Raw genomic sequence first — 57,671 nt, 5'->3', positions numbered from 1 at the left:
TTAGGCCGTTATTTTGCCGTGTTTGTATACCGGTCGTTCTGTGGTTTCTCTAAAGGAGGTAAAGTAAAGTGTTTTATTATCCCGTGAGAGCCCGGGTGCACTGTCGTTGCCCCTGGTATTTGCCTTGGGGCCCATGTTGATGGGTTCTGTCCAGGTGGTATCTTTTTTAAATGACACCCACAGATCCCCGAAACCTATGCCTTTGCGGTTACTGCTGCAGAAAATGATGAGGCTCTCATCGCCGGCAACAACAGGGTCAAAATCAAAATACTTTTTATCGTTAAACGGCAGCTTCCCCGGCGGCAGATATTTGCCATCTTTAAATTTGCATACATAGATGTCCGCATCGCTTACCCCGTCAGACGAAAAGAAATAAGCATTGCCGTTATCGGCAAACGAAAGATAGGTGGGGTTAATGTCAGCAGGTACAGGCAGGTTAAACAGAACGGGTTTTGAACCTATTTTATCACCATCCAGCTCAACATAAAAATAATGATACTCATAATCTTTAAAGGGCTTTCCATCTATCGGCCTGTCTGATGCGAAATATAAACGCTTGCCATCGGCAGCTACAAAAGGGTCGGTATCCCGGTAAATGCCGGTAAAATTTACAGGCCTCGGGCTTGCCCACCCGGAAGCGCTTTTGGCAGCGCTAAAAATGGCGATGTAACCAAAGTTTATGGCAGACTTACTAAAATATACAGTTGTACCAGCAGGTGTAAATGAAGCATTAAATACAAAATCACCTGCGGATATGATATCCTTTCCAAAGATCCGCGCAGAATCCCAGAGGTTAACCGTTTTGGAATCCTGTGCATAGGTTGTGACATAGGTTAATAATAGGCAGCTGATAAATAATATTCTTTTCATAAGCTTTTTGGCAAATGAAGGAAGTGCTGTATTATTAGGGAAATTTATTCAATGGTTGGCAGGGGATTTTTAATGGATTGCTCATACCCCAACATTTTTTGCTACCTTGCATACCTCATCACCTATTAAGTATAGTGACATTCAAGGATTTCAAATTTAACAACGATTTATTCGAAGGCATCGAGAGCATGGGGTTCACCACTCCAACCCCAATACAAGAGATGGCCATACCGATCATATTAAACGGACAAGATATTATTGCTTGTGCGCAAACAGGTACAGGCAAAACAGGTGCATACCTGCTGCCGGTGCTTGATCATATCGGCAAAACCAATAAGCACCATACCAGCACGCTTATTTTAGCACCAACGCGTGAGCTTGCCCAGCAGATAGATCAGCAGGTGGAAGGCCTGGCCTATTTTACCGGCATCAGCTCCATTGCCGTGTTTGGTGGGGGCGATGGCAGTGCTTACGAGCAGCAGCGCCGGGGCATTCAAAATAATGTGAACATTATTATAGCCACACCGGGCAGGCTGATTGCCCACCTTACATCTGGCGTGTTAAAGCTTAACCACTTAACCCACCTGGTATTGGATGAGGCAGACCGCATGCTGGATATGGGTTTCTCAGATGATATTATGAAGATCATCAGCTACCTGCCTAAAACCAGGCAAACGCTGTTATTTTCAGCTACTATGCCGGGGCGGATCCGTTCATTGGCTAAGTCGGTTTTAATTAACCCGGAGCAGATAAATATTGCGTTATCACAGCCCGCAGTAGGGATTGATCAGCAGATCTACCGCGTACACGATCAGCAAAAAACACCTTTGCTGCAATTGATCCTAAAAAACGGGGCCTATGCAAGTACCATCATTTTTGCATCAAGGAAAGAGATCGTAAAATCGCTTACAAAAGAATTAAAGGCGGCCCGCGTTAATGTTAGCGCTTTCCACTCCGACCTGGAACAGAGAGAACGCGAAGAAATTTTGCTGAGCTTTAAAAACAAGCAGCTTCCTGTAATTATTGGTACCGATGCCCTTTCGCGCGGAATTGATGTAGAGGGGATTGACCTGGTGATCAACTATGATGTACCCGGCGATCCGGAAGATTATATCCATCGCATTGGCCGCACAGCACGTGCAGAAACTACTGGCACAGCCATCACTTTTGTAAATCATCGTGATGAGCGCAAGCTGAAAAGCATTGAACAGCTGATAGACAAGCCTATCCGCCTGATCGATGTGCCTGACGAGCTGAAATCTATCGAGATGGTTAAACATGAACACTCGCCAAATAAACGGCCGCAGCAAAGGCGGTGGGGCAATAAAAGCAAACCAAGGAAATAATTGTATTTGCCTTGCTACCATTTGGCCCTTTGTTGGTGACAAGTCAGGCGTGAATAACAGAGATTTATTAAAATGATGCTTAAAAGGATTTTAATTACGATGCTGGTAGCTCAATGCGGCATCGCGTTAGCACAAAAAAAAGAATATTCCGGCAACCCCATATTTAAAGGTTGGTATGCCGATCCGGAAGCAAAGATCTTTGATAAAACTTATTGGGTGTACCCTACCTACTCGGCAAAGTATAACGAGCAGGTTTTTATGGATGCCTTTTCATCAACCGATTTGGTACACTGGACTAAGCACGAACACGTAATTGACAGCAGCACGGTTAAATGGGTTAAAAGGGCCTTATGGGCACCGGCAGTTACCAAAAAGGATGGTAAATACTATTTGTTTTTCGGTGCGAATGATATTCATGATGATCAGAAAGAAATTGGCGGCATAGGCGTTGCAGTGGCTGATAATCCGGGCGGACCGTTTAAAGATTATCTTGGCAAGCCGCTCATTGGTAAAATTTACAATAAGGCCCAGCCAATCGACCAATTTGTTTATAAAGACGATGACGGTCAGTATTATATGATCTACGGCGGATGGGGACAATGCAATATAGTTAAGCTGAATAAAGATTTTACAGGCTTTATCCCTTTTAAGGATGGCGAAACCTTTAAACGCATTACACCGAAAGATTATGTTGAAGGCCCCGTTATGTTTAAGCGCAAGGGCAAATATTATTTAATGTGGAGCGAAGGCGGCTGGACAGGTCCGGATTACCGGGTGGCATATGCCATAGGCAATACGCCCATTGGTCCGTTTAAACGGATAGCCACCATATTAAAGCAGGATGTAAATATTGCAACCGGTGCAGGCCATCACTCGGTTATAAATGTGCCTGGCACTAATGAATGGTATATTATATATCACCGTCGTCCGCTTGGCGAAACTGATGGCAATCACCGGGTTACCTGCATTGATAAAATGTATTTTGATGCCAATGGATTAATAAAGCCCGTTAAGATCACGAATGAAGGGGTGGATGCAAGGGTGATAAAATAAATTGTTATTGGTGGGTTATTCCTCCTCCAGGTCTTCTGCTGCAAAAGTATTGCCCTGGCTGATATCGCCGGTATCAAAACCTTTTTTAAACCAATAGGCCCGTTGTTTTGATGTGCCGTGGGTAAAGCTGTCGGGCTCTACCCGGCCCTGGTATTTTTGCTGCATGCGGTCATCACCAATGGCATTTGCCGCTACAAGAGCCGAATCGATATCTGAACGGTTAATCACAATATTATTCTCGTGATTTTTTTCTGTATAATGCGCCCAAATTCCGGCATAAAAATCGGCCTGCAATTCAAGCTTAACAGATAATTTGTTATATGCCTTTTTACTCATCCTTTGGCGGGCCTCGTCCATTTTTTGGGAGATGCCCAGCAGGTTTTGCACATGGTGGCCGACCTCATGCGCAATTACATAAGCCGCCGCAAATTCGCCCGGCGCCTGGAAACGCTGCTGCATTTCAGCAAAGAACGAGGTATCCAAATATACTTTCTGATCAGCCGGACAATAGAACGGGCCAGTAGCGGAGCTTGCAAAACCGCAGCCTTCGGCATCAACTCCTTCGCTGTAAAGGTGCAATGTAGGTTTGGTATAAGTGCGGTTCATACTGCTGAATATATTATCCCAAACATCCTCTGTTCCGGCTAATATCACCCTTGCAAATTTTTTCTGATTCCCTTCCGGGCCATTGGATATGCGGGTGTTTTGTTGTTGTGTACTATCGTTGCCGCCCTGTCCATTTAATAGCTGCACCGGGTTAACCCCGGTAAATAAGTAGATGAGCAAGCCGATAAAACCAATTATACCGCCGCCAAAAAAAAGTCCCCGGCCGCCGCCACCACTGCTGCTGCCTTCTTCAACATTATCACTTTCGCGTCCGCCAAACCATTGCATAATTTTAGTATTTGCTGTTAAGGGGTAACAGGGATTTGGGGGGATTGTTTATTTGTGAATAATCCTGCTTAAGCTTTACACATTTACCCAAACAATGCACTGCTCAAATACCGGTCTCCTCTGTCGCAGCAAACAAAAACTATAGTGCCTTCGGTTAACTCCTGTGCAACTTTTATGGCTGCTGACATTGCGCCTCCGCTGCTCATGCCAGCGAAAATACCTTCTTCTTTCGCCAGTCTGCGGGCCATTATTACGGATTCTTCTTCGGAGATGTCCAAAACCCTATCCACGCGTTCAGGCTCAAATATTTTAGGCAGGTATTCAACCGGCCAGCGGCGGATACCGGGGATTGATGAGCCGTCAGTTGGCTGGCAGCCTATAATTTGAATATCGGGGTTTATCTCTTTAAAATACCTTGAATTACCCATAATAGTGCCGGTTGTACCCATCGCACTTACAAAATGGGTTATCTGCCCTTCGGTATCACGCCAGATCTCGGGGCCGGTAGTTTTGTAGTGGGCAAGGTAATTATCGGGATTGGCAAACTGGTTCAGCAAAAAGTAATCGCCTGTTGCGCCTTTTTCCTCGGCATAATCGCGGCAAAGCTCAATACCCTCCAATAAGGTCACCTTAGCGCCGAAAGCTTCCATGGTTAAGGTACGCTCGCGGGTTGAGCTTGATGGCATTACCAGCTCAATTTCTAATCCAAATAAACAGGCGATCATAGCCAGTGCAATTCCGGTATTTCCGCTGGTAGCTTCAACCAGTTTGGTTCCCTTCTTTATATCGCCGCGTTCTAAAGCGCTCCTGATCATATTCAATGCAGCCCTGTCTTTCACACTTCCGCCAGGGTTATTCCCTTCCAATTTGGCAAAAATACGGACATTGGGATTTGGGTTCAGTCTTTTTATTTCGGCCATAGGCGTATTGCCTATCAGATCAATTATTCCAGCCATAGTTTTTAATCTTTATTTTTATCTAATACAATAAGTGCAGGCTTATGATAAACCGTTGAGTTTGGCTTGACGCTTTTGGTGAGCCAAACATTACCACCAATGGTACTGTGCTGCCCTATAACAGTTTCACCGCCAAGGATGGTGGCACCTGAATAAATCACCACATAATCTTCAACGGTTGGGTGCCTTTTGGTAAAGGCCATGCTTTTGGCAACGCTTAATGCCCCCAGCGTAACGCCCTGGTAAAGCTTTACATGACGGCCAATTACGCAGCTTTCGCCTATAACTATGCCTGTACCGTGGTCAATATGAAAATACTCGCCGATTTCTGCAGCCGGGTGAATGTCAATCCCGGTTTTGGAATGAGCATATTCTGTCAAAATTCTTGGCAGCAAGGGCACGTTGTGTTTGTATAAAATATGGGCCAAACGGTAAAACGATATGGCGAAAAAGCCGGGATAAGTTCTTATCACTTCAAACTCGGTGCGGGCAGCAGGGTCGCCCTCAAAAATTTCCTGGATATCGGTGTTCAACAAGCGATACAATGCCGGCAACTGTTCAAAAATAGCCCTCGATAGCTGTTCATTATTGCAGCCTTCACAGGCTTGGGTAGCACCCATTACAAGGCACAGCTCATTTTCAAGCATTTTAAACTCCCATTTTAACTGGTCGACAGCATTAAAATCCTGCTTTGATTGTTCAGGAAATAATAGCCGGATAACCTGCAATGCCCAGGCCGTAATTTCCCTGTTTGACGGCACCGCCTCAACATGCTTGTGTTTATCAAATAATTGCAGGTAAAACTGATCGTCCATTTTTTATTTAAGTCTTTAATCGAAAGTTTATAATCTTAAGTAATAACCCGCACAGTAAATAATGGTTTTGACTCCGTACCTACCGCTTTGTGCTTAGACTTAATAACTACAAGTTTATGTAAAATAATGTTGTTGATTTGTAAAAAGACGCAGATACAGAGATTAGTGGCTGGAGATTAATTATTTTAAACCAAATCTAATCTCTTAAATCTAATTTCTGATCACCAAAAAATATTTGTTTAGTGTAAACAATACACTATATTTACAATCACCAATTTAAAAACCATGAGTACCAGGAGATCATTTATTAAAACTTCGGCTGTGCTTTCAGCCGGGTTATTAGTTGCCCCTAAATTATTTGCGTACGACAAAAAATATATTGGGCTTCAATTGTACACAGTTAGAGATGCTATGGGAGCTGACCCGGTAGCAGCTTTGGCTAAGGTTGCACAAATAGGCTATACCTCGGTTGAGGGCGCCACCTATACGGGCAGCGAGCTGTTTTACGGAATGGATTCAGCTAAGTTTTCAAAGCTTTTAAAGGATAGTGGACTGATAATGCCAAGCAGCCACTACCGTTTGGGCGAAGACGGCAAAGATGTGAAGGGCACCCTGTTAAACGACTGGAGTAAAGCCGTTGATGATGCAGCAGCGGTTGGCGTTAAATATATGGTATGTGCATGGCTGTCACCAGCAGAACGCGGAACGCTTGACCATTACAAAAAAATAGGTGCGGACATGAATACAGCCGGAGAGATCTGCAAAAAGGCGGGCATCCAGCTTTGCTACCATAACCACGACTTTGAATTTATACAGGAAGACGGTAAATATCCATACGAGACATTGCTTGCCAATACCGACAAAAACCTGGTAAAAATGGAAATGGACCTTTATTGGGTAACCAAAGCCAACCAGGACCCTATCGCGTTGATCAATGAGCATCCCGGCCGTTTCCCGCTGTGGCATGTTAAGGATATGGATAAAACAGAAAAACGCATGTTTACCGAAGTTGGTAATGGCGTAATTGATTTCAAAAATATATTTAAACATGCCAATAAAGCAGGCATGAAATACTTCTTTGTTGAGCAGGATGTTTGCCCCGGCAATCCTTTTGACAGCATTACCAAAAGTATTACCTACATAAAAAGTAATTTAGTTTAAAAATCTTTCAATCAATCAACTCAGGCCGGGTCTTCAATTGAAGTGCCCGGTTTTTTTATGGGGTTAATACTTCAATGGTACTTTGATCGGGGCCGCCGCCACGGTTAGCAGCGCCTGCTGCTATATAGATCTTGTTTTTGTAAGATAGCGCCCCGGTATCATGCCGGCCGGTTACCAGGTTGGCAAGCTTGGTCCAGCTCCCTGTTTTGGGATCAAAAGCCTCCGCTTCATGGTGCGATTCTTTTTGGGTGATGCTCTCGCCGCCAATTACCACCAGCTTTTGTTTCCAGGCAACAGCGGTACAGCCCGCCCGTAGCGCAGGTAAGTTCTGACTCGCCGGCAAGGTTTTCCATGTTTGGGTTTTAAAATCGAACACGTCAACTTCAGGGATAGTAAGCTGGATCACTTCATTTGTTTTTGCAGATGTGCGCCTGCCGCCAGCCAAATAAAGCTGCTTGTCAATAACCACGGCATGAAAATGATCGCGGCCCCGCGGGGCATCAGGCAAAGTTCTCCAGCTGCCGGTTTCGGGGTTAAACTCATCCATCCAGTTTACAGTTCCATCAAAATGACCGTCACGGATGCCGCCAATCAGATAGATCTTGTTATTATAAACTACGGTGCCGCCCGAGCCCCGCAACCTGCCGGGCGGCATTGTGGGTCCCTTTTGCCATTCGTCTTTTTGGATGTTATAGATATAAATATTTTCCAGTGGCTTTTCATGCGGGTAGCCGCCTGCCATCCCCCCAATTACATAGACCTGGTTTTTATAAGTCACCGCCTGGAAGTGATGCATTTCAAACGGCGTATTGTTTTTGTGGATCCATGAATTTGTTTTGGGGTCGAACACATCAACAGATTTAATACCCCTGCCGCCAATCAAATAAAATTGCTTGTTTGCTTCAACAAAACCACAATCCTCCCTTTTTACCGGCTCGCCTTGTGTGGTAATTATTTGCCAGCTGTGCGCTTTGTTTGTTTGGACGGTATCCTGGGCTTTTAAAATATAGGCAAAGCCCATTAGGGCAATAAGGCTGGCGATAAACTTATTCATCATAATTGGTTTGTTTAAAAATAGGACAAATATTTGAGGATCTGCTCAAACATTACTACAGCTTATAGGAAACAAAGGTACTTTTCCGCTCCATCTGCCCGTCCTTATGCTGATGTATGAATGATTTGAATTATTTTAGGCGTTTGTGCGCATAAGGTTAAAGAGAGCATAATTAGTTATAAATGATAAATCGCTGTTCAACAAATTCATCGTAAATTATAACATGAATAAGCGACCAGTTATTTATTTCATAAAACAGTATATAACCCGTAAACGGGGCGCATCAGGTATCTGCATAACAAAAAATATTAAATGATCCGTTTTTTCCCCATTCTCATTTTATTTCTAATCTCGCTCCTTTGTATTTTTAAAGCGCCTGAATATCATTTATGGCTGCTGGCAATTGTGGTAACTGAATTCCCTTTATTATTTATTGGCGTTACTGCATTATTAACCGCATCGGGTTTTTGGGTGCAGCGCTATCAGCTGGCCGGTACTATTTTGGGGCTGGCCACGCTGGGTATTTTTCTTTCACCAATTTTTAGAGCTTATTGGGTGTCAAAAAATATTAAACAGGATATGATTTATTCTTTAGGTGGTATTTATACCGATAGCTCGCCTGTTATATCATATGGACTCAGCATTGAGGATTTATTTAAAAGAACAAAAGATATTCCTTACCAAACTTTAACTTATGTAAAGTACGCTGATACTTCGATGAGCCTTGATCTTTACCCTTCGCAAATAGCAGGTAATAAACCTTGTATAATAGTAGTTCATGGCGGCTCATGGGCCGGAGGTGATAGCCGGCAATTACCCGAATTAAATGGTTACCTCGCTGCAAAAGGCTATAATGTTGCTTCTATAAACTATCGCCTGGCACCTAAATACCAAACCCCGGCCCCGGTTAAAGATGTAGAGGCTGCTATGGCTTATCTCAAAAAACATGCTGATGAATTACATATAGATACCAATAATTTTGTTTTACTGGGCCGCTCCGCTGGTGCACAGATAGCTTTATTGGGTGCATATACCATGCATGATCCTGCATTAAAAGGTGTAATTGATTTTTACGGACCTGCGGATATGGTTTGGGGCTACTCTGTACCATCAAGTCCGTGGATAATGGATTCGCGAAAAGTTATGGAGAATTACATTGGGGGGGCCTATAGCCAGGTGCCAAAGAAGTATGCAGCCTGCTCCCCATTGGAGTTTGTTGATAAACGGTCTGTTCCAACACTTATCATTCATGGAGATAATGACGTGCTGGTATCGCCGGAGCACAGCCGTCGCCTTAACTTAAAATTACAGCAAAACGGCATCAAACATTATTTGTTAAAGCTGCCCTGGGCAACCCACGGATTTGATTATAATTTGAATGGCCCGGGCGGACAGCTATCAACCTATGCAGTTGAATTTTTTTTAAATACAGTAACCAAGGCTCGTTAATGGAGTGATAAAGTTTAGCTTATAGTTAACAGTTCATAGTCGGATTACCTACCATCAACTACGGCCAACTGCTCACTGCCCCCTGCCAACTTTCTTCAAAGCCTTCTCTTTGAAGCGGGTAAAGAAAATAAACGCGGCCAGGCAAAGCGCAAACCCGCAAATACCGTTAAGGCGCAAGCCAAAGTCGTGGCCGGGATCTATTCCATAAACGGTAAGGAAGGCAAATAGGGCTATACCTAATGTTTGCCCCAGTTTTACAGATAGGTATTTAACAGCAAAGAACATCCCTTCATTATTTTCCCCGGTATCAATGGCATCTTTTTCAGCAATTTCGGCAAGTATGGCATTGGGTAAGATCCCCAGGGAAGCCAGCGGAAATGCGGTGCAAAGCACGAGGGTATAAACCTGCACTTCAGGCGAAACCGGGAATTTTCCTAAGAAATAAATCATGGCAAATATCAGGCTGAGCAACGCGAATGAAAACAGTACGATTGGCTTTTTGCCGATCTTTTTTGATAGGTAATTTATCAGAGGGTAAAACACCAGCGAAACCACTACCATTACGCCCATTAACGGGCCGCCCATTGATTTGGGCAGGTTAAGAAGCACTGTAATAAAAAACAGCAAGCCGCTTGACATGATACTGAGCGCCATATAAAACGAAAAATCAGCGAGCAAATAGTATTTAAAATTCCGTTGACTAAACGTTTTACGGATAGCCTGTAATATAGGTAAATGTGATGGCTTGCTTTCAGAATACTTTTTTTCATCAATGGCAAATACCGGTACCAGCATAATTAAACCTGCAAAAACACAAAGGCCCCAAACAGTGTACTGAACTGCGGTGTCCCGGTTGGTTATATGAAAGGAGTTTTGTACCAGGTCTGCAAAGTTATTTACCATTGCCCCGATAATAATACCTATTACAAAACCGACCTGCTGTAAAGAAGAAAGCTTAACTTTTTCGGCAGATGTGCTGGTAAGTTCAGGTAATAAGGCATTATAAGGAATTACATAAGCGGTTACACTCATAAAAAAGAAGATGAGTGTAAACGTTAACCATACAGCATTGTGAACGCTTTCTGCTTTAACCAGCGGACAAAAAGTTAGTCCGCAAAAAAGAATGGCCGGTAAAATGGCCCATTTCATAAAGGGGATGCGACGGCCTTTGGGGTTGTGGCTTTTATCGCTTAGCGAGGCTATAAACGGGTCAAAAACAGCATCAACCAAACGGCCTGATGTTAAAACAACCGCCATGACATTAAATACCCCAAACAGAAGCAATTGCGGAACAAGGGGAATTAACCCTGAATTTGAGGGCGCCAAATAAAAATAAGGCAGCATCACAATAATAATATTGGTCATAATGCTCCAGCCTATCATGCCGCAGGCATAGGCAAGTTGTTTTGGAAAAGGAAGCTTTGTAACCGGCATGCGCATGCAATATGCAAATATTAAGTGTATATCTAATAGTGTTTAAGTCCTAATAAATGCTTTATGCATGTTAAGTGAATTATACCTTTAACCAAAACAGGTGCAAGTTTGAACTTTAAAATACGTGGGGGTATGAAAATGAAAGATGTTTTTATATTTATGTTTTAGTTTTTTCGGCGTTAAGCTACTGACAGAATAAGCAGATTAATGTAAAAACCAGGCTTAAAAGATTTCGTGACATTCGGCACCTGTCTCAATATAAGGGGCATGCATATATAGGAAAAATCAACCTATGAGACAACCGGGGAAAAACAATAACAGATTTAGCGGCCCGTTATGGCAACGGCAAATCCAAATAGGGGAATAGCTACAGGTAATCTCAGCCAAAAAGGAATCAAGTATTTACGCTTGCAACAGCAATCTTTATTTTGTATTTTTGATTAAAAGGAGTGGTATCATGTACTCGGAAACAAAAAAATTACATTTAATAGAAGAACTATTAAAGGTTGATAGTGATACAGTCTTAGCAGAACTTGAAACAGTTTTGGCTAAATCAAAAGGACGACTGCCTCGCAGCCAAAGTTATCAAGATTTTAAAGGAACGCTGTCTTTAGAAGAAGTGAATGAACTTGAACGTATAATAGAAGACGGGTGCGAACAAATAAATGAAGATGACTGGAAATAACTGTTTGTTGGATACCAGCATCATAATTCACACCTTTAAAAACAACGATTTAACCACCCAACTCCATACTTTTTCAGAAATATTTATTCCGTCAATTGCCGTCGGGGAGTTATATTACGGGGCTTATCGCTCTGCAAACGTAAAAAAGCACCTTGACCAATTACACCAATTCTTGCAAAATTATGCAGTATTAATGCCAGACGTTGCTACAGCAGATTTTTATGGGGGTATTAAAGCTGCACTAAAGAATAAAGGTAAACCTATACCTGAAAATGACATTTGGATAGCAGCTATAGCTGTTCAATTTAACTTGCCACTTTTTACACTTGATAAGCATTTTCTAGAAATAGATAACATTATATTGGTTTAACTACAATCCAGAATAATAATCATATCCTTCCTCGGCCCAATAATCCCTGGGGCGGGTGTTGCTGAAGGTTATTGTGCCAATGCGTTTAAGGTTTTTTATACCGTATTTTACCGGGATGATAAGACGCAAAGGCGCACCATGTTCTAACGGGAGCAGCTTATCATTCATCTCATAGGCCAGCAGGGTTTGGGGGTGCATGGCGCTTGGCATGTCTAAGCCTACATAATAGCCGTTGTCAGGGGTCTCCATCCCCACGTATTCCATTTTTGCATAGTCATCCAGCTGGTATTGTTTTATAAAATCGCTGAACTTTACACCGGCCCAATGCGAGATCTGGTCCCAGCCTTCCACGCATTTAAAATCATAGATGATCTCGGTTTTTGGTAAGGCCATCAGCTCTTGTAAACTAACCTGCAATACCTCACCGCCCTTTTTCTTTACCTGTAATTTCCAGGTTGCAGGGTCAAACTTTTTGGCTGCCTCAATGCCAATGTCGCTGTTAACCCGCACATGTTTGGCCGCCATTGACTTGGGGTAGGTTTTAACCAGGTGGTTATCACTGAATACCCTCCTGAAAAGCAACTCGGTTTTGTTAAGCGCCTTGCGGAGCGGTTTGCGGGCGCCTGCTGTTATGCCGCCTGCGGCTTCCTTCGGAGATTTATAGAGCCATCGCCATCCTTCATAAGCACCACCGGCTAAGATTGCGAAGCTGGCAAATGATATAAAGTTGCGCCTGTTTATCTTCTGCTCAATGGTAAGCGGCTTTTTTGTTTTTTTATTTGGAGTGCTCATCGTTGTTTGTTTGAATAGCTGGTTGAGGGGTTTCATTAACTACTTCAAAGCCCGAAATAACTGATCTGAAATTATTCCATCCCGCCAGGAAAACCTGCACAACATGGATCACGAAGAAGAACACATAGCCAAGCGTTAAGGCAAAATGAAGGATCCTGGCAAAATGATAACCGCCGCACATCCACACCAAATAATTAAACTGCACCGGTTTATAAATCGCCAAACCTGTAACCACCGAGCCGATGCCCATAAGAACAATAGCCGTATAAGCTATGCGCTGAGCAGCGTTATATTTTTTTTGCGGCGGTGCCATTTTGCGGATGTGCAGATCATGCAGCAGCACCAGCCAGGCTTCTTTAAACGAGTTCTTTTTTGGTACCAGCTCGCGCCAGTCGCCGGATATGGTGGTGTATAAAATATACAGGATGCCGTTGAGTGCAAAAAACCACATAAACAGGAAATGAAATGCCATACCTTCGGATAAACGATGCGGGATCTTTAAGGCATGATAAAACCAATCGGGAAAAAAGCGGAAAAAAGTATGGCCAAACAGGGTAAACTTATATTCGTCATTTGCCCAGTAGATCAGCATGCCGCTCCAGATCATAATGGTGAGAATGGGGAAGTTTACCCAATGGCACCACCGCATGGCTAAGGAGTGTTTTTCTTTTATGGCTTTCATCATATTTATGTGTAACCGGATGTAAAGTTAGCTAAAAATAATACTAATTAGCTCCCTTTACAGTTGTCGACCAGGGAAATCGCTTTTAAAAAACTACGAATATTTTTTGGCTAAAGCCTGACTAATTTCTGCCAATTAAACCGTTGGCTGAAGCCCAACGGCAATGATTTAAGGACTGATCCACTTTTAAAGTAGCTAAACGTTCATTGCCGTCCCATTTATGGGGCGGTAGCGAAGGAACGAAAAGCGGCTTCAGCCAAAATTTGCCATCCAGATATTTTAAAAGCGATTTCCCTGAGCTGCTGACGCCATTGCTTCGTTGGAAAACGCCGCCCTGCCTGCCCCTGTAACTGCACCGGTTATCTTGTTTTGTAAAAAGCCAACTATCTCCCATTTTTTTGCGTCAAAACCATGTGGCAAGATAATACCTGCTGTGCCGTTATTTGTACTTAAAACTACCTGCTGCAGTTTGCGTACAATTTGAACATGCGATAACGTCCTGCCGCTATTTTCACCAGCCGCTACTTTTGAAGTTGCCGCTTTTTCCAAAATAGCTACCTGCAATACCGTGTTTTTATCGATACCCTCAACGGTATATTTAAGGCTGGCCTGTTTTTGATCAATGGCAGAAACATTCAGATCCACCCGGGCAGTTGCTGCTTTTTGAAGACCGGTACGGATTGCGTTGCGAAGCGTGCCTTCCTGCGAGCCAACAAATTCAGTTTTTCCATTTACTACTATCTGCGGCGTGTAAACACCTTGCAGGTTTAAATACCTGGCATAATCATGCTGCCTTTTCGAAAAATCGGCGCTGCTAAACTGGTCCTTCCAGCCTAAACGGTTCCAATAGTCAACATGAAAGGCCAGGATATAAACCGGCTTGTCCTTGCTTTCTTTTTCAATTTTGGCAACCAGCTCATCTGCCGGCGGACAGCTTGAGCAGCCCTCGGAGGTAAACAGCTCAACAACTGCAAAGCCTTTGCTCTCTAAGTTTACTTTGTTTAACAGCTTAACATTAATAAAAGCTGTTGATGCCAGGGCCGCCGCACCAAACAGGGCGGCAAAGCCGAATATTTTTATCGATCTCATTATAGTATCATTTACTGTTTATTTACGTTTTTATTGTTTAGTCGGATTGGGCTTTAATTCCTTACAATAAAATTAGACCTTTTTATTTTTAGAAATAAAAGTGAATCAACTTGTATAAACTTGTACAGGATTGTGGTGAAAGGGCAATTTCATTAAGCTAAAGAAGACTAACGTTAGGGCTCATTTTATGCGAAAGTTAAAGTCACCCGGTTACCGGGAACGCGGGCACAAGCCGGAGACGCTGTGGCAATGAGGAATATATAAGGCCCTAATCAAACAAAATACCCAAACATCGGATGATGCGATGTTGCCCGGCTATTACAGGAATAGCATCAAAAATCAGCACCCGCTAATTCAAAAAACCTATATCCCCGAATATATTAGCATCCCCAAACCGCCGATAAACAATAGGAACATAGCCGTAATCAGGCCGCCTGTAGATTCTCCTTTTTGTTTAAATTCCTTCCAGATAAAAACGCCCCATAATGCTGCAACCATGGTTGCGCCCTGGCCAAGGCCGTATGATATTGCCGGTCCGGCCTTACCGGCGGCAATCAGGTTGAATGAATTACCTATGCCCCATATTACACCGCCAAGTATGCCGGTAAAGTGCAGGGAGAGTTTTCCTTTAAACCAGGCTGCGTAGCTGGTTGGCGCCCCTTCAAATGGTTTGTAAATGAGGATGCTGTTGAAAATAAAATTACTGATAATATGCCCAGCGAAAAAATAAATACGGCGGTATAGGGCGTCATTTTGCCAACAGCAGGCTGTTGAAAATTTGAAAGATCCATAGAGGAGGCGATGAACCTGTAAAATAATGACATCAGTAAACCAGCCAAAACCGAGATCAGCAGGCCTTTGAACGATAGTTTCTTTTCATTCCTTCTCGATTTTTGATGCGCTATAGCATTCACAATGATGGCGGCCATAATTAAAACTATGCCGATAACAATGTATTGCAGGTTACCCTGCGGCGCTGTTACGTAATTGATGATAACGCCAACAATTAAGGCGATGCCAATACCAACCGGGAAGGCTACTGCCATGCCGGCAATAGAAATAGCGGCTGACAATAAAATATTTGCGGCGTTAAATATAACGCCGCCTATAATGGCTTTGATAATGCTGTCGCTGTCGGCCTGTTTTAGGTCCGCTAAAAAGCTCCTGCCACCATGGCCGTAACTGCCCAGGGTTAATGCCGAAAGCAAGGAAAAAAGCACGACGCCAATAACGTAATCCCAATAAAACAGCTCGAACCGCCAATTTTTACCGGCAATTTTTTGGGTGTTGGCCCACGAGCCCCAGCAAATCATGGTGATGATACAGAATATTACTGCTACAGGATAGGTTGAAATGATAAACATATTTTTAAGAATCAGGTTAAAACGCGTTTAATTCATCCAGGTAAGGGGCAGACGACTGCGCGCCCATTCTGCATACCGAAATGGATGCCGCCCGGACGGCAAAAGGAACGGCCTCCAAAATGCCTTTCCCGTTAAAAAGCGCCACAGCCAGGGCGCCATTAAAAACATCTCCGGCAGCGGTAGTATCAATGGCATTGCAAACCGGGGCCTCAAAAAAATGACACACGCCATCATGAAGCAGTAGCGCACCTTCGGCGCCCATGGTAATAATAACGGTTTCAACGCCCTTTGCAGCCAGCAGCCGTGCAGCAGCTTCGGCACTTTGCCTGTTGATAACCTTAATCCCCGAAAGCAATCCGGCTTCGGTTTCATTGGGCGTAATGATAGAGATCTTACGCAGCAATTCATCAGGGAGCAGATATGCCGGGGCCGGGTTCAGCATTACTTTTACACTTTTTTCAGCTGCCAGGTTTACTACATACTCAACCGTTTCAAAAGGAATTTCGAGTTGAATTAATATTAAAGCGGCATTTTCTATAATGTGTTTTGCCTTCTGCAGGTCTGCAGGTTTCAAAGCGGCATTGGCGCCCGACGCAACAACAATACAGTTTTCTCCATTGGCATCTACCGTTATCAGGGCTACACCTGATGGATTTTCTGCATCCGGAATAATATAGCCGGGATCTATCCCCTCCTGTTTAAACAGTTCAATTGCCTGTTTGCCAAAAATATCTTCCCCTGTTTTGGCAATAAAAACAACATTGCCGCCTAAACGTGCAGCAGCAACAGCCTGGTTTGCCCCCTTACCCCCGGCATTCATCATAAAGGTGCCGCCCAAAACGGTTTCGCCGGGAGCAGGCAAACGCCCGGCCTTAATAACCATGTCGGTATTTGAGCTTCCAATTACAACAATAAAGGGTTTCATCAGGTTATTGGTTTTATACTTTTAAAGCAGGCGGGATGGATCTGATAAATATAGATCCATTTAAAATTAACATTGAATTTAGAAGATTTTTCTTTTAAAAAAGAAAATATTTAAGCCGGAACGGAAAGATCCGGTTACATGCCGCCAAAAGGAAAGAACCATTCACCATTAAAATTACTATCAATAACCACTATCTTTGCCCCATGCTGCTCCTAATCTCATATCTCACATCTCCTATCTCAAATCTATGAGAATCATGGCTTTTGATTACGGTACCAAACGCATCGGCATTGCCGTTACCGACCCCATGCAGATCATCGCAACCGGACTGGACACCATCCACCCGCTCCACATCATCGATTACCTTAAAAAATATCTCCAAACCGAGCAGGTAGAACGCTTCGTAGTTGGCGAGCCCAAGCAGATGGATAACACCCCATCCCAGTCAGCTATCCATGTTAAGGGATTTGTAAATCTCCTCAAGAAAACCTTCCCCGAAATCCCCATAGAAATGCTGGATGAGCGGTTTACCTCAAAAATGGCATCAGCAACCATTGCACAAAGCGGCATGAACAAAAAACACCGGCAGAATAAAGAATTGGTGGATACGATCTCGGCGGTGATCCTTTTACAGTCTTTTATGGAGAAGAGCAGGTTTTAAATCGCTTCTTTTTTGCCTGTCCGGGTACTTGCATGAGTGAAGGACAATTTTTAAAATACAGACCTATCAATCTTTACATCACTGATCTTCAAGGCACTTTTTAACCGCATCTTTACTTTTTCCAATTCCGGAGCATTCTTAGTACCCTGACAGGCCAGTTGAAGCCCGGTTAGCGCCCAGCCGTTATTCGGATTGATGAACAGATCTTTATTAAGCACGGCTATTGCCTGGTCATATTTTCCGGCTTTGATTAAAACATCGGCGAGGTAATGTCTCGTAGGTAACGGCCAGTCACGCGGCTCGTTATAGATCAAATTATCTTCGGCTGTAACGGCTTTTTGCAAGTATTCTATAGCCTTCACATCTTGTTTTTCGGCTGATGCCAGTACTCCCTGCAGTATCAAACGCGCAACATATGAAGCTTCATAAGCGCTGCTGAAATTATCCAGCGGAGATTTTAGCACTTTATCCTGGATCTTCCGTTCAAGTTTGTTCAGCTCTGCTTTTGCCTTTACCGTATTGCCTTTAGCGCAATAAGCCATTCCTCTTGAAAAATGCTGTAATAATGATGCATAAGGCAATTCTTCATTTACCCTGGTATTTAAAACCTCATCCCATTTTCCAAACCGTACATTGGTTATCAAAGGCTGCACATACAAGTACTGAAAAAAATTTCCATCAGCTGCTTTTGACTTCAAATAATTTGACGGTACCAGGCCTTGAAGCTCTTTTGCACCATCGATGGCTACTTTATAAGCACCGCCCATTTGTGCACAGTTAACTTTAAGATGGATGTTATGAGCCTCGTATAACACTTCATTATCGGCGACGGGTTTATATTGCTTAACGGATGCCCTATAACCTGCAACCGCTGCATTGTTGTTATTTATACCTTGCTGGTAGTACCCTGTACGGATATAAATATGAGATGGCATATGCGTTACGTGCGATACCGAAGGCATCAGCGTATCCAGCACATGGGCGCTTCTTAAGGCTAACTCCGGCGTCCCGGATGCTTCAAGGGTGTGGATATAATAGTGATTGGCACCGGGATGGTTTGGACAAATCACCAAGGCCTCTTCTAATAACGACCGGATACGCGGCGTCCAGGGTTTAGGTTTAAAATCATGCGTGTACAGGTCCCATGGGTGTAATAAAAGCAGGGCATCCGCATATAAAGTAACTACGTCGGCATTATGCGGATATTTTTCATAAACCTTTTGCATGGCGCCGGCATAATTTATTCTTAGTTGCTTTACGCTGATCGCGGAATCGTCGGAATATCGCTGTTGAATGGCGTTTATAAGATCCTTTTCAACCGGTGTGCAGTTGATGGTTAACGCGGCGCTTCGCGAAGCAGATTCGTAAGAGGTTAATGACGGCTTGTAGTCGTTTGCGTAGTTAATGGTTGGGCCCATGGCTAATGCCTTTCCATACCAGGCCATTGCGCAGGCTGGATCAATTTTGGCTGCTTTGGTAAATGAAGCATAAGCCTCAATCGTATGAAAAGCATAGTACATACTTAAGCCCTGGTTGAAATAAAATTGTGCACTGTCTGACGTGGTGGTAATTTTCATGGAGTAATTGCCCCAGCCCCTCATTGGCGGAATGTCAGCAACAAGGCTATCCTCAATAATTGGTGGCGCACAAACCGATATATGACGTGGCAATAACGTAACCGTCTTACCAATCACGGTGACAGCTTTTTTTGACAACCTGTAATAAAAAGACTGAGCTGTAATAAAAGCTATAACAAGTGCCAGGCCGAAGATATAGGCATGCTTTTTCATTGTAAATATATGGCTACGTGCAGGTTATACTATAAATTTACGACTATTTGCTATATCGGCAATAGCTCTTTTACAGAATTTCGTGCTAATTTTTTTGAACCTTGATTCATAAGATTTAAGGATGATAAGATTTCGCCGGCGTGTATTCTGTTAATTCTTTAATTCTGAAAATTCTGATTCAGACAAATGGGCGCGTAGCCAACCTCTTTGCCCGCCTGGATGCTTGCACAAGGATGGGGAATGGAATAGAACTTGAGATAATATACACATTATACGTTTTTTCACAAATTCATTCTATTTTAGTATCGAAATGGCAGATAACCTAAATCCAAATATCTTTTTATCATACTCTTGGGCAAATGCGGACATAGCTGATGAAATTGATGATATTTTTAAAGGCATTGGAATTCAATTAATCCGTGACATACGTGATGCGCCTTATAGAGCCAGTATTAAAGATTTTATGCATCAAATTGGCAAAAGTGATTTTGTGTTGATGGTAATCAGTGATGAATATCTACGTAGTGTGAATTGCATGTATGAGGTAATTGAATTATTAAATACCCATGAGTTTGAAAAAAGAATATTACCCGTAATTATTGACAATGCAACTCATATTTTAACCCTCTAAACCAAGAAGTATATTATGATTATTGGGTCGAAGAAAAGAAAAAAGCGGATAAACTAAAAAAGAAACATGCAAATGAGGTATCTATAGAATATGTAAAAAAGTGCCAAAACATTCAAGATAACTTACCTAGATTCTTTCAAAAAATCACAGATCTTAATTCCTTAACGTATAAGAAATTAAAAGATGAGAATTATCACGATTTATTAAATATCATAGGATTTAGTGGTGAGCTTTTAATTGAAGAAACTATCCGAATTCGTAAAATTGAAGACATTGAAGAGCGGGAACTGGAACTGGATGAATTTTTAAGAAAACACCCCAATAATAAACATGGACTATTTCAAAAAGCAATGTTAGCGTCAGATGTTAGGCAATATAAAAAAGCTAAAAAATACTTTGAGGACGTCATTGAAATAGATTCCAAATTCACGAATGCTCATTTTAATTTAGCTGTTCTTTTTGAAACCCATTATTTAGACTTTGACAGTGCAAAATTCCATTACGAAGAAGCAATTAAAACCAATCCAAAAGTTACAAATGCCTATATAAATTTGGCTCTCTTACTTAAACATCGTTTTTTAGATTTTCATAAAGCAAAAAACCTTTACGAGTCAGCTATTATAATCGAACCGAATAGTACAATCGCTCTCTATGATTTGGCTGCTCTTTTAACAACTCATTTCTCAGACTTTGACGGTGCAAAATTCTATTATGAGGAGACTATTAAATCAGATCCAACATTTGCATTTGCCCATAACAATTTAGCTCAGCTTCTATATATCCATTTTTCGGACTTTGAAGGCGCAAAACTTCATTTGGAAACAGCATTAGGCATTGACCCTCATCTTGAGTTAGTACAAAACAATTTAAGTCAGTTGCTTGAAAAACATTTCAAAAACTAACCCCTCACTCCCCCAGCAGCGCCCTCAAACTTTCAATGGTATCTGCTTCCTCTTTCGGCTTATCAAGCCGCCATCTTAATATACGTGGGAAACGCAGGGCAATGCCTGATTTATGGCGGGTTGACTTATTGATCCCTTCAAAACCAATCTCAAAAACCAGCTCGGGTTTTACCGTACGTACCGGGCCGAACTTTTCGAGCGTGTTGCGCTTAACGAAATAATCCACTTTGTTTATCTCGGCATCGGTTAGGCCGCTATAGGCTTTGGCAAAGGGCACCAGCTTGTCGCCATCCCAAACTGCAAAGGTATAATCAGTATACAGGTCGGCACGGCGGCCATGGCCTTTTTGGGCGTAGATCATTACGGCATCAACCGAGAGCGGGTCGATCTTCCATTTCCACCAGTCGCCGCGCTTGCGGCCAACCTGGTAAGCAGCGCTTTTGCGTTTCAGCATTATGCCTTCGGCTATCATAGCGCGCGATTGTTCCCTTATTTTACCAAGTTCTTCCCAGGTATTAAATGGGATCAATGGCGAGATCCTGAAAGTTTCCGGGAAGGGTGTTGCTGCTTGTAATTCTTCTAAGATCAATCTCCTTTCAGCTTGTGTTTTGCTGCGGATGTCTTCGCCATTAAATTCCATGCAATCATAAGCTATTACAGCAACCGGGCTTTCTTCCAGGATCATTTTATTCAGATTTTTACGCCCGATACGGGTTTGCAAAACATTGAAAGGCATGGGTGATCCGTTTTGAAAACTCAACAGCTCACCATCTATTACTGTACCGTCAGGCAGCGCATTTAAAAATGGATGTAATTCCGGAAATTTATCGGTAGCTAAATCTTCGCCCCTGCTCCAGATAAAAATTTCACCGCCGCGCTTTATGAGTTGTGAACGGATGCCATCCCATTTCCATTCAGCCTGCCATTCTGCTTCATCGCCCAAAGCAACCTTTAATTCACCGGTCGATTTTTGTTTTTCGGATGTTTCCTGGATGGGGTATGCAAGGAAAAAGGGATAGGGCCTGGATACATCATCCGATGCGCTTTGCTCCTGTACCAGTTGCTCATAGGTATAGGTTTCCGGCATCCAGTTACCCATTATCCGGTGAGTTAATGCGGGGGCTTCAATACCGGTTATGTCTGCCAGCGCTTTTATCACCAAACTTTGCGATACCCCCACCCTGAAACTGCCGGTAAGCAATTTATTAAACACAAAGCGTTCGCTGCTATCCAGCATGGCCCATGAGTCGAGCAGCCAGAGCTTTTTCTCTGCTTCTGTTTTATTACCCAATGCATTTATTTCGGCAATCCATTCCGTTAGCGTTTTACTGCTGTTACCCCGGTTTTGCGGCATCAGCAGCGCCATGGTTTCGGCCAGGTCGCCAACCACGTGGTAACTTTCCTCAAACAGCCAGGCCGGGATCTTAGAAGCCTCAATGGCCCAGTTCCGAACCAGCGTAGAGTTGATCTGCCGTTTAGGTTTACGACCGGAAAACAGTGCCAGCATGTGCATTTTATCTGTATCGGGCACATTGTTAAAGTAATCTTTTAAAACCTTAACCTTTTCGTTGGTCTTGTTGGTTTCATCAAGTGAAAGGAAAAGTTGGGCAAAGGCTTTCATGATGCAGTACCTCCGGCCTCACCTAAATCCTCTCCAAAGGAGAGGACTTGCTTAGCATCTTTATTCAATCCTTCCTGGGGCGCCTTATGTTCATCCGGAGCCTCTTCAGGCACGTTATTGATGCCCTCATCATCACCATAAAGCGTATGCACCTCATGTGCATCAAAGCCTATCTCATTTAAATATCTTGCAAAGGTTGCCGTATAGCCGTGGGTTAGGTAAACACTATCGCAGCCTGTCGCATCAATAGAAGCTATAAGCCCGTCCCAGTCCGCATGGTCTGATAGTACAAAGCCGCGGTCGGCTGCCCTTCTGCGCTTGGCCCCCCGGATAGCCATCCAGCCGGAGCAATAACCAAAACTGTAAGGATTAAACTTCCGCATCCATGGTGTGCCTGCTGATGATGGAGGCGCTATGATTATTCCTTTTCGTAATTCCTCTTTTGGTGTATCAGCGGTTATTCTTGTTGTAGCATTGAGTTTTATCCCATTACTCCGCAGTGCTTCATTGGTGTTTTCAATTACGCCATGGGTGTAAACTTTCCCGATGGAAAGATCGAGGTTTTGCAAAATGCGCTGTGCCTTCCCCAGCGAGTAGCCGACAATTACAGTGGCAAGGTTATGTTCGGTATTGCTGCACCACCAGCTGTTAACATCGTTAAAAATATCAACCTGCGGCTTCCATTGGTAAACCGGCATCCCGAAGGTACATTCTGAGATAAAATGATTACAGCGTACCGGTTCAAACGGGGTTGAGATGCCGTCGTCTTCCACCTTATAATCGCCCGAAACCACCCAAACTTCGCCCTGGTATTCTACCCTGATCTGCGCGGAGCCAATTACATGCCCGGCCGGGAACAAGGATATTTCCACACCGTTCTTCATTATCTTTTCGCCGTACTCAACTGTTTGTAATTGAATTTCGCCTAAACGGTAAAGCAAAACCCCGCGCGAAAAATGGTGAGCCAAATAATGCTTATGTCCCCAATATGCATGATCGGCATGGGCATGCGTTATCACGGCATCGTCAACCGGCTTCCATGGGTCGATATAAAACTTCCCGGTGGCGCAGTAAATCCCCTTGTCGGTAAATTCAAGCAATGGTTTTTTAGGCATATAATAAATAACCTAAATAATATGAATTGGTTTTAACCCTTGAGCGTTCGAAATATATCTTATTATTTCCCTGATTCACCCTTATTTAACGCAGGTCGAAGGCCTGCGTGATTGATAATGTTTCAAACACCCAATGTTTTAACCCTATAACATCCATTCATTTATCATACGCAATATAGAGGGCACAGCCCTGCGCTGACGGATGTCGCCCTTAGGGCTTAGGATTCTTTCTTGAGTTTCAAAAAAAGCCTTATAAATGACAAAATCCCGGCTTAACCGGGATTTTGTCATTTATAACTTGTTAAGATTATCAGTTAGACACTGCAGGTGCAGTTGTACTTGTAAGTTTATTGCCGAAGCTAATATAATCTGTCAGGATCTGGCCGGCTTCACGTTTTAAGAAATCAAGATCCTCATTACGCGGACGGGTCTGCCCTTTCTTTAATGCAGGAAGGCCCATTGCCACTCTGCGCAGGTTATTTTCTTCAAATGCCTTTTTATCATCGGCATCACGTTGTTCCTTCAGCTTTTGCTCATTCAGGGTAACGCTTTTTTCAGCCTCATGTTTTTTAATCTCGGCAATATCCTCCAGCATGTATTTATAATTAGGGCTGGTTGCCATACGCTGGTCATGCAGTTTTTTCAACTGAGGTAACACAGCGCTAAAATCGCCAACCTTTGTATAATCGCTTTTTGCGATCACATCAAATGGCATTGCTGACGGTTCAGTGTCTTCGCCATATTTATCCAAAGGAATAACCGACGGGAACTGAATATCAGGTGTAACACCTTTATGCTGGGTTGAGTTACCTGTAACCCGGTAAAATTTAGCAATGGTTAAATTAAGCTGACCAAAAACGCTTTGGCTGCCTGTTGTAACCGGCTTTTTAGTTTTATCAACCAAACCCGCAACACGTTCAAGCATCGACGGCGGGATAACCCTGTCAAGGTCAATTGCATTTTGTACGGAACCTTTACCATAAGTTTGGGTGCCCACAACTATACCGCGGCCGTAATCCTGGATAGCACCAGAAAATATCTCAGTAGCTGAAGCACTAAAACGGTCAACCAAAATCGCCATCGGTCCGGCGTAGGCAACAGAAGGGTCCTCATCCTTATCAACTTCTATCTCGTCATTAGGGTTTCTAACCTGTACAACCGGGCCGCTCTTAATAAACAGGCCGGTAAGATCAACGGCTTCCAATAATGAGCCGCCGCCGTTTTGGCGCATATCCATCACTATACCGTCAACGCCCTGCAGCTTTAACGAATCAATAAGCAGCTTAACATCATGCGTGGTGCTTTTGTAGTTAGGGTTGCCTGATTTATAATCATTAAAATCTATATAAAAAGCAGGAACAGAAATAACGCCTATTTTAATGGTCTTGCCATTTTCGTTATAGGTACGGATCTCTTTTTTTGCAGATTCATCTTTCAGGATGATCTTTTCGCGCACTATTTCAACAACTTTGGGCTTACTGCCAATGCTCATTCCTTTTGGTAAAAGCTCTAGTTTTACAGTTGTTCCTTTTTTGCCACGGATCAGCGCTATGGCATTTTCTACTCTCCAGCCCACAATGTTCTGAAATTCGCCATCGGCACCCTGGGCAACGCCAACAATCCGGTCATCCACATTTACTTGCTTGCTTTTTTCAGCAGGTCCGCCAGGTGTTAACGATCTTATAATAACAAATTCGTTCTCTGTATTTAATCCTGCACCAATACCTTCCAGCTGGCGCGACATCTCGATATTAAAGTTAGCAGCATTTGCAGGGTTAAAGTAATTGGTATGCGGATCAATAGCTTCAGTAAAGGCATCCATAAACACCTGGAAAACATCCTGGTTGTTTAGCTTATTGGCTTGCGACAATAAATTTGTATACCGCTTTCTTAATGTTTCTTTATTCTTGGCAACATCGGGGCTGGCCAGCTTTAAATTAAGCATGTCGTACTTTACACGTTCGCTCCAAAGCTTGTTCATTTCGATTTCTGACGATACATACGGAAGGTTATCCCTGTCGTAAGTAAAATTTTCATTCTTCGAAAAGTCAAATTTGTTATCCAATTGCGTTAAGGAGTACTTAATGCGATCGATATATCGTTTTTGGTACACATTAAATATGTAAAAAACATCAGTAAGGTTACCGTTTTTTACATCGTCATCCAATACGGTTTTGTACTTATCAAAATCCTGGATATCCGAAGCCAGGAAATAATTGTGGCTTTCGTCCATCATTTTTAAATAGCGATTATAAATCACTGTTGAGATGGAATCATTAAGATCAACTTTTTTATAGTTGTACTTTGATATCATTGTAGCAATTGTTTTACAAACAACGCTTTGCTTCTCGTCGGGCTCAATATTATTTGAGCCATTAACCTTAACAGGTTTGGCTGGTTTTGCGCTGCACGCCAGTGTGGCACCAAGAACCAGCACTAAATATAGTTTCTTGAACATATCTTTTACACTCTTTAAATCGTGGGTTATATAAAACATCAATACTTGTGCCTAAAATACAGTTTGCTAACTTAAATAAAAAGAGACAGCCCCATGCCGTCTCCTATAATGAATAACAATATTACAATAATGTTTGTATTGTTTTCACAAAATACGTTTACATTTTACGATAATGTTACAAATTTATTGTACGGCTGTAAATTGAATATCAGGCGATAACTTAAATTATTCGGCTTTTGAATTGCTTACAGGCGCTTCAGCGTACCGTATATCGGTTTTTGGGGTGTTATTTTTATTTTGTTTGATAAATGCCATTTTTTTCTCGATAGCGGTTACATCCATATTAAACCCTCTTACTTTGGCCATATCATGCGCTTCGGTAAGATCTTGCTGTGCCTGTGTATAATCGCCAAGCTCTGATTTTATAGTAGCCAGTTCCATTAAATTGGCAATGGTATGTTTATCGTCATTTTGCTGGCGCGATATAATATTACTTTGCAGCAAATACCATTTAGCCTCTGAGTAGCGGTTTTGCTGAATATAAAGCTTGGCCAGCTCGCTAAAGTTATAACTGGCATCATTATATACCCTGAAACGCATATTATGCTGAGCCGTTCGCATCACCATGTTTTCGGCAGCCTGGAAACTATATTCGCTGCGATCTAACGTAGTATTATGAACTTTACCGGGTTTTAACACCGGGGAAATACGGATACGTGAAAGTGAATGATCTGTTACCTGCTCAATTAACGGAAAGCGTTTGTGGCTTTTTAAAACATTGTACCACTGTGCAGAAGCCGAAAGGCAAAACATGCAGCAAATAAAAATAAGAAGGGTAAATCTCATTTAATCTTTTGTCCCTGAGTTTAAATTAATAATGTAAAAATAAATAATTTTCATCAAAATACCCAAACGTGAATTTTTGCCGGAAATTATGGTGTTTTACGGAATACTTTAAAAGTGGTTCGGAAAATATAACGAAGCGATAAGAATAAAAACAGATATATTTATAAATTACATGCTGATCTGAATTAAAACCTTTCTTATATAAATGGCCTCAACATCCAAAAAATTAGGCATCTGGACAAGCACCTCGCTGGTGGTTGGCAGCATGATAGGTGCCGGGGTATTTTTAGTACCCGCCGCAATGGCCTCATATGGCAGCGTAAGTTTATTTGGATGGGTATTTTCGGCCATTGGCGCCTTTTTTCTTGCGCGTGTATTTAGCCGGTTAAGTACTATGGTGCCCAAAAGTACCGGTGGCCCCTATGCTTATACGCATTATGGCTTTGGTGATTTTGCCGGCTTTATGATTGCCTGGGGTTATTATATTTCAATTATTACCGCTAATGCAGCTATAACTATTTCGTTTGTGAGCGCTATGAGCACTTTTTTTCCGGTGCTGGCCACAAATGCTGTGGCAGCAGTAGTAACCGGTTTAAGCGCAATATGGTTTTTATCGTGGATCAATATGCGGGGTGTACCTACATCCGGCAAGGTTCAGCTGGTAACAACTATTTTAAAATTATTGCCGTTACTGGTGATCTCAATTGGCGGCTTATTTTTTATCCGCCTTGAAAATTTTCATCCTTTTAACAGCAGCGGCGGTTCTGTTTATGATGCTATTAATGCCACTGCTACCATAACCATGTTCTCGTTTGTTGGCATTGAATGCGCCACCATCCCTGCCGATAGCGTTGAAAATCCGGGGAAAACAATTGCACGTGCCACCATGCTAGGGCTGCTGATCTGTACAGTGGTGTACCTTTTAGGCAGCATAAGCATAATGGGTATTATCCCGGCTGCACAACTTAAAACGTCGGTTACGCCATATGCAGATGCAGCAGTAATTATGTTTGGCAGCAATGCCCGCTACTGGGCCAGCGGCGGCATGGCCATTGCAGCATTTGGCGCGTTAAACGGGTGGACGCTGATCCAGGGTAAGCTGCCTTACGCCATAGCTAAAGATAAACTGTTCCCCGGTATTTTCGGCAGGCAGAATAAAAAGGGGGCGCCGTTTGTGGGCATTATAGTAAGCAGCACGTTTGTTTCCTTATTTATGATGATGAATTATACAAAAGGATTGGTGGAACAGTTTAAGTTTTTAATATTACTATCTACCTTAAACACACTGGTGCCTTATCTTTTTTGCGCCGCAGCTTATATTATTGTAAGGTTGAAAATAAAACAATCAAAAGGTTTATTTGCGGCGCTCCTTGTTGGCATGCTGGCTTTCGCCTATTCTATATGGGCAATCGCAGGATCAGGCCAAAGCACCGTTTACTGGGGGTTTTTACTGCTGATGGCAGGAATCCCTTTTTATGTTTGGGTGGTTTATAAAAAGAAGGATGAGGTAGATAATAATTAGCGGAATTTGAGGGTGTTGTTGTGTGCCTGCACTCATTTCGGCTACACCTCTGGATTTATGGTTTAATAAAAATAAATCCGAACCTTAATGTAAAGAGCTATCGGCCCGGTATATTTTGTAACAACGGATTTTAATCCGTTGAGACCGCAAGTGTGTTACATAGCTTACACACAAAGTGGTGTTACGTTCTCTGGTTTAAACTATTTAACTTAATTAGCTTAAACCCATCAACTAACCAAAAACCTCTATTTCATTATCATAAGCTGCCCAAACCATATAAGGATGTGTATCGGCATGATAAATTTCGCCGGTTGCTGATATGCCGATTATCCCGGCAAAACCATCATAGGGTTTTAATTCATCCAGGGTTTTTTCTGTTGCAAGTGCCAGCGGCATGGCATCGGTTACGCGGGTTACAATATTTGAGGCTATTGCACCGCTCACAATATCTTCCCCAACTCCTGTGCATGATATTGCTGCAAAAGCGTTGGCATAATTGCCCGCAGTTGTCGCCGAATCACTTACCCGGCCAGGTATTTCAAATCCCTTGCCCCCGGTTGATGTTGCTGCGGCCAGGTTGCCATAAACATCCAGCGCTACACAGCCAACGGTACCCAGGCGGATTGAGTCGCTAAGTTTCCTTTCGTACTCCTTTCGGCGCTGTGGTGTTTCGGGATTATAGTAGCCAAAACCGTTTTCGCGTGCAAAATCCTGAGCTCCTTTGCCGCTCAAAACACGATCTTCAAAAGTTAAAAGCTTTTCGGCAATGCAGATGGGATTTTTTACATCCTCAATATTTATAACGCCCGAAAACCGCATGGTCTTACCATCCATTAATGATGCGCTGAGTCTTATTTTACCGTCGCTCTGGATCTGCGAGCCCGTGCCTGCATTAAACAATTCGCAATTCTCAAGCAAACGTACCGTATAAACCACTGTTTCGACGGCGGTGTGGCTTTGCAGGTATTTATGGCCAAGCTTTACTATTTCGGCAAGTGCTTCCTGCTTGGCTTTTTTTACTTCCTGGTTAGTTTGCGATTCGCTAAAAAAACCGCCGTGGATGATTAGTTTCATGGTAGATAGATATTGTAAAAGAGTCAGGAAATCAAGATGCAAGAATCAAGATTAGGATTAAAGTTCTCTTATTTCTTGAATCTTGATTCTTATAATCTTGCTTCTCCCTAACTCCCCGGTGCCGCAATAAACGCGCCGTCTTCGGTTTGTGCCGACTTTTTTATGATCAGCTGATTTTGCAGCAGGTCGTATTTATCAAATATCGACATAACACTTACCCGCATGTTTTTTATTGATACCGGCGAACCCATCTCCACATCATAAATATTTGTTTCGGCCATTTTGCGGCCGTTAACCAAAATGGTTAATCCTGACCCTATAGCTTCCATCATGGTGCCTTCGGTTATCAGCAAACCTGCATCTTCGCCCAAACCTATTCCCAGCATACCGGGGTTACTGGCCACGGCATAAAGCAACCTGCCAATCCGGCCACGCTGCACAAAATGGGTATCAATAATAACCGAATCAATAAAGCCCAGGCCGGCGGTGATCTGTACTTCACCCTTTATCAGCGCCTTGCTGCTTTGCCCCCGATAGATCATATTAGTTGATGCTGCGGCTGCACCTGCTGAGGTACCTGCAATTACAAAATGCTCATTTTCATAACGGGCTTTCATAATCTGCAAAAATTCAGTCCCCCCAAAAATAGAGCTTAGCCTTAGCTGGTCGCCACCACAAAACATCACTACATCGGCCTTGCGGAGGCGTTCAAGATATTCCGGGTTGGCGGTATCTTCGCGTTTGCGGATATCCATTACCCCAATGTGGTTAACAAGCAAATAGTTAAATGCTTCGGTGTACTCCTCACTAACCAATTCGGGGATCTGCGACGCAGTGGTAATTACCTCTACAATTGATCCTGTTTGTTTTGCCGACTCGGTAATGATCCGTTTTAAAATCCCCTGTTCAAAAAATTTAAGGTGATCAGGCTTTAAAATATCTTCCTGAGCGCTTAAATTAGTGTTCATATCAACAGCTCCGCCAATAATTATCAATTTGCCTTTCGGGACAGTCATCTTTTAATTGATTAAGTTAGAATTAGTTAATTAAGTAAAACCGGGCTGAAAGAGTTGGTGTTTTTCAAAAAAAAACAACCATTTTCTCAATTAACTGCTTACTTAATCAACTTACAGGGTACAAATTAAAATAAAAAGCACCATAAAGGCAGTCTGTTATAAATAATAATGCCTTTTTTAGCTCAAAAATTTTATTAGACACTTAAGTTTTTTAGTTTTAGAAGAAAATTACCTCTTACAAATGCGTCATCGATAATGAAGATAGAAAATATACAAGTATTGCGCGGCCCGAACATCTGGAGTGTTAGCCGGAAAAAATTGATCCAGATGAGATTAAACCTTGAAGATCTGGAGAACAGGCCAACAAATACCATCGATGGTTTTTATGAAAGACTCGAAAAACTGCTGCCTTCTCTTTACAGCCACCGTTGTTCGCCGGGTGTTCCCGGTGGTTTCTTTCAGCGGGTGCAGGCAGGTACATGGATGGGGCACGTAATTGAGCATATCGCATTAGAGATCCAGACGCTTGCCGGCATGGAAACCGGTTTTGGCCGTACCCGTGAAACAAAAACACCGGGTATTTATAATGTAGTGTTTACTTATTTGGAAGAAAAGGTGGGGATCTTTGCTGCCGAATCATCCGTAAAAATTGCTGAGGCATTAATAAAAGGAGAAGATTACAACCTGGAGGACGATATTCAGAAAATGCGGGAGATCCGCGAAAACACCCGTTTAGGGCCAAGTACCGGATCAATAGTTGAAGAAGCCATTTCACGCGATATTCCGTGGATAAGGTTAAACAACCAATCGCTGGTGCAATTGGGTTATGGTAAAAACCAGGTACGTTTCCGTGCTACTATGACCGAGAAAACCAGCTGCATTGCCGTTGATATAGCCAGTAACAAGGACGAAACCAAGCGTTTACTGCAGGAGCAGGCCATTCCCGTTGCCAAAGGCATCACCATTTCATCTCCCGAAGGCGTTGAGGAGGCTATCCGTAAAGTAGGCTTCCCGCTGGTTTTTAAACCGTTGGATGGCAACCATGGCCGCGGGATCTCTATCAACATAAAAACACACGAGGATGCTATTGAGGCTTACGAGCACGCCGCGAAGATCTCTCGCCGGGTAATTGTTGAACGGTTTGTTACCGGGTATGATTTCCGCGTTTTGGTGATAGACAATAAAATGGTTGCCGCCGCCCTGCGCGATCCGGCAAATGTTAAAGGCGACGGGGTATCAACCATACAAGAGTTGATAGACAAGGAAAATGAAGACCCACGCCGTGGTTACGGACATGAAAATGTTTTAACCCTGATCTCTATTGACCGTGATACGCTCGACCTGCTGGAAAAGAAAGGCTATACCTTAGAAACCGTTCCGAAAAAAGGCGAAAAAGTATTTGTAAAATCAACCGCCAACCTCAGTACCGGCGGAACATCTGTTGATGTAACCGACCATGTGCATCCGCAAAATGTATTTATCTGCGAAAGGATCTCAAAGATCATAGGCCTTGATATTTGCGGGATCGATATAATGGCAGAGAACCTTACCGAACCGCTTACCGAAAACGGAGGCGTAGTACTTGAGGTTAATGCGGCACCCGGTTTCAGAATGCATATTGCACCAAGCGAAGGCCTGCCGCGCAACGTTGCCGGCCATGTGATTGATATGCTGTATCCTCCGGGTAAATCGGCACGCATCCCTATTATTGCTATTACAGGTACCAATGGCAAAACAACAACCACCCGTCTGATAGCCCATATTGTAAAAAACAACGGCCATAGGGTTGGCTTCACTACTTCCGATGGGATCTATGTGCAAAATACCATGATGCTGAAGGGTGACACCACCGGTCCGGTTAGCTCTGAATTTATTTTGAAGGACCCAACAGTTGATTTTGCCGTGCTTGAAACCGCACGCGGTGGTATTTTACGCGCAGGCTTAGGCTTTGGCTTTTGCGATATCGGCGTAGTTACCAATATCCAGGAAGACCATTTGGGGCTGGCAGATATTCATACGCTTGATGACCTTACCCGTGTGAAAGGAGTTGTGGTTGATGCCATTAAAAAAGATGGCTGGGCGGTGTTAAATGCCGATAATGAATATTGCGTAAGGATGGGCAAAAACGCGCATTGCAAAGTGGCGTATTTTAGTTTAAATGAGAACAATGCCATTGTTAAATCGCACTGCAAAAAAGGCGGGATTGCCTGTATTTATGAAAACGGCTTTATCACCATCCAAAAAGGCGATTGGAAGATCCGTGTGCAGCGTACCACGCTTATCCCGGTAACTTTTGGCGGTACAGTTCCTTTTATGATTGAGAATGTGCTGGCTGCCACGCTTGCCACTTTCTTATGTGATTTTAAGACTGAGGATATCAAGATCTCACTCGAAACCTTTATCCCATCGGCAGCACAAACACCGGGCAGGATGAACATTTTTAACTTTAAAGATTTTCGCTTTATGATCGACTTTGCCCATAACCCGGCAGGTTTTAAAGGCATAAAAGCATTTTTAGATCATATTGATTCTCCTTTAAAAATAGGCATTATAGCAGGTACCGGCGACAGGCGTGATGAGGACATCCGGGAGCTTGGTAAGCTGTCTGCCGAGATGTTTGATTATATCATTATCCGCCAGGAAAAACACTTGCGCGGCCGTACTGCCGAGAACATTGTAGGCCTGCTTAAAGAAGGAATTGCATCTGTTAACACCACTGTGCCTATTGAAGTTGTACCAAAAGAAATTGATGCTATTAAACACTCCATGAGCCTTGCCCGTCCGGGTACGTTTATTGTAGCGCTAAGCGATGTGATTGACAACGCCATTGAAACCGTACAAAACTACCAGGAGCAGGAGAGGAACGGAACGTTTAATATGTAGGGGAGGAGATTTCGGAATTCGGATGTTCGATTTTTCACCATTTGTTTTGTTTTTTAATGGTGTTCAAGAGGGCTTCGCCGTTTCGGAATTTTTTTAATAAGGGATAATTTAAAATTTGTCATTGCGCGATACGAAGCAATCGCGAACTGTGCATTTACGAATTACAGGTTCTACACCGTTCTGTCGGTTCTGTAAAGTTCGCGGTTGCCCTCCGCTAACCAGCGGATCGCAATGACATGATGATGATTGTATATTAACCTAACGAGTTAAATCTATGAATAAACTAAAATCTATAATTCCACTAATTGCATTATCCTTTGCTTTTGGCTCCTGCCTCACCTCAACCAAAGATTACACCCCTGCAGATGCTCATTCCCATAACGATTATAAAAACAGCATCCCGTTTTACCGGGCGTATGATGCAGGGTTTGGATCGATAGAGGCGGATGTTTTTGCGGTTAACGGTCATTTGATGGTGGCACACGATGAAAAGGATATAACACCAGACCGGTCGCTTAAAAGAATGTATTTAGACCCTTTAATTGAAAAATTCAAGCGCGATACCACAAGGAAGCTGCGGCTGCTCATCGAAATAAAAAAAGATTATACCATTACCCTGCCATTGGTGCTTGAAGAACTTAAACCGCTTAGTCAATATTTTGATTACCCCGGTCATGCCGGCAGGCTTTCAATTGTAATGACGGGTGCCGTTCCGCCGGGAGAAGTAATGTTAAATTACCCGGCATGGCTCAGCTTTGATGTTGACCATGTTGGCGGATTTACGCCACAACAACTTACAAAAATTGGTTTGGTAAGCGTTCCGTTCAGCCGGTTTTCCAAATGGAATGGAGCCCGTGACATAACTCAGCGGGATGTTGACCGCTTAACTGTTATGATTGACAGCGCTCATAACGCTGGTAAAAAGATCCGCTTTTGGGATACGCCCGATAATCCAACCTGCTGGAACGAATTGATCAGTTTACATGCGGATGTGATAGGGACAGACCGGATTAATCAGCTGGCGATTTATTTGGATAAGAAGGACTATCTGCAATAATTGCTGTTTCACCTTGTTTTAGGCTGTTCGGAACAGATAGAGAACGGAACAACGCATCTCAATTAATAACAATTTTAACCGCTGTTTCATAATGTTCGGCACAGATAGCGAACGGAACAAGATAATAGCGCTATCTTATTGCGGCGCCCATGGTGTTATCACCAATATGCAGGATGAAGCCATGTTCATGTAAATCTGTTAGGACAGTTCTACAACATGGCACATACCAAAAGAGCATTGCGTTTTGTTGGAAACAATTTCAACAAAGGCGTTGCCTGACCTTTTTTTATATAATTATTATAGTATCAGTAAAAAAATAAAGAGGTAAGGCTATGCTGGTGTTCCGTTCTGTTTTTGAGCGACACAGCGTGAAACGGAACGAAACAGGGATGCTTATCCCTTAACTTTATCATTGTCTGCCTGGTTTAAAAGTGCAGCCTTTTCAATATGTGCTTTTGTCAGTCTCTCAAACTATAGCACATTGGTTAAATGACATCATTATCTGCATTGTTGTACCATCCGCAAGCACAGGGCGTCTTTTGTCATTGCCGTTGTTCCGTTCTCTCCCTGTGCCGAACACCCTGAAACAGGGTGAAACAAGTTTTCCGATGTTGTTATCCGCAAAAAATATCGGCTATTAATTAATAATGCCTTTACCTTTGCCGGCAATATGCCCGTACTCGATATTTTGTTTCATGATGAACACCTTGTAGCTATCAACAAGCCGCACGGCCTGCTGGTGCACCGCTCTTCAATTGCTAATGACGCTACCGAGTTTGCCCTGCAAATGCTGCGCGATCAGCTAAACCGCCATGTTTTCCCGGCGCATCGGCTTGACAGAAAAACCGGCGGCGTGCTTTTATTTGCCTTAAGTAAGGATGTTGAGAAACTGATGCAGCAGCAGTTTTCTGAAAACCTGGTTGATAAAAAATACCTGGCAATAGTTAGGGGCCACACGCCCGATACAGAAGAGATAGATTACCCGCTGCGTAAAGAGAACGGCACTTTACAGGAGGCATTTACCAAATACAAAACACTTGCCCGCGCCGAACTTGATGTGCCGCTGGGCAACCACCTGACCTCGCGCTATTCATTGGTTGAGGCTAACCCTGAAAGCGGGCGAATGCACCAGCTGCGCAAACATTTCGCCCATATATTTCACCCAATAATTGGCGACCGTACCCACGGCTGCAATAAGCAAAACAAACTATTTAAAGAGCGCTGGCAACTGGATACCATGCTGCTGCATGCATCGCAATTAACATTTACACATCCGGTTACCCAGGTACCGGTACATATTGAGGCCCCTTTACAGGATGAGTTTTTAAGGGTGATTGGGATTATGGGGTGGGATGTAAGCTTATGAATTTCCATTTTCGTCTTCGCAGGGTCTCCTGAAAGGGACCCTGCGCCGCATGCTAAGTATTCGACCATGCAGTTCTTCCCTCAACATCATACAGCGCAGGGTCCTCTGCGAGAGACCCTGCGGGGACAGTAAAGGCACCAAAAATAAATCCCGGTGCCTTTTCAAGTCTTGAATCCTGATTCTTAACTCTTGCTTCTTTTCTTTCTTAATTAAACTTCACATTTATATCACCACCTGATGCATGTGCGCTAACAGGTATGCCCCCGCCGTTTACGCTTCCGTTAATATGGTTTTTATTCCATTCGCCGCTAAAGCCGCTTATTTTTGATGGATTAACGCTTTCACCCCTTATATCAAGATCGAACCCTTGCTTTTGCGGCAATTCAATTTCAATATTCCCTGAGCTTGCGCTAAGCTTAAGGTATTTGCCTACTTTATTCATTTGCGCAACCAAATTGCCTGCGCTTGTGTTAGCCTCTAAACTGCAGCTCATTCCTTTCAGGTCGATGCCACCACCTGATGTGCTGGTAGATAATTCGCCTTCAATATTGTTGCCCTCAACGCCGCCGCCGCTGGTATGCGCAAGGATGTTGCCCTTTAAGTTGGCAAGCTCTATGCCGCCACCTGAAGTGATCAGCTTGATCTTTCCGCTGCAATTTTTTGCAGTAATACCGCCACCGCTGGTACTCAGATCAATATCTTCGTTTGAATTTGAAACATCAATGCCGCCGCCTGATGTTCTGCCACGGATCATTCCGCTAAGCTTATCAATTTGTAAACCACCACCGCTGGTTGAGAAAGTTTCATTCCCTTTTAAATTATCAAGCTGAATGCCGCCACCACTGGTTTTCAAATTGGTTGAAACCTGTTGCGGAACGTATATTTTAAATGAGATGCTCATTGATCGTTTCCAGTTTGAAAAAGTGTGCTTGTTTTTTACAATTGCATTCAATTCATGTCCGTTAACCGAAATATTCATGTCATAATCTTCAGCAAGGCGCTTTTGAATTTCTTCCTTTGAGAGTTCCCGGCCGTTATTGCCTCTTATATACACCTCTACTCTTGGTGTTTGTCCGCTTTGGCCGCTAACCGATATGCCCCCTGCCGATGTACTTACAACAACGCTGTTGATGGCATCATTTGCTAATGATTTGGTAAGATAGGGTGTTTTGTTTTCGTGATCCTGGGCCAGTGCAACAACGCTTTGGCAGGCTACTATAAATAAGGTTAAGTAAGTTTTCATAATTTAAGTCTGTTTTATCTATCAGACTTAAAATTATACCGATGCGTTGCACCTGGCCCGATATTTTTTTTTGATACCAGGTAAGTCTCACTATACGATCACCCCCTTATTTTTAGGCACCGACAAATAAAAATGCCACAGCAGCATAGTAGCTATAGTTCTGTATGGCTGCCATTGGGTTGCCATTTCTATCATTTGTTCTTTAGTAGTATCGGCAGGTAAATTCTTAACCCGTTTCATCGCATTTACTGCGGCAAGGTCGCCAATTGGAAATACATCCGAATGTTGCAGCACAAACATCAGGTAAACATCGGCTGTCCAGTTACCAATGCCCTTGAGCGCTACTAATTTGGCCCGTACTTCATCATCGGGCATGTCTTCCAACTCATTTAAATTCAGCTGCCCGCTTAGTAAGGTTTCTGCAAGATATTTGATATAGCCATTTTTTTGGCGGCTTACATAACAGGCCCTCATTTCTTCGTCGGTAAGCAATAACAGCCTTACGGGGGTTAGCTCCTGTAATCTTTCTTTCAGTTTATTTAAGGCTGATAAAGCCGATGCCAGGGAAACCTGCTGCTCCAAAATAATGTGCACCAAAGTTTCAAACGAATTTGGCCGCGACCAAAATGGCGGATAACCGTGGGCTTTGACGATAGCAGCAAGATCGGGATCAGCGGCAGCGAGCTTATCGCAAATTGCGTGATAGTTGGATTGGGTAAACTTATTGGTCATATTGTTGTTTTAAAATTACTAATTTTCTTAGGATTTAGCATTTTCTTTTCTCAATTTTACCAATATGAATAACCTGCCCCCATTAGCCGAGCGCATGCGCCCCAAGAACCTGGATGATTATGTGGGGCAAAAACATTTGGTTGGGCCGGGTGCTGTGCTACGCAAAGCTATTGAGTCGGGTTCGCTGCCTTCTATGATATTTTGGGGGCCGCCCGGGGTTGGAAAAACCACGCTGGCCTATATCATCTCGCAAACGCTCGACAGGCCTTTTTTTTCTTTAAGCGCCATTAATTCAGGGGTGAAGGATGTGCGGGAAGTGATTGAAAAAGCATCCCTTTTAAAAGCCGGGGGCCAGATCCTGCCTGTATTGTTCATTGATGAAATTCACCGTTTCTCCAAATCGCAGCAAGATTCATTGCTGGGTGCTGTTGAGCGTGGCATAGTAACGCTTATAGGCGCCACAACCGAAAATCCATCATTCGAAGTTATCTCGGCTTTGCTATCGCGATGCCAGGTTTATATCCTGCAGCCCTTAGACGAAGACGATTTGATGAGCCTGCTGCACAAGGCAATGAAAGAAGATGAAGTGATCAATAAAAAAAATATCATCATTAAAGAAAATGAGGCCCTGCTTCGCTTATCAGGTGGCGATGCCCGCAAGCTGCTCAATATTTTTGAGCTGCTGGTAAACGCTTTCGACAGTAAAAAAATCACCATTACAAACGATGTAGTGCTGGAACATGTACAGCAAAACATGGCACTGTATGATAAAACAGGCGAGCAGCATTATGATATTATTTCGGCCTTTATCAAATCCATGCGCGGCAGCGATCCTAACGGTGCGGTTTATTGGCTGGCGCGAATGATAGTTGGCGGCGAGGACCCGCTATTCATTGCCCGGCGGATGCTGATCCTGTCATCAGAAGACATTGGCAATGCCAATCCTAATGCCCTGCTGCTGGCGCAAAGCTGTTTTGAGGCGGTGAATAAAATTGGCATGCCAGAGTCGCAACTGATCTTATCACAAACTGCCATCTACCTGGCAACATCAGCAAAAAGCAACTCGGCCACAACCGCTATTGGCGCAGCAATAGCCATGGTTAACCAAACCGGCGACCTGCCTGTGCCCCTGCACTTGCGCAATGCGCCTACCAGGTTTATGAAGAACATAGGCTATGGTAAAGATTATAAATATGCCCACAGTTACGAAGGCAATTTCACCGAGCTTGATTTTTTACCCGATGCCATCAAAGGAACAAAACTATATGATCCGGGCAATAATGCCCGCGAAAACGAATCAAAAGAGAAGTTAAGAAAACTTTGGGGCGACAGGTATAAGTATTGAGCCTTGAAAGAGTAAAGAATCAAGAGCCAAGAATCAAGATAAACAAGATAAAAATATTAAGTAAACAGTTTCTGGCTAACTAAAACCAGTACTTTGTTTTGCAATCTCCTGCCTCTTGATTCTTGCCTCTTGATTCTTTTACCTATTATTACCTTATAATTATTTTATAAAGCATACATGACACTAACTTTCCTCAGGCACGAGTTAAAAGCTTTCTGGCGATCAAAAAATACAGGTAAAAGCATTGCTGTGCGTATAGTAATGGCGTTATTAATTTTATACCTGTTTATTAACGTGCTGGTTTTGGGATTTTTTTTAGATAAACTTTTAGAAGGCATGTTCCCCCATGATGACCTGGTTATTTCATTTTGCGGGATCCTCCTTTTTTACTTTTTGTTTGACCTTTTTACGCGCTTACAACTGCAGGACCTGCCTACCCTGCGCGTTCAGCCTTATTTGCAGCTGCCCGTAAAACGCAACTCGCTGGTGCGTTACCTTGCATTTACCTCCTTACTTTCGGTATTTAACCTTTGGCCGTTTGTACTGTTTGCGCCCTTTATTATAAAAATTATTGCAACAGATTCTGGCAGCGTGGTGGCGCTTGCCTTTATAGTGTCGCTGGCCGGACTTACTGTATTTAATAATTATTTTGCACTGTATCTAAAAAGGAAAGCCAATTTAAATGGCTGGATCTTTTTGATAGCTGCGACCGTAATTATACTCATAGGTTTGTCTGATTTTTTATGGCACCTGTTTTCTATCCGTAAATTCTCGTATTTGTTTTTTGGAAATGTGATCACACATCCGGCATTGGCAATTGCGCCCTTGTTGCTCGGAGCAGTAATGTACTATCTTAACTTCTCCTATTTAAAAGATAACCTGTACCTGGAAGAGCTTGGCTCGCGCAAAGCCGTTAAATACAAAAGCAGTACCGAATACCCTTTACTAAGGCGGTTTGGTAGTGTTGGCGACCTTGCAGCTAACGAATTTAAATTAGTATTCCGTAACAAGCGCTCACGGTCGGCTTTTATTATGGGGTTGTTTATTATGTTTTACGGGTTGATATTTTATACTAACCCTAAAATGAATAATGAAAGCTATAAGGTATTTGTAAGCATGTTTATGACCGGCATTTTTATCATCAATTACGGCCAGTTTATGTATAGCTGGCAGGCATCGCACTTTGATGGCCTGCTGGTTAGCAAAGTAAAATTCTCCGACTTTCTAAAAGCCAAGTATTTACTGTTTACCATTATATCAACATTCTTTTTGCTGCTAACCACGCCATACGCTTATTTTGGCTGGAAAACACTTGCTATTGAAGTTATAATGTATTTATGGAACATAGGTGTAAATACTACTTTGGTATTATTTTTTGCCAATCGAAATTATAAACGGATAGACCTTTCAAAAGGTGCCGCCTTTAACTGGGAAGGGGTTGGCGGAAATCAATGGGTTTTATCTATTCCCCTGCTTATAGCTCCTTACGTAATTTACGGGCCATTAGCAATACTTCATCATGATGATGTGGGCCTGGCACTATTAGCTGTTATTGGCCTGGCATTTATTTTTACGCGAAGCTTCTGGATAAAAAAACTGGAGGCAGATTTTTATAACAAACGATACACGATAGCTGAAGGGTTCAGAAACAAGTAATATGATAGAAATTAAAAACCTTAAAAAAATCTATAACGGAGTTACCGTTGTAAATGTCCCCAATATTGAGATAAAGAAAGGTGAAAGCGTTGGTCTGGTGGGTAACAATGGCGCCGGTAAAACCACTTTATTCCGCACGATCCTTGACCTGATAAGGCCCGAAGCCGGTCAGGTTTTATTAAATGGCGAAGTTGTTGCCGGGCACGAAAACTGGAAAAACTATACGGCCTCATATCTTGATGAAGGCTTTTTGATAGATTATCTTACGCCCGAAGAATACTTTTACTTTATTGGCGGTCTGCACCAGCAAACCCGGGCTCATGTTGATGATTCCTTAGTCGGCCTCACAGATTTTTTTAACGGCGAGATCTTAAAAAAAGGAAAATACATCCGTGATCTTTCAAAAGGGAACCAGTGCAAAGTAGGTGTGGCTTCGTGTCTGTTACAAAACCCTGAGTTGCTGATGCTGGATGAACCTTTTGCCAATATAGACCCAAGCACGCAGTTCAGGCTGAAAGGTATCCTGAAGGATCTGAATAAAAACAAAGGGGTAACAACACTGATCTCCAGCCATGATCTTAACCACATTACCGATGTATGCGACCGCATCCTGCTGATGGAAAAGGGCGTGATAATTAAAGATATCGCTACCAGTTCATCAACCTTAAACGAGCTGGAACAGTATTTTGGCGTTGGGCAAACCGTATCCGTAACAACAAAAATTGACGAAGAAGAAAACCATTAAATAACTTTTGTGAACTTTGTGCACATCTTTGTAACCAGTGGTAAAAAAATAACCGCAGAGGAGACACAGAGGACACAAAGAGGAGAAGAATATATTATTGACAATGTACACTATCCGGACAGCAACATTAAGTGATGTTGGAATCATTATAGAAATAGCAGAAAAAACCTGGTGGCCCGCATATTCGCCCATACTTGAAAAAGAACAGATCAGCTTTATGCTGGGTGAAATTTATTCGGTTGAGAAGATCACCTCACAAGTTGAAAATAATACACAAAGCTATTTGCTGCTGATTGAAGATGGCAAGCCCGTAGCATTTGCAGGATACGCGCCGCGCGATGAAGCCCCTGAAATTTATAAACTGCACAAGCTTTACTGCCTGCCCGAAACGCAGGGAAAAGGCTATGGAAAAGTGTTGATAAACGAAGTGATCAATAAAACTATTGAGGCAGGTAAGCACACACTTGATTTAAACGTGAACCGTTATAACAAAGCGAAAAACTTTTACGAAAAAATGGGCTTTGAAGTGGCTTATGAAGAAGATATAGCAATCGGCCTTTACTGGATGAATGATTATGTGATGCGGAAGAAACTATAATTGATAAGCCTTATCAAAGTTTATTCATTAACCAACGATCAATGGACATAGCGCCGCTGCCTTTAACAATAATTATAAGCAACATGGCGAGCAGCATTACAAAATACTCTATCCCTTCACCCTTCTTTTTGCCAAACCAGTTCAGCATCCATCCGTCAGGTAAGTGAACTATAAGGGCGCCGGTAAATATAATGAAGGCCCCACCTGCAGCAAAGCGGCCCAATAATCCTATTATTAACGCCACACTGCCAAACGACTGACTGATAATAATCAGCCAGGCAATAAATTGGGGAACTTTCTTTGTCTTCAAATCCAATAGTGTTGCTTTAATTCCAACGCCGCCAAATCCAAGCTTTTGCAGGCCATACGGTAATATGATTATTCCGCAGATTATACGCAGAAAGGTGTACACATGATTAGCATCGGTTTGTAGCAACTTTTCAATAATATAGATCATCGCTTTAGTTTTTGTTGTTAATTGGCCTTAGGTTCAGCGCCTTCAATGTTTCTCTTTTATAAAGGTACATTAATCGTTATACTTTTAGGGAGTATAAGGCTTAACAATCGTTAATGCTGAATGTAAAGCTATTACTGCCTCAACTGATATTTTAACGCAAAAAAAAGACAACCTGCAAATGAATGAGGTTGTCGTTATAAACCAACTATTTTGAAGCTCAATTATCCGCCGGTTTCTGCCAAAAATAATCCGGGTTGTTAGTTGCATATTCAGCCTTATTGGCCCCGAATTTATTTGTACTGTTTATTGTAGTAAACTTACAGGGATATAAGTTTACATATTGAACGGCCGGTTTGCCTTTCTGCATGGTTTCCAGGTCCCACTCGCTTTTTGCGGCACATCTTATCCAGTAAAGATTTTTTGACATGTAATTAAGGTAAACCTCCTGTGTTTCTTTGTTCTTATGGTTCCAGTTGGCATCTTCATTCAAAACCAGCGGACTATCATTGATCAAACGCTCCCTAACTTCTTCAATGCTTAAATAGTTCCCTTTGTCGTCTTTCAAAAATGCGCCGAAGGTAGGATCCATCCAAACCCATTTATTCAATGTTTTTGACCATACAACTGTTATCACATGGCAGTCAAAATCTGCAGTATCTTTGGGCATACAGGTTACCAGCCTTGCTTTAAAGCCTTCGGCCTGATAAGCATCTTTCAAAATAGTAGCCATCATGCGGCAGTTCACGCCACGGTCATCCTTTTTACAAACAGCTATCAGATCAATTGCATTTTTTGACGGCGGATTATTTGAATTGCCATCATGCCTTACCACATCATGTACCCAATAAAGCAGGTTTTTAAATTTACTGATCTCGTCGCCATTGCCGCTTACTGAATCGAGGTTGAATTTAGTTTTAAAGGCAATCAGCTCAGGGGTACTTGCAGACTGATAGGTAAATACCGGGAGATCAGCTTTTTCCTTATTATAGGTGCCGGCTTTTTTTAGCACATAATTATAATCTCCTTTTTCTTTTACCTGGTTTAACACCGCCTTAAATTTCTCGTCATCACGCAGGCTGTTCAAATCACTGTCTGTTTTTGCCAGGGTATAGTTCGAAAAACCAGCATTATAAGCTTTTTCAAAGCAGCTGATAGCTTTACCTTTCTCGCCGTTCATTGCAGTATAACAAGCCAGGTTATAAAGCATGCCCGGCAAATAGCCCGGGTTGTTTTGTTTAAAAGCTGACGACAGCTTATCATACCGGTCAAACCACTCGTTTGCCAGCGCAATAGATTTAGGATAATCTTTTAAAGCATAGGCGGCACGCATACTGCTATCTGTTTTAATATAATAGGCATTAAAATCTGCTGCTTCCTTACTCTGTTGTGCATTAGCTAAAAGGGTTGCTAAGCAAATACCGCATACTAATAATAGTTTTTTCATTGTTTTTATTTTTTATAAGATGAAATATTTGGGCAATAGGTTGCCAGTGCGGAATATTTTTATCGTTAATTCCTAAGAGTGATTTTAATTTAAATTTTAAATAAGGTAAGTGAAGTTATTTATCCGGTATTGTTTAATTATACCCAAATGTCTGCTCTTTCCGTTTAATATTTTCCAGCAATGTGAATCAGGCGAAATACATTGTGAATTTGGTAATAGAGCTAATAAAAAAGCCCTCGGAAATTATCTGAAGGCTTCGTTGTGCTTAAGGTTAGGGAAATAAATTAATATGCGTCGGTTACGTCGATATTTCCGGAAATTATCAGTTTAGGGTTGCTGCCATCAATCCCGCAAGAATAGATCCCCGCATTTCCTTTTGCATCAAATACAGAGACAAACAAGGTTTTATGATCGGGCGAAATATTTGCATGAGCGGCTACAGAAAGATCTACAGGCAGTGCAAGATTTACTTTAGCAGCGCCTGAACCATCGTAGTTTGCGGTCCAAACCTCGCTTTGTGATGTTGCTGAGCCATATTTTATAAATACAATTTTACCTTGCTGGGCAACTGAAATTTTTCCGGCAGCATCAACTGCTATCGTCTCACCGTCAGGAATTACACCACCAAGCTTCGATGTTGTAGCCGGGGTTAAACTTGAAGATGTTTGTGCCTTGGCTTCTTTTTTACAGCTGATCTGGAATAGAATAATAGAAAATGAGAATGCAATTAAAACAATTGTACTTAACAGGATTTTTTTCATTTTTATAAGGTTTGTGATTATTAACTTTTACTGAATTAGATGCACTTATACGCAAATTTGTTGCAATAAGATACCAGGGAATGTAAAAAAAGCATTACAATACCGGCGCTCACTAACTGATGAGAGAAGTTGCGGAAAAGGAGTTGATGTACTAATACTTTATAAATTACGCATATTCAGGTAACAGCATCCCGGCTAACACATTGATTATTCGCAAAAAAGGCATCTACAAATAAATGTAAATGCCTTTTTAAGATGATTATAACTTCTAAGCTATACCAAATACTTATAAAGTAGCCATATCAATTACAAACCTATACCTAACATCGCCTTTAACCATGCGGTCATAGGCGGCCTGGATGTCTTTTATATCAATCATTTCAATATCCGAAACAATATTATGCTCAGCACAGTAATCCAGCATTTCCTGAGTTTCGGCAAGGCCGCCAATTCCTGAACCGGCCACACTTTTACGGCCGCCAAGTAAACTGAATGCAGCAATTTGAGCCGGCTTTGGCGGAACACCAACGCAAATATGGATGCCATTAGTTCTTAGTAACGACAAGTACATATTAAAATCATGCTCGGCAGAAACGGTATCCAAAATAAAATCAAAGGTACCTTTGGCTGCGTTTACCTGGGCTTCATCAGTAGTAACTACAAAATGATGCGCCCCCAGCTTTTTAGCATCTTCTTCCTTTTTGGGAGAGGTGCTCAATACAGTTACCTCGGCCCCAAAAGCCAAACCAAACTTCACAGCCATGTGGCCAAGTCCGCCCAGGCCCAATACAGCCAGTTTATGTCCTTTACCAACCTTCCAATATCTTAACGGCGAATAGGTGGTAATGCCTGCACATAACAATGGTGCAACAGCTGCCAGGCTTAGCTTATCAGAAATGTGAAGCACAAAATCTTCGTGCACAACAATTGTATTTGAATAGCCGCCATAAGTAGGTGTTTTGCCATCCTGCTCCAAACCGTTATAGGTTTGTGAGTTGCCATTTAAGCAGTATTGCTCTAAATCCTGTTTACAGTTTTCGCATACCCGGCATGAGTCAACCAGGCAGCCGGTTCCTGCCAGGTCGCCAACTTTAAATTTCTTTACATGGTCGCCAACCTTAACCACACGACCAACAATTTCATGGCCTGGTACCATCGGGAAGATCCCCGGGAACCAGTCATTTTTAATTTGGTGAAGGTCTGAGTGGCAAACGCCGCAAAACAAAATATCAAATTGTACGTCGTGAGGCCCTACTTCGCGCCGTTCAAAGGTCCAGGGTGCCAGTGGTGTATTTTCATCCTGAGCAGCATATGCTTTAGTTTCAATCATAGTAGTGTTTTTTTAAAAGTAAGAAATTTCAGAAATCGGAGTGGTTCCGGGTGACAAATATACAGCCACACCAATAAAATGTGCAGCCCTGGTAATTTTTTAATGTATTATTAATGTCAGAATTTAGAGATGATCCTAAAAAATTGTTTCGTCACTTTAATTAGCTTCCGTATACTTTTTAAAATTATCTAAAATAGCCTGCCATCCCCCTTTTTGCATTTCAATTGGGTTTTCGCTTTCAGCCTCAAAGGCTTCAACTACTTTAGTGGCGTTACCCTGGCTAATGAAATCGATCTTAACTTTTCTACCATCTGCAATTACGTATTCTATTAAGCTATGTGGTTTCACATCAGTATAAACACCTTCAAAATCAAAACTAAAGCTGTCATCTTTAGCCGCCATAGTTGTTTTAAATTTACCGTCGGTCCGAAGGTCATTATCTGCATAAGGTGCATGCCAGTCATCAGATGCAAATACCCAGTGGGTAAGGTGTTCAGGGTTTGTCCAATATTCCCATACCTTTTCAACATTTGCATCAATTAATGTTTCTACTGTTATTACTTCTTTAGTTTCCATTTTTCAAGGTTTTTAAATTTTTCAATTGGTAAAATAAAGATATGACAAGATTTTGAACAAAAAAAAGCCTCCGGAAATTAATCTGAAAGCTTATAAAATAGCAATGTTAAACAAGTCACATTAAATAGCCGGGAACACATTTTGAGCCAGTTTGCCCAAAACAGGTATTGGCTTCTCTTGTCCATTTCTGGCGCCGCTTAAACCAATTATCCACAGAAAAATGAACAATACGTTTACTAAAACAATAAGATGTAAAGATGAAAAGATGCCGCTTAATAGTCCCGCCTTATCTAAAACTACAAGCAAGCCATATCTTATTACTATGTAGGTAATATATAAAAGAAGTGTTTGCCTCAATTGAAAACTGCTTAAGCTGGTTTTCTCGGTTTGATGGTATCCAAAATAAGACACCGACCATCCTAAAACAAAAAAATAACTACACAGCCCTGCTGTTTTCCCATCATCCTGTACCCCGAAAATGTCATTTGCCCTCATAAATCCCTTCTGAATTGATTTTAAAAAATCGTTAATAACTGATCCGCTTGTTTACGGGTAATAATTTATTCCGGTAAACCAGCTGTTATACGAAGGGTTTTATTTTTTTGTTATAGATTTTTGAAGGAAATTAAAGCCGGGTTCGTCAGCATATCCGGGATATATCAAAAAGCACAAAAAAACAACAACAAATTATCTTTATACATCAACGGGTATTTATAATAGTTTTGAACTTACAAACCTATATTCGTCAACATTGTTCAATTTCATCATTTTATGATCCGAAGATTAATCATATCCGTTGTGCTTATTGAACTAATTTTAAAATTTTAAACTTCATATTTTTAAAACGAACAATATAATTTAATATAATTTAATGGAGCCTATGAAAATAATTACACGCCAAAAATCATGGTTGATCATCCTTTGCAGTCTCTCCGCATTCAGCACTTTATGCTCATTTTACCTGGGTAAACATCCCGCAGTAAAAACGGGCGATGAATCTCCCAGGATCGTCAATATTGTCAATTTTATCCGCCTGCTTGAACCAAGGGACCCGAAGATCACCCGGGAGGTGTTGTTTCAAACAGTGGTTAAACAGGTAGAGATCATGAAAAAATACAAGCTTGGAGGTACATTCCTGCTGCAGTATGACGCCCTGATGGATCCCCGGTATCAAAAGTTACTGTCGGCTCTTCCGAAAAACTCCTTCGAGATCGGCGCCTGGTGGGAGATTCCCCAACCGCTGGTTGAAAAGGCCGGACTGAAATGGAGAGGACGCTACCCATGGGATTGGCGGGCAAATATCGGCTTCTCTACAGGTTATACACCCCGGGAACGCAAAAAGCTTATTGATGTTTACATGGCCGACTTTAAAAAGATCTTCGGCTATTATCCCAAATCAGTTGCATCATGGTTTATTGATGCCTATAGCCTCAATTACATGTATGAAAAATACCACATCGTGGCTTCGGCAAACTGTAAAGATCAGTACGGCACGGATGGTTACACCCTTTGGGGCGGTTATTGGAACCAGGCTTATTACCCAAGTAAGCTCAATTCTTATATGCCGGCCCAGCATGAACAGAACCAGATCCCGGTACCCATTTTCCGGATGCTTGGCAGCGACCCTGTAAGGCAGTATGATACAGGCTTGGGTTCAAACAGGCAAGGGGTGATCACCCTGGAGCCTGTGTATAAATTCGGGGGCGGCGATTCCACCTGGGTAAACTGGTTCTTCAAAACGTTTGCTGATGATGATGCATTGGGGTTCAACTATACGCAGGCCGGGCAGGAAAATTCTTTTACCTGGGATGCCATGGCTAAAGGCCTTGAACTCCAGATGCCATTGATCGCAAAGCTTAGAGATGAGCATAAGGTAAGGGTAGAAACATTGGAGGCATCGGGCCGCTGGTTTAAAAACAAGTACAAGGTTACACCGGCAACATCCTTTTCGGTTAGTAAGGATCTTGAAGGCAGCGACCTTAAAACGGTATGGTTCAACAGCAGGTTTTACAGGCTTAACATGCTATGGGAACAAGGCACGCTGAGGATCCGTGACATTCACTTATTTAATGAGAAATTTCCATCTATTTATGAAACACAGGCAGCCACATCAAATGAATGCACGTTTTTCACATTGCCTGTTGTAGATGGATATATATGGAGCGCAAAAAATCAGATCGCGGGTTTAAGGCTAAAAGCAATTGTTGACGGAAAAGAAATATTACTGCAGGGAAAAGATCCGAAATTCATCAAAACGGGACCATCGACAATGCACATTACGTGGCCTTTAAAATCAATTGAAGGAACTTTTGAAGTTGATTTGAGCGAGCGGCAAATTAAAATGAAATTGGTAACCGCCAGCGCCATCAACTGGTTTTTCGATCTGAATACCGCGGATGGTATTAAGCTTCCGTTCACCGGGGTAAAGAGCAAAAGCCTGGATTGCCGGTTTGAGCAAATGAACTATTCGGTTAAAGCAGGTAAAGGGTCATTTACCAGGCCAAATAACGGTGCTGTATTAAGGATCAGTCCGCAATTGAATACGATCATATTAGATCTTGATGAAACAAGCAAAGCGGCGGGAAGGGTGAGGGATTAGTGGAAGTGGGGGAGTGGCAATGGCAGGTATAAAAGAAACCACCATGTCATTGCGAGCGCAGCGTGGCAATCGCACGCTATACAGGGCGAACAGAAAGGTGTAGAACTTGCATGAGCGGTTGTGCATGGCGTGCGGTTGCCACGCGGTATGTTGTTAACGCAGATTGCTTCGGACGATGTTTAATTTTAGAACTTAATGACTCTCCCGCTCATGGCCGCGGAGGCCTAGTTACGTTTTTCGTAGTTGTTTGTTTTTCAAAGGCACTCAAGAAGGCCATGCCGTTTGGCTTGACCCAAAAGTGACCAAAAGGTCAAGACAGAAAAAAGCTTCCGCGCTGCAGGCCAGACTCCCTGGCCCGCTTTTCTGTCGTGCCTTTGCCCGCTTTTGTTTTAGGTTCGGATAAGGCTCGGTTCTTCATAATATCCAGGCCCTCTCATAGATGACCCCTGCGTTGTTGTTTGTGGTTAATGAAGACCTTCCCCCTTTCCCATAAAAGAAGTTACTTTTGCCGGATGAAAAACATCCAATCTATTTTATGCGGAGCTAACCAACCAAACAGCCTTTAGTAAATAAAATTCAGTTGTTCAGAATTGCCGTACAACTGACTAAATAATATTCCCCACCGGCACTAAATTCCCCCGCTGCCTATTAGCATTTTTTGCTCTCCCCCCAAACCCCTACCTTTACCCCAAACAAACCCCCATGGAACCATTAACCTACTTTTACGAACACATAAACCGCTACGCCATAGTGGTGAAGCCCAAACAGCCCCTGCTTAACTGGATCAATGCCCTGTACCCGGACATGCTTGAAGACGGCACCGAAACAACCGTTTACCTGGTTAAGGAGCGGGAAACTGATAGCGGCACTGAAAAATGGCTTAAAAAAAATTTCAACGACATTTTTGAAAATGAGCTGAATGACCGCCATACCGATGAAAACGACTGGCCGAAAAATCGCACCTACAAACTATTTACTGAATGGTTTGATACCGAAATCCACACCACCGTGCTGGACATGGAGGAGTCGGTTATAAAAAAGTATTAAGCTTGGTGAGTGGTGAATGGTGAGCAATTAAAAAGTGTCGACTTTTTCAGGACAATCCACAACTCAAAAACCGGAACATGCTGATTGTAAATAAATTACAGCTGCGCATCCAAAAATATCAATTTAGGGCTCCTGATTATCAGTTACTTACTTTTGTTCAGCCATTGAAGCAAGGTGAAACATGCTTATAATCAGCATGTTTCACTTTGTACCAGGCGTTCCGTTGAGTCGTACTGGAAAAGGTTGTCACTTTTTTTATAAAGTTAAAACTATTTGTTGCTTGTTTGTCGAGTTAGGATGTGGGGAACGCGAAGCGTTCTCCACATCCTAACTCGTTTTTCTTTTTTTGCTTCTTTTTTTCTTTTTAAAAGCCGCCGTTTTTTGTGGATAACTTATTTTGATTACCCGTCCATAGTTGCCTCCCTTTTTAATTTCCTTTGGTAAGGGTTTGTCCAGTGACGCTTTAGTTGGTTTACCTTGCTGTGTGCCAGAGCAGGGGTAAGCATATCAATACTTGTGTGCGGCCTTAAATAGTTATAAGTATTCACTGCCTTTGATACAGCCATCCTGGCCGTCTGCACATCCGGGTAGACGTCTTCCAGCAATTCGCTTTTTAATATACCATTTACCCTTTCCGCTATCGCATTATCCCTTGGGTCTCCGCTTTGGGTCATGCTGATACTGATTTTATTTTCCTGCAATAGCCCCACATAATCACTGCAACAATACTGCGATCCCCGATCCGAATGATGAATCAGGCTTTCTGTATTACTGCATGAACCGATAGCCATTCCTAAGGCCGCTACAGGCCCGGCAGCAGTAAGGTGCTCGCTGAGGTGGAAACCTACGATCTTACGGCTATAGGCATCGGATACCAGGCTCAGGAAGCTATGGCCCTGACTTAAGTTAATATAGGTAATATCACTTACCCAAAGCCCTCCGGCCATTACCGGGGTCAGGTTCTGTATCAGGTTAGGATGTTTTTTCATCCAATGGTTCGAGTCTGTCGTTCGCGACTTATTGCTCCGTCCCTTGCCGACTAAAAGACCGTTAAGCCGTAAAAGGGTAAACATGGAGTCCCGGCCAATACTGATCGCATGCTGCTTTAAAAAAGGAGCCATCAACCATAATAATTTAATCGTACCCACCCTTTTCTGGATCTTACGGTAATCCGTCATCTGCTGGATAATCAGCCCTCCCTCAACTTGTGACTTCTCTTTATGGTGCAGCTGCTTATAATAAGCCTGGCGCGAGCGGCCAGACAGTGAACAAAGAAGGGATATAGCAATCCCGTGCGATTCTTTGGTTTTCAAGACTGTCTGGCGCCAACTTTTTTTCTCATACTGGTGCCAAATCTCTCGTCAGCTATATCTATCGTTGCTTCCAATAACAGCACACGGATTTGTGACAGGCGCAATTCTTCCTGTAACCATTTAACATTTGTAGAGATTGGCTCGGGTTCAGGCAACACTTTTCTAATAACTGCCCCCGGTTTATTCAACTTTCCCTTTTTTTTTCCTTTTGATAAGCCATTACCCATTTATAAATATGCAACAGGCGGAACCGGAACCCCGCAAGCGCTTTCAGCTATTTGCTATATTATTTGTTTTGTATAATGTTGGTGGGAAAGACCGAAAGTTGGAAATGTCCGATAGGTGTGAAACACACAGCGGATCAACAATGACCCATCGGGTCTACCTCTTTGTAGAAAAAACAGGTAGAAAGATTTTTTGCCTCATCGAGGCTACCCTTCACCCGCATTTATTATTTTTGTAAATAGCCAAACCGGATTATTATGCCAAACACCTACACGCAATTATAGATCCATTTTGTATTTGCAGTAAAATAGAAAAGCGGTAATACAGGAAGAATGGGAAGATCGTCTTCAAAAGTACATCGCTGGTGTAGTACAAAACAACGGACATAAGCTATTGGCAATAAACACAATGCCTGATCATTTGCATCTTTTTGCCGGGTTAAATCCCAAACAATCAATTTCTGAATTAATGAGGTTGGTAAAAGGCGATAGCTCAAAATTTATAAATAAGGAAGGCTTTACCAGGCGAAAATTTTATTGGCAGGAAGGGTATGGAGCGTTTAGCAATAGCCGTTCCCAAATTGATGGCGTTGTTAAATATATTTTAAATCAAAAAGAACATCATAAAAAACAGACCTTCAAAGAGGAGTATTTGGAGATATTAAATGATTATGCTGTTGAATATGATGAGAAATACATTTTCCAAGACCTGTTAGATGGGTGAAGGGTAGCATCTACGATGAAAAAATGGGCGCATATTGCGTTTCTACAAAGGGGTTGACCCGATGGGTCATGTTAGCAGCAAATGCATTTTTCAAGACCTGTTAGATGGGTGAAGGGTAGCTCCTATGGAGCAAAAATGCGGGCGTGTTGTTTTTCTACAAAGGGGTTGACCCGATGGGTCAGAGCTTCAGGGGAAGCATTACAGGCATCCCCTGATTTATAAAACAGTGTGCCGTGTATTTCCCCAAGAGAAGGGGTCACACGGTACACTGCTTATTTTGATTCTTTCGAACATTTATGTCCTTGGGACTAGCTTTCCGGACCCCGCCTCACAACCTCTTTCTTCCGGTCTTTCGGACTTTCCCGACTTTCGGACTCCTCCTACCGCACCAACGTTCCAATCTGTTCCCCATTGGCAATCTTCATAAAGTTGCCGGGTTTGTTCATGTCGAAAACGATGATTGGCAGGTTGTTTTCCTGGCAAAGGGTAATGGCGGTCATGTCCATAACGTTAAGGCCTTTGTCGTACACTTCCTGGAAGCTTATTTCATTGTAGCGGGTAGCAGATGGGTCTTTCTCCGGATCGGCGGTGTAGATGCCGTCAACGCGGGTACCTTTCAGCACCACGTCGGCTTTTATTTCAATAGCGCGCAGGGATGCGGCTGTATCTGTAGTAAAATAAGGGTTCCCGGTACCTGCGCCAAAGATCACAATATGGCCGACTTCTAAATGGTGCATTGCACGGCGGCGGATATAGGGCTCACAGATCTGCTCCATTTTTATGGCCGACTGCAGACGGGTTTCAACGCCAATGCTTTCAAGGGCATTTTGCAGGGCCATGCAGTTAATTACGGTGGCCAGCATGCCCATATAATCGGCCTGGGCGCGTTCCATGCCCGATTTTTCGGCACTTAAACCGCGGAAAATATTGCCGCCGCCAACAACAACGGCAATTTCCATGCCTTTGTCTTTTACCGCTTTTATATCCTGGGCATATTGTAAAACCTGCTTATTATCAATTCCGTATTGTTTATCGCCCATCAGCGATTCGCCGCTAAGTTTTAGTAGGATTCTTTTATATGCCATGAGGTAGTTAAATTGGTCAAAAATATAGAAATATAATCAGTGTTAAAATTTTATGTCGACTTTGTTAAATAATAGTCGTTTAAAGCAGACGGAGGCCCTGTCAAGTTTTCTGTTAACTCTGTGCACCTCCCTTTGTGACCTCTGCGGTAAAAATTAACCACGGAGTACGCTAAGAATCACAAAGAGCACGGAGAATAAGCCCCTTTAAACACCGTTCCCTGCACTTCAAAATCAGCATTAAAAACAATAAGATCCGCATCATAGCCTGCGGCAACCTTTCCCTTTTTAGGGAGCGAAGCCAGCTGGGCAGGGTACAACGAGGCCATATTAACAGCTTCGGCAAGGTTGATCCCAACGTGCTCCACGCAGTTCTGTACCGCTTTTAGCATGGTAAGGCATGAACCTGAGAGCGTACCGTCAGGCATTACATAACGGTCGCCGGTAAACTGGTGCTGGTAGGTGCCTTCTGTAGCCGCAGTAACAGCATCGGTAATTAAAAATAGCTTATCGCCCAGCTCGCGTTTGGCCAGCCGCACCATTGCAAAATCAACATGGATGCCATCGGCAACAATGCTGGTATAAGGGCGCTCCTCAAAAATTGCGGGGATATAACCCGGTTCGCGGTGGTGCATTTGCGGCATGGCATTAAACAGGTGTGTTACTGCCGGGATAGGTTTATTTAAAAAACCTTTACCCTCGGCATAGGTGGCATTGCTATGGCCCGATGATAATATCACACCATGAGCATGCAGGTAATCAATCACCTCCTGATCCTGCAATTCAGGGGCAATGGTCATCATCTTAATAACGCCGTCGGCCTTTTCAATCCAGCCTTTTACTTCGGCAAGGGTGCCTTTTTTTATCAGGTTAGCCGGGTGTGCGCCTTTTTTTATAGGGTTCAGATAAGGTCCTTCCAGGTGCAGGCCCCAAAAGTTTCCTTTGCTGCGTTCACGGTAGATCTTAGCCGATTCAATCCCCTGTTCAACAATATCATTGGTATTGGTGCCGATGGTAGCAAAAAAACCGATGGTGCCCTGGCTCAGCAGGTCGCTTTCCATGCGTTCCAAAGCTTCCACTTCGGGCGTTCCGGCAAACAGCTTGCCGCCGCTGCCATAAATTTGCAAGTCAATTAATCCCGGTGCAACAAATGCACCTTTAAGATCTATTTTTTGAACGCCATCAGGCATGGCGCTTTCATCGGTAATGGCAATAATTTTGTCGCCGGTAATTAAAACTACTTTGCCGGCGGTGATGGAGCCATCAGAGATGAGTTGGAGGTTGTGGAGGGCTGTTATCATATTGTAACGTTTACAAACGCGTCATTGCGAGGAACGATCCGCCAGCTGGCGGACTACATAGGACATTCAACGAACCATAAAACTCTTAGAGACCTACAGCCGACTGTTTGGTCGCCACATTACTTACCGGTCCATGATTTGCGTGTGAAGAGTTTGCTTCGTTCCTCGCAATGACGCGTGATTTATTATAACAAAAAAAATCCCCTTCGTTTTAACGAAGGGGACTAAATATTTAAGCTCCTAAAGCAACCCGCTTAAAGGCGTTAAATGTTAAACCTTTTTCAACAGTGCTCAAAAACTGAGCAACGCTTTTGGAAGGATCCTTAACAAACTCCTGGTTTAATAAGGTTGAATCTTTATAAAATTTGTTCAGCTTGCCTACAGAGATCTTTTCAACCATTTCTTCAGGTTTGCCTTCTGCGCGGATCTGCTCTTTTGCAATTTCAAGCTCACGCTCAATTGTAGTAGCATCAACGCCGTCTTTATCAATAGCAACAGGGTTCATAGCTGCAATTTGCATCGCAACGTCTTTACCTGCTTCGTCAGCACCGGCAGCGTTAGCGCTTAAGCCAACCAATACACCTAAACGGTAGTTACCGTGGATGTAAGCAACAACTTTTTCGCCTTCAACTACAACATATTTGCTGATACCTATCTTCTCGCCAATTTTACCGGTTTTGTCAATAATAACGTCACCAATTTTTGCACGGTTAACTTCAGTATCAATTTCAAGGTCATTCAACTCTTCTAAAGTTGCAGGCTTGTTTTCAACAGCAGTGTTAGCTATCAGGTTTGCAAAAGCAATAAACTCGGCATTTTTAGCCACAAAATCAGTTTCGCAGTTAAGCTCAATGATCACACCGCGTTTGCCATCAACAGAAGCACGTGCAATAACCACACCTTCGTTTGATTCGCGATCCTGGCGGCTGGCCGCTACTTTAGCGCCTTTTTTTCTTAAAAAATCAATAGCAGCTTCAAAATCGCCATTGGTTTCAGTTAAAGCTTTTTTGCAATCCATCATACCGGCACCAGTTTGCTGGCGCAGTTTGTTTACGTCGGATGCAGATATAGTTACTGTAGACATTTCTTTGTTTTTTATATGTTAAAAATCGTAAGCCCTAAGTCCAAAGTCACTCAGTACTTTCGACTTAAGACTTACGACTAAATTCAATTATTCCTCTGTGCTCTCAGCTTTTGGCGTAGCATCTTCAACCGCAGCATCAGCTTCAACAGCTACTTTGCGGGTTCTTTTGCCTTCGGCTGCTGGTGCGCGGTCAACAACTGCTGCTTCAGGAGCATCAGCTTTTGCTTTGGCAACGGCTGCTTCTTTTTCAGCTTCGTCTTCTTTCTCGCGTTTGCGCTCATCCAAACCTTCAACAATTGCCTGTATAATAATACCGGTAATTAATGAGATCGATTTGGTTGCATCATCATTCGCCGGGATAGGAAAATCGATGTTTGAAGGATCAGAGTTGGTATCAACCATAGCAAATGTAGGGATGTTCAACTTTAATGCTTCTGAAACTGCGATATGCTCTTTCTTAACGTCAATTAAAAACAAGGCAGCCGGTAAGCGGTTTAAGTCAGCAATACCACCTAACAAAGTTTCTAATTTAATACGCTCACGCTGTATCATCAGTCTTTCTTTTTTGGAAAGATTGCTGTAAGTACCGTCCTTAGTCAATTTATCGATGTTTGACATCTTTTTGATCGACTTGCGCACAGTGGCAAAGTTGGTTAACATACCACCTAACCAGCGTTCGGTTATGAAAGGCATGTTTACACCTTTTGCATATTCAGCAACAATATCTTTCGCTTGTTTCTTTGTAGCTACGAATAATACTTTACGTCCTGATTTTACAATCTGTTTTATAGCTGCAGCAGCTTCTTCAACCTTTGTTAAGGTTTTATTTAAATCGATGATGTGGATACCGTTGCGCTCCATAAAAATGTACTGTGACATTTTTGGATCCCATTTGCGGGTAAGGTGACCAAAGTGTACACCTGCATCCAGTAAGTCCTGATATGTTGTTCTTGCCATTTTGTTGTCCTCCTTTGATTAACGTTTACTGAATTGGAATCTCTTACGTGCTTTCTTGCGTCCTGGTTTTTTACGCTCAACCATACGGTCATCACGTGTCATTATACCTTTAGCTCGCAGTGAAGGTTTCTTTTCAGGATCGAGTTCAACAATAGCTTTCGCAATAGCTAAACGAACGGCCTCAGCCTGTCCTTTAACACCACCACCAGCAACATTTACCTTAACATCAAATTTTCCGGTTGAACCAGAAACCTCAGTGCTCTGAGTAACGATGTATTGTAGTGGCAATGTTGGGAAGTACTCTTTGTAATCTTTACCGTTTACGATAATAGCGCCGCTGCCATCTGTTAAGTAGATGCGTGCAACAGCTGTTTTTCTTCTGCCCGAAGTGTTAGTTGTTGGCATTTTTTCTTTCTCCTTAAATTAAAAGTTAAATGGTTGTTGGGTTTTGTGCTTCATGAGGATGCTCAGCGCCTGCATATACATGCAAATTGCCAAACAATGCTTTGCCCAAACGATTTTTAGGTAACATACCACGCACCGCTTTTTCAATTACGCGTGTAGGATGCTTT

55 protein-coding genes are annotated in these 57,671 nt (G+C 42.7%); 20 read left to right on the top strand and 35 right to left on the bottom strand.

What is annotated here, in order from left to right; translation table 11 throughout:
- A complete protein-coding gene (locus JWQ54_RS19215) occupies positions 1-870 on the bottom strand; it encodes a hypothetical protein (RefSeq protein WP_299588109.1) in 870 nt (289 codons plus the stop codon).
- A gap of 134 nt (positions 871-1,004) precedes the next feature.
- On the opposite strand from JWQ54_RS19215, the gene JWQ54_RS19210 reads away from it, so the two are divergent.
- Entirely contained in the window at positions 1,005-2,216 is a 1,212-nt protein-coding gene (locus tag JWQ54_RS19210) for a DEAD/DEAH box helicase (protein WP_299588106.1), read from the top strand.
- A 72-nt stretch (positions 2,217-2,288) separates the two neighbouring features.
- Positions 2,289-3,269: a glycoside hydrolase family 43 protein gene (locus JWQ54_RS19205; RefSeq protein WP_299588103.1), complete on the top strand. Its 981-nt coding sequence runs from the start codon at positions 2,289-2,291 to the stop codon at positions 3,267-3,269.
- Between the two features lie 15 nt (positions 3,270-3,284).
- Here JWQ54_RS19205 and JWQ54_RS19200 read toward each other — a convergent pair whose 3' ends face one another.
- The 3 genes from JWQ54_RS19200 to epsC all read right to left on the bottom strand — a co-directional run bounded on the left by JWQ54_RS19200 (position 3,285) and on the right by epsC (position 5,934).
- Complete coding sequence (locus JWQ54_RS19200) at positions 3,285-4,163, bottom strand: neutral zinc metallopeptidase (protein ID WP_299588100.1); 879 nt, start codon at positions 4,161-4,163, stop codon at positions 3,285-3,287.
- Positions 4,164-4,246: 83 nt separating this feature from the next.
- Positions 4,247-5,119, bottom strand: coding sequence for a cysteine synthase CysM (cysM, locus tag JWQ54_RS19195; protein ID WP_299588097.1), 873 nt, complete (start codon positions 5,117-5,119; stop codon positions 4,247-4,249).
- Between the two features lie 5 nt (positions 5,120-5,124).
- The gene (gene epsC, locus JWQ54_RS19190; RefSeq protein WP_299588094.1) at positions 5,125-5,934 is read right to left on the bottom strand and encodes a serine O-acetyltransferase EpsC; all 810 of its coding nucleotides are present in this window, start codon (positions 5,932-5,934) and stop codon (positions 5,125-5,127) included.
- A gap of 285 nt (positions 5,935-6,219) precedes the next feature.
- Here epsC and JWQ54_RS19185 point away from each other — a divergent pair, with 285 nt between their 5' ends.
- Positions 6,220-7,095 carry a sugar phosphate isomerase/epimerase gene (locus JWQ54_RS19185; protein WP_299588092.1) on the top strand — a complete coding sequence of 292 codons (876 nt, stop codon included), beginning with the start codon at positions 6,220-6,222 and terminating at the stop codon, positions 7,093-7,095.
- A gap of 55 nt (positions 7,096-7,150) precedes the next feature.
- Here the strand turns inward: JWQ54_RS19185 and JWQ54_RS19180 are convergent, their stop codons facing one another.
- Positions 7,151-8,152: a kelch-like protein gene (locus tag JWQ54_RS19180; RefSeq protein ID WP_299588090.1), complete on the bottom strand. Its 1,002-nt coding sequence runs from the start codon at positions 8,150-8,152 to the stop codon at positions 7,151-7,153.
- 309 nt (positions 8,153-8,461) lie between these two features.
- Here JWQ54_RS19180 and JWQ54_RS19175 point away from each other — a divergent pair, with 309 nt between their 5' ends.
- Positions 8,462-9,598: an alpha/beta hydrolase gene (locus JWQ54_RS19175; protein ID WP_299588088.1), complete on the top strand. Its 1,137-nt coding sequence runs from the start codon at positions 8,462-8,464 to the stop codon at positions 9,596-9,598.
- Positions 9,599-9,670: 72 nt separating this feature from the next.
- On the opposite strand, the gene JWQ54_RS19170 is transcribed toward JWQ54_RS19175, so the two are convergent.
- A complete protein-coding gene (locus tag JWQ54_RS19170; RefSeq protein ID WP_299588085.1) occupies positions 9,671-11,032 on the bottom strand; it encodes an MFS transporter in 1,362 nt (453 codons plus the stop codon).
- Positions 11,033-11,489: 457 nt separating this feature from the next.
- On the opposite strand from JWQ54_RS19170, the gene JWQ54_RS19165 reads away from it, so the two are divergent.
- Positions 11,490-11,717, top strand: a complete 228-nt coding sequence (locus JWQ54_RS19165; RefSeq protein ID WP_299588082.1) for a hypothetical protein — start codon at positions 11,490-11,492, stop codon at positions 11,715-11,717.
- Complete coding sequence (locus tag JWQ54_RS19160; RefSeq protein WP_299588079.1) at positions 11,704-12,087, top strand: type II toxin-antitoxin system VapC family toxin; 384 nt, start codon at positions 11,704-11,706, stop codon at positions 12,085-12,087. Before JWQ54_RS19165 ends, JWQ54_RS19160 begins: the two co-directional genes overlap by 14 nt.
- On the opposite strand, the gene JWQ54_RS19155 is transcribed toward JWQ54_RS19160, so the two are convergent.
- From JWQ54_RS19155 to rbsK, 6 genes are all read right to left on the bottom strand, one after another.
- A complete protein-coding gene (locus JWQ54_RS19155) occupies positions 12,088-12,879 on the bottom strand; it encodes a molybdopterin-dependent oxidoreductase (protein ID WP_299588076.1) in 792 nt (263 codons plus the stop codon).
- The gene (locus tag JWQ54_RS19150; protein WP_299588073.1) at positions 12,863-13,564 is read right to left on the bottom strand and encodes a cytochrome b/b6 domain-containing protein; all 702 of its coding nucleotides are present in this window, start codon (positions 13,562-13,564) and stop codon (positions 12,863-12,865) included. Before JWQ54_RS19150 ends, JWQ54_RS19155 begins: the two co-directional genes overlap by 17 nt.
- 276 nt (positions 13,565-13,840) lie before the next feature.
- Positions 13,841-14,650, bottom strand: a complete 810-nt coding sequence (locus JWQ54_RS19145) for a thioredoxin family protein (RefSeq protein ID WP_299588070.1) — start codon at positions 14,648-14,650, stop codon at positions 13,841-13,843.
- A 363-nt stretch (positions 14,651-15,013) separates the two neighbouring features.
- Complete coding sequence (locus tag JWQ54_RS19140) at positions 15,014-15,328, bottom strand: GRP family sugar transporter (RefSeq protein WP_299588347.1); 315 nt, start codon at positions 15,326-15,328, stop codon at positions 15,014-15,016.
- Complete coding sequence (locus JWQ54_RS19135; RefSeq protein WP_299588067.1) at positions 15,235-16,014, bottom strand: multidrug DMT transporter permease; 780 nt, start codon at positions 16,012-16,014, stop codon at positions 15,235-15,237. The genes JWQ54_RS19140 and JWQ54_RS19135 overlap by 94 nt, the downstream gene beginning before the upstream one ends.
- 16 nt (positions 16,015-16,030) lie before the next feature.
- Positions 16,031-16,939, bottom strand: a complete 909-nt coding sequence (gene rbsK, locus JWQ54_RS19130) for a ribokinase (RefSeq protein ID WP_299588065.1) — start codon at positions 16,937-16,939, stop codon at positions 16,031-16,033.
- A 247-nt stretch (positions 16,940-17,186) separates the two neighbouring features.
- On the opposite strand from rbsK, the gene ruvX reads away from it, so the two are divergent.
- Positions 17,187-17,600, top strand: coding sequence for a Holliday junction resolvase RuvX (gene ruvX / locus JWQ54_RS19125; protein WP_299588063.1), 414 nt, complete (start codon positions 17,187-17,189; stop codon positions 17,598-17,600).
- A 50-nt stretch (positions 17,601-17,650) separates the two neighbouring features.
- Here the strand turns inward: ruvX and JWQ54_RS19120 are convergent, their stop codons facing one another.
- Positions 17,651-19,390: a hypothetical protein gene (locus JWQ54_RS19120; RefSeq protein ID WP_299588061.1), complete on the bottom strand. Its 1,740-nt coding sequence runs from the start codon at positions 19,388-19,390 to the stop codon at positions 17,651-17,653.
- A 310-nt stretch (positions 19,391-19,700) separates the two neighbouring features.
- Here JWQ54_RS19120 and JWQ54_RS19115 point away from each other — a divergent pair, with 310 nt between their 5' ends.
- Both JWQ54_RS19115 and JWQ54_RS19110 read left to right on the top strand, forming a co-directional pair.
- On the top strand, positions 19,701-20,021 hold the full coding sequence (locus JWQ54_RS19115; protein ID WP_299588060.1) for a toll/interleukin-1 receptor domain-containing protein: 321 nt from the start codon (positions 19,701-19,703) through the stop codon (positions 20,019-20,021).
- 83 nt (positions 20,022-20,104) lie between these two features.
- Positions 20,105-20,923 carry a tetratricopeptide repeat protein gene (locus tag JWQ54_RS19110; protein ID WP_367187120.1) on the top strand — a complete coding sequence of 273 codons (819 nt, stop codon included), beginning with the start codon at positions 20,105-20,107 and terminating at the stop codon, positions 20,921-20,923.
- Positions 20,924-20,927: 4 nt separating this feature from the next.
- Here JWQ54_RS19110 and JWQ54_RS19105 read toward each other — a convergent pair whose 3' ends face one another.
- The 4 genes from JWQ54_RS19105 to JWQ54_RS19090 all read right to left on the bottom strand — a co-directional run bounded on the left by JWQ54_RS19105 (position 20,928) and on the right by JWQ54_RS19090 (position 26,963).
- Complete coding sequence (locus tag JWQ54_RS19105) at positions 20,928-22,544, bottom strand: ATP-dependent DNA ligase (protein WP_299588057.1); 1,617 nt, start codon at positions 22,542-22,544, stop codon at positions 20,928-20,930.
- On the bottom strand, positions 22,541-23,659 hold the full coding sequence (locus JWQ54_RS19100) for a ligase-associated DNA damage response exonuclease (protein ID WP_299588054.1): 1,119 nt from the start codon (positions 23,657-23,659) through the stop codon (positions 22,541-22,543). Before JWQ54_RS19100 ends, JWQ54_RS19105 begins: the two co-directional genes overlap by 4 nt.
- A gap of 310 nt (positions 23,660-23,969) precedes the next feature.
- The gene (locus JWQ54_RS19095) at positions 23,970-26,117 is read right to left on the bottom strand and encodes a carboxy terminal-processing peptidase (RefSeq protein WP_299588051.1); all 2,148 of its coding nucleotides are present in this window, start codon (positions 26,115-26,117) and stop codon (positions 23,970-23,972) included.
- 225 nt (positions 26,118-26,342) lie between these two features.
- Positions 26,343-26,963, bottom strand: coding sequence for a tetratricopeptide repeat protein (locus tag JWQ54_RS19090; protein ID WP_299588049.1), 621 nt, complete (start codon positions 26,961-26,963; stop codon positions 26,343-26,345).
- Positions 26,964-27,168: 205 nt separating this feature from the next.
- Between JWQ54_RS19090 and JWQ54_RS19085 the strand changes: the two genes are divergently transcribed.
- Complete coding sequence (locus JWQ54_RS19085) at positions 27,169-28,485, top strand: amino acid permease (protein ID WP_299588047.1); 1,317 nt, start codon at positions 27,169-27,171, stop codon at positions 28,483-28,485.
- A 231-nt stretch (positions 28,486-28,716) separates the two neighbouring features.
- Here the strand turns inward: JWQ54_RS19085 and JWQ54_RS19080 are convergent, their stop codons facing one another.
- Complete coding sequence (locus tag JWQ54_RS19080; protein WP_299588045.1) at positions 28,717-29,559, bottom strand: isoaspartyl peptidase/L-asparaginase; 843 nt, start codon at positions 29,557-29,559, stop codon at positions 28,717-28,719.
- A gap of 107 nt (positions 29,560-29,666) precedes the next feature.
- Positions 29,667-30,575 (bottom strand): cyanophycinase, encoded by a 909-nt coding sequence (locus JWQ54_RS19075; RefSeq protein ID WP_299588044.1) that lies wholly within the window; start codon positions 30,573-30,575, stop codon positions 29,667-29,669.
- A gap of 255 nt (positions 30,576-30,830) precedes the next feature.
- On the opposite strand from JWQ54_RS19075, the gene cphA reads away from it, so the two are divergent.
- From cphA to JWQ54_RS19060, 3 genes are all read left to right on the top strand, one after another.
- Positions 30,831-33,458 carry a cyanophycin synthetase gene (gene cphA, locus JWQ54_RS19070; RefSeq protein ID WP_299588042.1) on the top strand — a complete coding sequence of 876 codons (2,628 nt, stop codon included), beginning with the start codon at positions 30,831-30,833 and terminating at the stop codon, positions 33,456-33,458.
- Between the two features lie 274 nt (positions 33,459-33,732).
- Positions 33,733-34,515 carry a hypothetical protein gene (locus JWQ54_RS19065; protein ID WP_299588040.1) on the top strand — a complete coding sequence of 261 codons (783 nt, stop codon included), beginning with the start codon at positions 33,733-33,735 and terminating at the stop codon, positions 34,513-34,515.
- A gap of 670 nt (positions 34,516-35,185) precedes the next feature.
- The gene (locus JWQ54_RS19060; RefSeq protein ID WP_299588038.1) at positions 35,186-35,881 is read left to right on the top strand and encodes a pseudouridine synthase; all 696 of its coding nucleotides are present in this window, start codon (positions 35,186-35,188) and stop codon (positions 35,879-35,881) included.
- A gap of 205 nt (positions 35,882-36,086) precedes the next feature.
- Here JWQ54_RS19060 and JWQ54_RS19055 read toward each other — a convergent pair whose 3' ends face one another.
- Both JWQ54_RS19055 and JWQ54_RS19050 read right to left on the bottom strand, forming a co-directional pair.
- Entirely contained in the window at positions 36,087-37,124 is a 1,038-nt protein-coding gene (locus tag JWQ54_RS19055) for a DUF4097 family beta strand repeat-containing protein (protein ID WP_299588036.1), read from the bottom strand.
- Between the two features lie 90 nt (positions 37,125-37,214).
- Positions 37,215-37,856 carry a DNA-3-methyladenine glycosylase 2 family protein gene (locus tag JWQ54_RS19050; protein WP_299588033.1) on the bottom strand — a complete coding sequence of 214 codons (642 nt, stop codon included), beginning with the start codon at positions 37,854-37,856 and terminating at the stop codon, positions 37,215-37,217.
- A 64-nt stretch (positions 37,857-37,920) separates the two neighbouring features.
- On the opposite strand from JWQ54_RS19050, the gene JWQ54_RS19045 reads away from it, so the two are divergent.
- From JWQ54_RS19045 to JWQ54_RS19030, 4 genes are all read left to right on the top strand, one after another.
- A complete protein-coding gene (locus JWQ54_RS19045; RefSeq protein WP_299588031.1) occupies positions 37,921-39,201 on the top strand; it encodes a replication-associated recombination protein A in 1,281 nt (426 codons plus the stop codon).
- A gap of 177 nt (positions 39,202-39,378) precedes the next feature.
- Positions 39,379-40,857 (top strand): DUF5687 family protein, encoded by a 1,479-nt coding sequence (locus tag JWQ54_RS19040; RefSeq protein ID WP_299588029.1) that lies wholly within the window; start codon positions 39,379-39,381, stop codon positions 40,855-40,857.
- A gap of 1 nt (position 40,858) precedes the next feature.
- Positions 40,859-41,602: an ABC transporter ATP-binding protein gene (locus JWQ54_RS19035; RefSeq protein ID WP_299588026.1), complete on the top strand. Its 744-nt coding sequence runs from the start codon at positions 40,859-40,861 to the stop codon at positions 41,600-41,602.
- Between the two features lie 103 nt (positions 41,603-41,705).
- Positions 41,706-42,200, top strand: coding sequence for a GNAT family N-acetyltransferase (locus JWQ54_RS19030; RefSeq protein ID WP_299588023.1), 495 nt, complete (start codon positions 41,706-41,708; stop codon positions 42,198-42,200).
- A gap of 13 nt (positions 42,201-42,213) precedes the next feature.
- Here JWQ54_RS19030 and JWQ54_RS19025 read toward each other — a convergent pair whose 3' ends face one another.
- The 6 genes from JWQ54_RS19025 to JWQ54_RS19000 all read right to left on the bottom strand — a co-directional run bounded on the left by JWQ54_RS19025 (position 42,214) and on the right by JWQ54_RS19000 (position 47,263).
- The gene (locus JWQ54_RS19025) at positions 42,214-42,657 is read right to left on the bottom strand and encodes a DoxX family protein (RefSeq protein ID WP_299588020.1); all 444 of its coding nucleotides are present in this window, start codon (positions 42,655-42,657) and stop codon (positions 42,214-42,216) included.
- A gap of 217 nt (positions 42,658-42,874) precedes the next feature.
- The gene (locus JWQ54_RS19020; protein ID WP_299588018.1) at positions 42,875-44,101 is read right to left on the bottom strand and encodes a transglutaminase domain-containing protein; all 1,227 of its coding nucleotides are present in this window, start codon (positions 44,099-44,101) and stop codon (positions 42,875-42,877) included.
- Positions 44,102-44,385: 284 nt separating this feature from the next.
- Complete coding sequence (locus JWQ54_RS19015; RefSeq protein ID WP_299588016.1) at positions 44,386-44,862, bottom strand: hypothetical protein; 477 nt, start codon at positions 44,860-44,862, stop codon at positions 44,386-44,388.
- Positions 44,863-45,148: 286 nt separating this feature from the next.
- Complete coding sequence (locus JWQ54_RS19010) at positions 45,149-46,192, bottom strand: NAD(P)-dependent alcohol dehydrogenase (protein ID WP_299588014.1); 1,044 nt, start codon at positions 46,190-46,192, stop codon at positions 45,149-45,151.
- Positions 46,193-46,348: 156 nt separating this feature from the next.
- A complete protein-coding gene (locus JWQ54_RS19005) occupies positions 46,349-46,768 on the bottom strand; it encodes an SRPBCC family protein (RefSeq protein ID WP_299588011.1) in 420 nt (139 codons plus the stop codon).
- A 120-nt stretch (positions 46,769-46,888) separates the two neighbouring features.
- Complete coding sequence (locus JWQ54_RS19000) at positions 46,889-47,263, bottom strand: hypothetical protein (RefSeq protein ID WP_299588009.1); 375 nt, start codon at positions 47,261-47,263, stop codon at positions 46,889-46,891.
- 385 nt (positions 47,264-47,648) lie between these two features.
- Here JWQ54_RS19000 and JWQ54_RS18995 point away from each other — a divergent pair, with 385 nt between their 5' ends.
- Both JWQ54_RS18995 and JWQ54_RS18990 read left to right on the top strand, forming a co-directional pair.
- Positions 47,649-49,367, top strand: a complete 1,719-nt coding sequence (locus JWQ54_RS18995; protein WP_299588008.1) for a hypothetical protein — start codon at positions 47,649-47,651, stop codon at positions 49,365-49,367.
- Between the two features lie 702 nt (positions 49,368-50,069).
- A complete protein-coding gene (locus tag JWQ54_RS18990) occupies positions 50,070-50,414 on the top strand; it encodes a hypothetical protein (protein ID WP_299588006.1) in 345 nt (114 codons plus the stop codon).
- Positions 50,415-50,815: 401 nt separating this feature from the next.
- On the opposite strand, the gene JWQ54_RS18985 is transcribed toward JWQ54_RS18990, so the two are convergent.
- Both JWQ54_RS18985 and JWQ54_RS18980 read right to left on the bottom strand, forming a co-directional pair.
- A complete protein-coding gene (locus JWQ54_RS18985) occupies positions 50,816-51,727 on the bottom strand; it encodes an IS3 family transposase (RefSeq protein ID WP_299588004.1) in 912 nt (303 codons plus the stop codon).
- Complete coding sequence (locus JWQ54_RS18980) at positions 51,724-51,954, bottom strand: hypothetical protein (protein ID WP_299588002.1); 231 nt, start codon at positions 51,952-51,954, stop codon at positions 51,724-51,726. The genes JWQ54_RS18985 and JWQ54_RS18980 overlap by 4 nt, the downstream gene beginning before the upstream one ends.
- Before the next feature lie 319 nt (positions 51,955-52,273).
- Here JWQ54_RS18980 and tnpA point away from each other — a divergent pair, with 319 nt between their 5' ends.
- Complete coding sequence (gene tnpA, locus JWQ54_RS18975) at positions 52,274-52,675, top strand: IS200/IS605 family transposase (protein ID WP_367187119.1); 402 nt, start codon at positions 52,274-52,276, stop codon at positions 52,673-52,675.
- 380 nt (positions 52,676-53,055) lie between these two features.
- Here the strand turns inward: tnpA and pyrH are convergent, their stop codons facing one another.
- The 6 genes from pyrH to JWQ54_RS18945 form a co-directional block, all read right to left on the bottom strand.
- Complete coding sequence (pyrH, locus tag JWQ54_RS18970; RefSeq protein ID WP_299587999.1) at positions 53,056-53,760, bottom strand: UMP kinase; 705 nt, start codon at positions 53,758-53,760, stop codon at positions 53,056-53,058.
- A 176-nt stretch (positions 53,761-53,936) separates the two neighbouring features.
- Complete coding sequence (nagA, locus tag JWQ54_RS18965) at positions 53,937-55,058, bottom strand: N-acetylglucosamine-6-phosphate deacetylase (RefSeq protein ID WP_299587996.1); 1,122 nt, start codon at positions 55,056-55,058, stop codon at positions 53,937-53,939.
- A gap of 232 nt (positions 55,059-55,290) precedes the next feature.
- Positions 55,291-56,142, bottom strand: a complete 852-nt coding sequence (gene tsf / locus JWQ54_RS18960) for a translation elongation factor Ts (RefSeq protein ID WP_299587993.1) — start codon at positions 56,140-56,142, stop codon at positions 55,291-55,293.
- 87 nt (positions 56,143-56,229) lie between these two features.
- Complete coding sequence (gene rpsB, locus JWQ54_RS18955; protein WP_299587991.1) at positions 56,230-57,099, bottom strand: 30S ribosomal protein S2; 870 nt, start codon at positions 57,097-57,099, stop codon at positions 56,230-56,232.
- 18 nt (positions 57,100-57,117) lie between these two features.
- On the bottom strand, positions 57,118-57,504 hold the full coding sequence (rpsI, locus tag JWQ54_RS18950; protein ID WP_299587989.1) for a 30S ribosomal protein S9: 387 nt from the start codon (positions 57,502-57,504) through the stop codon (positions 57,118-57,120).
- Between the two features lie 25 nt (positions 57,505-57,529).
- Positions 57,530-57,671 (bottom strand): uL13 family ribosomal protein (locus JWQ54_RS18945; RefSeq protein WP_299588342.1); only part of this gene is annotated, 142 nt, incomplete at its 5' end.

Origin of the sequence: Mucilaginibacter sp. (assembly GCF_028288225.1) — a bacterium.
Taxonomy (GTDB): domain Bacteria; phylum Bacteroidota; class Bacteroidia; order Sphingobacteriales; family Sphingobacteriaceae; genus Mucilaginibacter.
Note: the sequence above shows the minus strand (reverse complement) of the source record. Positions and strands in the feature narration are given on the sequence as shown.

Bases quoted from the DNA above. Each gene is read 5' to 3' on its own strand.
- JWQ54_RS18995 (WP_299588008.1), top strand. From the start codon at position 47,649: ATGAAAATAATTACACGCCAAAAATCATGGTTGATCATCCTTTGCAGT.
- JWQ54_RS19025 (WP_299588020.1), bottom strand. From the start codon at position 42,657: ATGATCTATATTATTGAAAAGTTGCTACAAACCGATGCTAATCATGTG.
- JWQ54_RS19075 (WP_299588044.1), bottom strand. From the start codon at position 30,575: ATGACTGTCCCGAAAGGCAAATTGATAATTATTGGCGGAGCTGTTGAT.
- JWQ54_RS19050 (WP_299588033.1), bottom strand. From the start codon at position 37,856: ATGACCAATAAGTTTACCCAATCCAACTATCACGCAATTTGCGATAAG.
- cphA (WP_299588042.1), top strand. From the start codon at position 30,831: ATGAAGATAGAAAATATACAAGTATTGCGCGGCCCGAACATCTGGAGT.
- JWQ54_RS19160 (WP_299588079.1), top strand. From the start codon at position 11,704: ATGACTGGAAATAACTGTTTGTTGGATACCAGCATCATAATTCACACC.
- JWQ54_RS19115 (WP_299588060.1), top strand. From the start codon at position 19,701: ATGGCAGATAACCTAAATCCAAATATCTTTTTATCATACTCTTGGGCA.
- JWQ54_RS19095 (WP_299588051.1), bottom strand. From the start codon at position 26,117: ATGTTCAAGAAACTATATTTAGTGCTGGTTCTTGGTGCCACACTGGCG.
- JWQ54_RS19205 (WP_299588103.1), top strand. From the start codon at position 2,289: ATGATGCTTAAAAGGATTTTAATTACGATGCTGGTAGCTCAATGCGGC.
- rpsB (WP_299587991.1), bottom strand. From the start codon at position 57,099: ATGGCAAGAACAACATATCAGGACTTACTGGATGCAGGTGTACACTTT.
- JWQ54_RS19185 (WP_299588092.1), top strand. From the start codon at position 6,220: ATGAGTACCAGGAGATCATTTATTAAAACTTCGGCTGTGCTTTCAGCC.
- JWQ54_RS19135 (WP_299588067.1), bottom strand. From the start codon at position 16,014: ATGTTTATCATTTCAACCTATCCTGTAGCAGTAATATTCTGTATCATC.
- JWQ54_RS19015 (WP_299588016.1), bottom strand. From the start codon at position 44,862: ATGAAAAAAATCCTGTTAAGTACAATTGTTTTAATTGCATTCTCATTT.
- JWQ54_RS18980 (WP_299588002.1), bottom strand. From the start codon at position 51,954: ATGGGTAATGGCTTATCAAAAGGAAAAAAAAAGGGAAAGTTGAATAAA.
- JWQ54_RS19090 (WP_299588049.1), bottom strand. From the start codon at position 26,963: ATGAGATTTACCCTTCTTATTTTTATTTGCTGCATGTTTTGCCTTTCG.
- JWQ54_RS19065 (WP_299588040.1), top strand. From the start codon at position 33,733: ATGAATAAACTAAAATCTATAATTCCACTAATTGCATTATCCTTTGCT.
- rpsI (WP_299587989.1), bottom strand. From the start codon at position 57,504: ATGCCAACAACTAACACTTCGGGCAGAAGAAAAACAGCTGTTGCACGC.
- rbsK (WP_299588065.1), bottom strand. From the start codon at position 16,939: ATGAAACCCTTTATTGTTGTAATTGGAAGCTCAAATACCGACATGGTT.
- JWQ54_RS19030 (WP_299588023.1), top strand. From the start codon at position 41,706: ATGTACACTATCCGGACAGCAACATTAAGTGATGTTGGAATCATTATA.
- JWQ54_RS19080 (WP_299588045.1), bottom strand. From the start codon at position 29,559: ATGAAACTAATCATCCACGGCGGTTTTTTTAGCGAATCGCAAACTAAC.
- JWQ54_RS19165 (WP_299588082.1), top strand. From the start codon at position 11,490: ATGTACTCGGAAACAAAAAAATTACATTTAATAGAAGAACTATTAAAG.
- JWQ54_RS19040 (WP_299588029.1), top strand. From the start codon at position 39,379: ATGACACTAACTTTCCTCAGGCACGAGTTAAAAGCTTTCTGGCGATCA.
- JWQ54_RS19180 (WP_299588090.1), bottom strand. From the start codon at position 8,152: ATGATGAATAAGTTTATCGCCAGCCTTATTGCCCTAATGGGCTTTGCC.
- JWQ54_RS18990 (WP_299588006.1), top strand. From the start codon at position 50,070: ATGGAACCATTAACCTACTTTTACGAACACATAAACCGCTACGCCATA.
- JWQ54_RS19010 (WP_299588014.1), bottom strand. From the start codon at position 46,192: ATGATTGAAACTAAAGCATATGCTGCTCAGGATGAAAATACACCACTG.
- JWQ54_RS19035 (WP_299588026.1), top strand. From the start codon at position 40,859: ATGATAGAAATTAAAAACCTTAAAAAAATCTATAACGGAGTTACCGTT.
- JWQ54_RS19105 (WP_299588057.1), bottom strand. From the start codon at position 22,544: ATGAAAGCCTTTGCCCAACTTTTCCTTTCACTTGATGAAACCAACAAG.
- ruvX (WP_299588063.1), top strand. From the start codon at position 17,187: ATGAGAATCATGGCTTTTGATTACGGTACCAAACGCATCGGCATTGCC.
- JWQ54_RS19100 (WP_299588054.1), bottom strand. From the start codon at position 23,659: ATGCCTAAAAAACCATTGCTTGAATTTACCGACAAGGGGATTTACTGC.
- pyrH (WP_299587999.1), bottom strand. From the start codon at position 53,760: ATGGCATATAAAAGAATCCTACTAAAACTTAGCGGCGAATCGCTGATG.
- JWQ54_RS19170 (WP_299588085.1), bottom strand. From the start codon at position 11,032: ATGCCGGTTACAAAGCTTCCTTTTCCAAAACAACTTGCCTATGCCTGC.
- JWQ54_RS19085 (WP_299588047.1), top strand. From the start codon at position 27,169: ATGGCCTCAACATCCAAAAAATTAGGCATCTGGACAAGCACCTCGCTG.
- JWQ54_RS19145 (WP_299588070.1), bottom strand. From the start codon at position 14,650: ATGAGATCGATAAAAATATTCGGCTTTGCCGCCCTGTTTGGTGCGGCG.
- JWQ54_RS19020 (WP_299588018.1), bottom strand. From the start codon at position 44,101: ATGAAAAAACTATTATTAGTATGCGGTATTTGCTTAGCAACCCTTTTA.
- JWQ54_RS19175 (WP_299588088.1), top strand. From the start codon at position 8,462: ATGATCCGTTTTTTCCCCATTCTCATTTTATTTCTAATCTCGCTCCTT.
- JWQ54_RS19060 (WP_299588038.1), top strand. From the start codon at position 35,186: ATGCCCGTACTCGATATTTTGTTTCATGATGAACACCTTGTAGCTATC.
- JWQ54_RS19005 (WP_299588011.1), bottom strand. From the start codon at position 46,768: ATGGAAACTAAAGAAGTAATAACAGTAGAAACATTAATTGATGCAAAT.
- JWQ54_RS19155 (WP_299588076.1), bottom strand. From the start codon at position 12,879: ATGAGCACTCCAAATAAAAAAACAAAAAAGCCGCTTACCATTGAGCAG.
- JWQ54_RS19045 (WP_299588031.1), top strand. From the start codon at position 37,921: ATGAATAACCTGCCCCCATTAGCCGAGCGCATGCGCCCCAAGAACCTG.
- JWQ54_RS19150 (WP_299588073.1), bottom strand. From the start codon at position 13,564: ATGATGAAAGCCATAAAAGAAAAACACTCCTTAGCCATGCGGTGGTGC.
- JWQ54_RS19055 (WP_299588036.1), bottom strand. From the start codon at position 37,124: ATGAAAACTTACTTAACCTTATTTATAGTAGCCTGCCAAAGCGTTGTT.
- nagA (WP_299587996.1), bottom strand. From the start codon at position 55,058: ATGATAACAGCCCTCCACAACCTCCAACTCATCTCTGATGGCTCCATC.
- cysM (WP_299588097.1), bottom strand. From the start codon at position 5,119: ATGGCTGGAATAATTGATCTGATAGGCAATACGCCTATGGCCGAAATA.
- tsf (WP_299587993.1), bottom strand. From the start codon at position 56,142: ATGTCTACAGTAACTATATCTGCATCCGACGTAAACAAACTGCGCCAG.
- JWQ54_RS19215 (WP_299588109.1), bottom strand. From the start codon at position 870: ATGAAAAGAATATTATTTATCAGCTGCCTATTATTAACCTATGTCACA.
- JWQ54_RS19200 (WP_299588100.1), bottom strand. From the start codon at position 4,163: ATGCAATGGTTTGGCGGACGCGAAAGTGATAATGTTGAAGAAGGCAGC.
- JWQ54_RS19000 (WP_299588009.1), bottom strand. From the start codon at position 47,263: ATGAGGGCAAATGACATTTTCGGGGTACAGGATGATGGGAAAACAGCA.
- JWQ54_RS19120 (WP_299588061.1), bottom strand. From the start codon at position 19,390: ATGAAAAAGCATGCCTATATCTTCGGCCTGGCACTTGTTATAGCTTTT.
- epsC (WP_299588094.1), bottom strand. From the start codon at position 5,934: ATGGACGATCAGTTTTACCTGCAATTATTTGATAAACACAAGCATGTT.